At 64.9% G+C, this 47,457-nt stretch carries 42 protein-coding genes, 2 tRNA genes and 2 pseudogenes; 28 read left to right on the forward strand and 18 right to left on the reverse strand.

Going from position 1 to position 47,457, the window contains the following annotated elements:
* The first annotated feature begins 243 nt into the window (after nucleotides 1-243).
* Nucleotides 244-1,788: a cytochrome P450 gene (locus tag OZ10_RS21220; RefSeq protein ID WP_236726972.1), complete on the forward strand. Its 1,545-nt coding sequence runs from the start codon at nucleotides 244-246 to the stop codon at nucleotides 1,786-1,788.
* 237 nt (nucleotides 1,789-2,025) lie between these two features.
* Here OZ10_RS21220 and OZ10_RS10380 read toward each other — a convergent pair.
* Nucleotides 2,026-2,396 (reverse strand): annotated as a pseudogene (locus OZ10_RS10380) (transposase); the annotation flags it as partial.
* A 346-nt stretch (nucleotides 2,397-2,742) separates the two neighbouring features.
* Between OZ10_RS10380 and OZ10_RS10385 the strand changes: the two are divergent.
* From OZ10_RS10385 to OZ10_RS10420, 8 genes and pseudogenes are all read left to right on the forward strand, one after another.
* The gene (locus tag OZ10_RS10385) at nucleotides 2,743-4,578 is read left to right on the forward strand and encodes an ATP-dependent nuclease (RefSeq protein WP_202903000.1); all 1,836 of its coding nucleotides are present in this window, start codon (nucleotides 2,743-2,745) and stop codon (nucleotides 4,576-4,578) included.
* Nucleotides 4,575-6,338, forward strand: coding sequence for an ATP-dependent helicase (locus OZ10_RS10390; RefSeq protein ID WP_039413288.1), 1,764 nt, complete (start codon nucleotides 4,575-4,577; stop codon nucleotides 6,336-6,338). Before OZ10_RS10385 ends, OZ10_RS10390 begins: the two co-directional genes overlap by 4 nt.
* A gap of 294 nt (nucleotides 6,339-6,632) precedes the next feature.
* Nucleotides 6,633-7,721: pseudogene (locus tag OZ10_RS22860) on the forward strand (IS3 family transposase); the annotation flags it as partial.
* A 205-nt stretch (nucleotides 7,722-7,926) separates the two neighbouring features.
* Nucleotides 7,927-8,505 (forward strand): anthranilate synthase component II, encoded by a 579-nt coding sequence (locus tag OZ10_RS10400; RefSeq protein WP_039413282.1) that lies wholly within the window; start codon nucleotides 7,927-7,929, stop codon nucleotides 8,503-8,505.
* Nucleotides 8,506-8,695: 190 nt separating this feature from the next.
* Nucleotides 8,696-9,328, forward strand: a complete 633-nt coding sequence (locus OZ10_RS10405; protein ID WP_039413279.1) for a flavin reductase family protein — start codon at nucleotides 8,696-8,698, stop codon at nucleotides 9,326-9,328.
* A 122-nt stretch (nucleotides 9,329-9,450) separates the two neighbouring features.
* Nucleotides 9,451-10,488, forward strand: coding sequence for an anthranilate phosphoribosyltransferase (gene trpD, locus OZ10_RS10410; protein WP_039564756.1), 1,038 nt, complete (start codon nucleotides 9,451-9,453; stop codon nucleotides 10,486-10,488).
* Between the two features lie 141 nt (nucleotides 10,489-10,629).
* Nucleotides 10,630-11,427: an indole-3-glycerol phosphate synthase TrpC gene (gene trpC, locus OZ10_RS10415; protein ID WP_039413273.1), complete on the forward strand. Its 798-nt coding sequence runs from the start codon at nucleotides 10,630-10,632 to the stop codon at nucleotides 11,425-11,427.
* The gene (locus OZ10_RS10420) at nucleotides 11,420-12,136 is read left to right on the forward strand and encodes a haloacid dehalogenase-like hydrolase (RefSeq protein WP_039413270.1); all 717 of its coding nucleotides are present in this window, start codon (nucleotides 11,420-11,422) and stop codon (nucleotides 12,134-12,136) included. Before trpC ends, OZ10_RS10420 begins: the two co-directional genes overlap by 8 nt.
* 385 nt (nucleotides 12,137-12,521) lie before the next feature.
* On the opposite strand, the gene crp is transcribed toward OZ10_RS10420, so the two are convergent.
* Entirely contained in the window at nucleotides 12,522-13,214 is a 693-nt protein-coding gene (gene crp, locus OZ10_RS10425) for a cAMP-activated global transcriptional regulator CRP (RefSeq protein WP_029218612.1), read from the reverse strand.
* A gap of 137 nt (nucleotides 13,215-13,351) precedes the next feature.
* Between crp and speD the strand changes: the two genes are divergently transcribed.
* On the forward strand, nucleotides 13,352-14,146 hold the full coding sequence (gene speD / locus OZ10_RS10430) for an adenosylmethionine decarboxylase (protein ID WP_005990692.1): 795 nt from the start codon (nucleotides 13,352-13,354) through the stop codon (nucleotides 14,144-14,146).
* A gap of 162 nt (nucleotides 14,147-14,308) precedes the next feature.
* Entirely contained in the window at nucleotides 14,309-14,623 is a 315-nt protein-coding gene (locus OZ10_RS10435; protein WP_039413262.1) for a DMT family transporter, read from the forward strand.
* 50 nt (nucleotides 14,624-14,673) lie between these two features.
* Here OZ10_RS10435 and coq7 read toward each other — a convergent pair whose 3' ends face one another.
* Nucleotides 14,674-15,327: a 2-polyprenyl-3-methyl-6-methoxy-1,4-benzoquinone monooxygenase gene (coq7, locus tag OZ10_RS10440; protein ID WP_039413259.1), complete on the reverse strand. Its 654-nt coding sequence runs from the start codon at nucleotides 15,325-15,327 to the stop codon at nucleotides 14,674-14,676.
* Nucleotides 15,328-15,509: 182 nt separating this feature from the next.
* Between coq7 and rplM the strand changes: the two genes are divergently transcribed.
* Both rplM and rpsI read left to right on the forward strand, forming a co-directional pair.
* Nucleotides 15,510-15,938, forward strand: coding sequence for a 50S ribosomal protein L13 (gene rplM, locus OZ10_RS10445; RefSeq protein ID WP_003483082.1), 429 nt, complete (start codon nucleotides 15,510-15,512; stop codon nucleotides 15,936-15,938).
* 2 nt (nucleotides 15,939-15,940) lie between these two features.
* On the forward strand, nucleotides 15,941-16,333 hold the full coding sequence (gene rpsI, locus OZ10_RS10450) for a 30S ribosomal protein S9 (protein ID WP_005990700.1): 393 nt from the start codon (nucleotides 15,941-15,943) through the stop codon (nucleotides 16,331-16,333).
* Between the two features lie 457 nt (nucleotides 16,334-16,790).
* Here the strand turns inward: rpsI and OZ10_RS10455 are convergent.
* A tRNA-Gln gene (locus OZ10_RS10455) sits at nucleotides 16,791-16,865 on the reverse strand.
* Nucleotides 16,866-16,917: 52 nt separating this feature from the next.
* Nucleotides 16,918-16,994: transfer RNA gene (locus OZ10_RS10460), tRNA-Met, on the reverse strand.
* Nucleotides 16,995-17,112: 118 nt separating this feature from the next.
* Here OZ10_RS10460 and OZ10_RS10465 point away from each other — a divergent pair.
* From OZ10_RS10465 to bfr, 3 genes are all read left to right on the forward strand, one after another.
* Nucleotides 17,113-17,730: an RNA pyrophosphohydrolase gene (locus OZ10_RS10465; RefSeq protein WP_039564758.1), complete on the forward strand. Its 618-nt coding sequence runs from the start codon at nucleotides 17,113-17,115 to the stop codon at nucleotides 17,728-17,730.
* Between the two features lie 80 nt (nucleotides 17,731-17,810).
* A complete protein-coding gene (locus tag OZ10_RS10470; RefSeq protein ID WP_039408037.1) occupies nucleotides 17,811-18,020 on the forward strand; it encodes a (2Fe-2S)-binding protein in 210 nt (69 codons plus the stop codon).
* 376 nt (nucleotides 18,021-18,396) lie between these two features.
* Nucleotides 18,397-18,867, forward strand: coding sequence for a bacterioferritin (gene bfr / locus OZ10_RS10475; RefSeq protein WP_039408039.1), 471 nt, complete (start codon nucleotides 18,397-18,399; stop codon nucleotides 18,865-18,867).
* 482 nt (nucleotides 18,868-19,349) lie between these two features.
* Here the strand turns inward: bfr and OZ10_RS10480 are convergent, their stop codons facing one another.
* The 3 genes from OZ10_RS10480 to OZ10_RS10490 are packed head-to-tail and all read right to left on the reverse strand — an operon-like array spanning nucleotide 19,350 to nucleotide 24,280.
* Nucleotides 19,350-21,611, reverse strand: a complete 2,262-nt coding sequence (locus OZ10_RS10480) for an ATP-binding protein (RefSeq protein WP_052210014.1) — start codon at nucleotides 21,609-21,611, stop codon at nucleotides 19,350-19,352.
* 39 nt (nucleotides 21,612-21,650) lie between these two features.
* Nucleotides 21,651-23,615 carry an EAL domain-containing protein gene (locus OZ10_RS10485; RefSeq protein WP_039408045.1) on the reverse strand — a complete coding sequence of 655 codons (1,965 nt, stop codon included), beginning with the start codon at nucleotides 23,613-23,615 and terminating at the stop codon, nucleotides 21,651-21,653.
* Between the two features lie 38 nt (nucleotides 23,616-23,653).
* The gene (locus OZ10_RS10490) at nucleotides 23,654-24,280 is read right to left on the reverse strand and encodes a DUF4126 domain-containing protein (protein WP_039408048.1); all 627 of its coding nucleotides are present in this window, start codon (nucleotides 24,278-24,280) and stop codon (nucleotides 23,654-23,656) included.
* Between the two features lie 128 nt (nucleotides 24,281-24,408).
* Between OZ10_RS10490 and OZ10_RS10495 the strand changes: the two genes are divergently transcribed.
* From OZ10_RS10495 to OZ10_RS10515, 5 genes are all read left to right on the forward strand, one after another.
* Nucleotides 24,409-25,146 carry a DUF6776 family protein gene (locus OZ10_RS10495; protein ID WP_039408051.1) on the forward strand — a complete coding sequence of 246 codons (738 nt, stop codon included), beginning with the start codon at nucleotides 24,409-24,411 and terminating at the stop codon, nucleotides 25,144-25,146.
* A 3-nt stretch (nucleotides 25,147-25,149) separates the two neighbouring features.
* A complete protein-coding gene (locus OZ10_RS10500) occupies nucleotides 25,150-25,602 on the forward strand; it encodes a bactofilin family protein (RefSeq protein WP_039408055.1) in 453 nt (150 codons plus the stop codon).
* 80 nt (nucleotides 25,603-25,682) lie between these two features.
* Nucleotides 25,683-26,069: an iron-sulfur cluster insertion protein ErpA gene (gene erpA / locus OZ10_RS10505; RefSeq protein ID WP_039408059.1), complete on the forward strand. Its 387-nt coding sequence runs from the start codon at nucleotides 25,683-25,685 to the stop codon at nucleotides 26,067-26,069.
* 338 nt (nucleotides 26,070-26,407) lie between these two features.
* Entirely contained in the window at nucleotides 26,408-27,307 is a 900-nt protein-coding gene (gene nudC / locus OZ10_RS10510; RefSeq protein ID WP_039564760.1) for an NAD(+) diphosphatase, read from the forward strand.
* 139 nt (nucleotides 27,308-27,446) lie between these two features.
* Nucleotides 27,447-28,340, forward strand: a complete 894-nt coding sequence (locus OZ10_RS10515) for a cobalamin biosynthesis protein (RefSeq protein WP_039564761.1) — start codon at nucleotides 27,447-27,449, stop codon at nucleotides 28,338-28,340.
* Nucleotides 28,341-28,553: 213 nt separating this feature from the next.
* Here OZ10_RS10515 and OZ10_RS10520 read toward each other — a convergent pair whose 3' ends face one another.
* The 4 genes from OZ10_RS10520 to OZ10_RS10535 form a co-directional block, all read right to left on the reverse strand.
* Nucleotides 28,554-28,964: a DUF2752 domain-containing protein gene (locus OZ10_RS10520; protein ID WP_039564762.1), complete on the reverse strand. Its 411-nt coding sequence runs from the start codon at nucleotides 28,962-28,964 to the stop codon at nucleotides 28,554-28,556.
* Nucleotides 28,964-29,308: a CD225/dispanin family protein gene (locus OZ10_RS10525; RefSeq protein WP_039408067.1), complete on the reverse strand. Its 345-nt coding sequence runs from the start codon at nucleotides 29,306-29,308 to the stop codon at nucleotides 28,964-28,966. The genes OZ10_RS10520 and OZ10_RS10525 overlap by 1 nt, the downstream gene beginning before the upstream one ends.
* Nucleotides 29,309-29,595: 287 nt before the next feature.
* Nucleotides 29,596-31,518: an MFS transporter gene (locus OZ10_RS10530; RefSeq protein ID WP_039564763.1), complete on the reverse strand. Its 1,923-nt coding sequence runs from the start codon at nucleotides 31,516-31,518 to the stop codon at nucleotides 29,596-29,598.
* 67 nt (nucleotides 31,519-31,585) lie between these two features.
* Nucleotides 31,586-32,488: a LysR family transcriptional regulator gene (locus OZ10_RS10535; protein WP_039564764.1), complete on the reverse strand. Its 903-nt coding sequence runs from the start codon at nucleotides 32,486-32,488 to the stop codon at nucleotides 31,586-31,588.
* A gap of 97 nt (nucleotides 32,489-32,585) precedes the next feature.
* Between OZ10_RS10535 and OZ10_RS10540 the strand changes: the two genes are divergently transcribed.
* Nucleotides 32,586-33,776 (forward strand): MFS transporter, encoded by a 1,191-nt coding sequence (locus tag OZ10_RS10540; RefSeq protein ID WP_039564765.1) that lies wholly within the window; start codon nucleotides 32,586-32,588, stop codon nucleotides 33,774-33,776.
* Between the two features lie 131 nt (nucleotides 33,777-33,907).
* Here the strand turns inward: OZ10_RS10540 and yccS are convergent, their stop codons facing one another.
* From yccS to purH, 4 genes are all read right to left on the reverse strand, one after another.
* Nucleotides 33,908-36,121, reverse strand: coding sequence for a YccS family putative transporter (gene yccS, locus OZ10_RS10545; RefSeq protein ID WP_039564767.1), 2,214 nt, complete (start codon nucleotides 36,119-36,121; stop codon nucleotides 33,908-33,910).
* Nucleotides 36,122-36,346: 225 nt separating this feature from the next.
* Entirely contained in the window at nucleotides 36,347-37,642 is a 1,296-nt protein-coding gene (purD, locus tag OZ10_RS10550; protein WP_039564768.1) for a phosphoribosylamine--glycine ligase, read from the reverse strand.
* A 34-nt stretch (nucleotides 37,643-37,676) separates the two neighbouring features.
* On the reverse strand, nucleotides 37,677-38,522 hold the full coding sequence (locus OZ10_RS10555) for a hypothetical protein (protein ID WP_039408079.1): 846 nt from the start codon (nucleotides 38,520-38,522) through the stop codon (nucleotides 37,677-37,679).
* A gap of 24 nt (nucleotides 38,523-38,546) precedes the next feature.
* Nucleotides 38,547-40,130, reverse strand: coding sequence for a bifunctional phosphoribosylaminoimidazolecarboxamide formyltransferase/IMP cyclohydrolase (purH, locus tag OZ10_RS10560; RefSeq protein ID WP_039564770.1), 1,584 nt, complete (start codon nucleotides 40,128-40,130; stop codon nucleotides 38,547-38,549).
* Between the two features lie 73 nt (nucleotides 40,131-40,203).
* Between purH and OZ10_RS10565 the strand changes: the two genes are divergently transcribed.
* The 6 genes from OZ10_RS10565 (at nucleotide 40,204) to OZ10_RS10590 (ending at nucleotide 46,257) form a co-directional block, all read left to right on the forward strand.
* Entirely contained in the window at nucleotides 40,204-40,818 is a 615-nt protein-coding gene (locus OZ10_RS10565; protein ID WP_039564771.1) for a CDP-alcohol phosphatidyltransferase family protein, read from the forward strand.
* Between the two features lie 77 nt (nucleotides 40,819-40,895).
* Entirely contained in the window at nucleotides 40,896-42,650 is a 1,755-nt protein-coding gene (locus tag OZ10_RS10570; RefSeq protein ID WP_039408085.1) for a bifunctional alpha/beta hydrolase/class I SAM-dependent methyltransferase, read from the forward strand.
* Complete coding sequence (locus OZ10_RS10575; RefSeq protein WP_039564772.1) at nucleotides 42,647-43,981, forward strand: phosphatase PAP2/dual specificity phosphatase family protein; 1,335 nt, start codon at nucleotides 42,647-42,649, stop codon at nucleotides 43,979-43,981. Before OZ10_RS10570 ends, OZ10_RS10575 begins: the two co-directional genes overlap by 4 nt.
* On the forward strand, nucleotides 43,978-44,421 hold the full coding sequence (locus OZ10_RS10580; RefSeq protein ID WP_039564773.1) for a hypothetical protein: 444 nt from the start codon (nucleotides 43,978-43,980) through the stop codon (nucleotides 44,419-44,421). The genes OZ10_RS10575 and OZ10_RS10580 overlap by 4 nt, the downstream gene beginning before the upstream one ends.
* A 232-nt stretch (nucleotides 44,422-44,653) precedes the next feature.
* A complete protein-coding gene (locus tag OZ10_RS10585; RefSeq protein ID WP_039408091.1) occupies nucleotides 44,654-45,286 on the forward strand; it encodes a lysophospholipid acyltransferase family protein in 633 nt (210 codons plus the stop codon).
* Nucleotides 45,283-46,257 (forward strand): phosphatidate cytidylyltransferase, encoded by a 975-nt coding sequence (locus tag OZ10_RS10590; protein ID WP_039408093.1) that lies wholly within the window; start codon nucleotides 45,283-45,285, stop codon nucleotides 46,255-46,257. Before OZ10_RS10585 ends, OZ10_RS10590 begins: the two co-directional genes overlap by 4 nt.
* A 206-nt stretch (nucleotides 46,258-46,463) precedes the next feature.
* On the opposite strand, the gene fis is transcribed toward OZ10_RS10590, so the two are convergent.
* Together fis and OZ10_RS10600 are read right to left on the reverse strand one after the other, a co-directional pair.
* Nucleotides 46,464-46,736 carry a DNA-binding transcriptional regulator Fis gene (gene fis, locus OZ10_RS10595; RefSeq protein ID WP_039408095.1) on the reverse strand — a complete coding sequence of 91 codons (273 nt, stop codon included), beginning with the start codon at nucleotides 46,734-46,736 and terminating at the stop codon, nucleotides 46,464-46,466.
* A 116-nt stretch (nucleotides 46,737-46,852) separates the two neighbouring features.
* Nucleotides 46,853-47,457, reverse strand: a 605-nt coding sequence (locus tag OZ10_RS10600; protein ID WP_052210015.1) for a DUF3426 domain-containing protein, incomplete at its 5' end; no start/stop codon positions are given.

Consider the following 47,457-nt stretch of genomic DNA (forward strand, 5'->3'; position numbering starts at 1 on the left):
GAAGACATTGCTTACTTCAAGTGTTGTATTTGCATCTTCAGGCAGCCCTTGTACCTACTTCACCTTGTGCGTAGGTTTCTGCAATTTTGGGATCTGCTGACCACCTAGCTCGGTGACGCGGGGACAATTCAGAGCGGTCGGGACACCGAATGTTAAGGTAACTAAGTGCATCACTAATTTTTCTTACTTGGCACCGGATTTTTCCCAGATGAAAGATGGGGTCGAACGGAATATTTTCAGGCGGTGCCACGGGAAAAGTTCCCAAATTTTAGAAAAAAACTACCAAATTTAAACTCAATAGTTATCACTATTTTTTATCAAAAAATGATTACTAAATTGAAAGTTTTTGACACGAATATTACTTCGCGGCCGGCTGACATTAATAGTCAAGTAATAGATGAATCATTGCGGGGGATAGTTGTCGATCCAGGTCGACCAAGAGCCTATCCAGAGTTTTCAAAGAAGTTATCTCACCTTCCGGGGAGGAAGGGAATCTTCCCGGCCATTTCTACCGCCATATCAATACGACGTGAGGGCATTGATTATTTCAGAAAGCAACGCGAAGCCTACGGCGACATTTACCGCGATTGGCTTGGCCCCTATCAGACAGTCGTCGTCACAAATCCCGACATCATCGGCGAAATTTTTCGAAATGAAGACAAGTTATGGTCCTCGGGCATGGCCATCGGAAAAATAACTGAAGGCCTCAGCCTCGACGTTCCTCCATATAAGCGACGCTATCTGCTGGGACTAGACTTCGACCATCACCAAAACGCGCGAAAACTGGTGCAGCATGCCTTCAGCGGAACAGCGCTACAAGGCTACAGTTCAATTATTCACTCAAGCTTCGATGAGGATATCGGCGGCTGGCAGCAGCTTAGCACTGTCGGATTCAAGCAAGAAATAAAGCATATTCTCTCAAAATTGTCGGCGCGTCTGTTCCTTGGAATTTACGATGAGCGAGATGCGAACCTGATACTGGATACGACGGACGCTTTTTGGAAGGCACTTGTCTCGTTAATAAAAAGCCCCTCCCTCAATCCTAAACGCCGAAGAGCTCTCGAACTCAGAAAGGCATTGCGCGATCAGATATTCTCGCTAATTCCCGCTAGACGAGCGCAGCCAGGAGCCGATTTTCTCAGCTATCTCTGTTCTATTGACGAACGTCTTGAAGACTGGGATGACTGGGAGCTTGTGGATCTGATTCTTGGAGTCATATTTCCGTCTTTCGACACTACGGCACTGGCCTTATCCAGCATGTTTTATTTACTCGCAACCAATCAAGAATGGCAAGAACGTTTACGAGTAGAGGCCATGCTTTTGCCGGAGGATTTTAGCTTGGTTGATCTTGCGGAGATGGTTGCGACAGAGTGGGTATGGAAAGAAACGTTACGCCTGTATCCGGTTTCTCCATCTGTGCAAAGAACCTCTCTTCGGTCTACGCGACTGGGGGCATACGATATCCCAGCAGCAACTCTAGTAACGCTGTCCATAGGACAGTTAGGCTTCCTGCCCCAATACTGGGATAAACCGGCGCACTTCGATCCTGAGCGGTTCTCGCCAAACAGGGCTGAAGATAGGCGACACAAGCACATTTACATGCCTTTCGGATCTGGCCCCCATCGCTGCATAGGCGCGCAATTTTCGTCTATGGAAGTTAAAATCTTATGCGCGGCCATTCTCCGACGCTACCGGGTCGAACTTGACCGGCCCTACGATGGAAAACATCAAATCTCGCCATTAGGCGCTATATCCGGGGATGTCTCGTTAAAACTGAAGAAATTATAATCCGCTTGCGTTTGCTTCCTGGTGGGGATTGAACAGACAACCATCCTATCGGAGCTTCTGCCAACATCGCTGAGTGATGCAGCGTGTGCGCTTGCGTGGTGTCCGCCGCGTTGGTCGCGATCGGGTTGGGGCCAAAGAACTAGCGTAACCCGCGCGTTCGCACCGGTACTGCGGATACGGCGACAGAGCCGAATTGTCGACTCCCCGCAATTCAATGCCAGCTCAAATTGGAGGTCTGCGATAGCGCAGCGCACTGGCGCTCATACCGATCACTGCCAACGCACGTCGCTCGCTGGCACCACGCCCGATCCACTCGCGCACCAGCGTACGACGTGCCGATGCGCTCACCACTTTTTTCGCAGTGCATCCTTGATCAGGTCGTTCTCGAACAGCTGCTCGGCCAGCAACTTCTTCAGTCGCACATTCTCTGACTCAAGGTCCTTGAGCCGCTTGGCATCGGGCATGCTCATCCCGCCGAACTTGCTGCGCCACAGATAGTACGAGGCCTCGCTGAAGCCATGCCGCCGGCATACGTTCTTGATCGCTATGCCCGCTTCGGCTTCGCGCAGGAAGCCAATGATCTGCTCCTCGGTAAAGCGCTTCTTCACGTCCAATCTCCTCGGGGTAGGGAATTGGACTCCAAACTGCGGCGCTACTCAAAATCGGGGGGACGTCGGTGTTCCGCAGTCTTCCAGAGAAAGTTAAAGTCGATGGACTTTCGGTCCAACCTGACCTCCTGAACTTCTCCGAAGAAGAGATCATTCTTGGGACGTCGCCGGACGAGGGCTCTCGCTAATGCGTTGCCCCTCACATGGGGGTCGCTGTTTTCCGTTGTAGTTCGACGTCCCCACTAAGTAGCACGGTCAGATCAGCCTGGGATCGATGACGATTACAGTTTTCCGCGCTTTAATTCATGGATATGGCTAGGCGAAGAAGCTAGGAGTGCGTATGCGATTGAGTCGGATCGTCGTCAAAAATTTTAGAAATTTCAAATTTCTTGATGTGCGCCTGGGTGAGCACGCCGTAGTTCTGGGTGAAAACAAGGTCGGAAAGACGAATCTGCTGTTTGCACTACGACTGATCCTTGATCCGTCACTTCCTGACTCATCGCGCAGGCTGCGCCTTGAGGATTTCTGGGATGGACTGCCGCGGCCGCTGAAGACAGAGGACGTGATCGAAGTGTCGGTCGAGTTTCGAGGTTTCGAAGACGATGAAAATCTGCTGGCAGTGTTGGCGGATCACCTCGTACGTCCGGATCCAATGGTGGCGCGAATCACATACCGTTACCAGCCCGTGCCGGGGCTTGCAGGTGCGCCGCGCAGCGAGGCAGACTATGAATTCATCGTGTTTGGCGGAGGCCGGCCCGACAATGCGGTCGGCTACGATCTGAGGCGCTGGATGCCGCTGGACCTATTTCCGGCGCTGCGTGACGCTGAATCAGACCTTGCGCGATGGACGCGCTCTCCGCTACGCCCCCTTCTGGATCGTGCAGCAAAGACGGTCGATGCAAAAGCACTCAGCGCGATCGCTGGTGAGGTTCACAAGACGACTTCTAAGATTGCGGCGCTACCTGAGCTCGCAGGGGTTGTGGGCCAGGTCAACGATCAGCTCACCGCCATGGTGGGAAACAAGCATGCTGTCGAAACGGCACTGGGTTTCGCGCCTACGGAGCCGGACCGGTTAATACGCGCACTGCAAATGATGATCGACGGTGGCAAGCGCGGTGTGGCAGAGGCCAGTCTCGGGTCTGCCAATGTGCTTTATCTCGCGCTGAAGCATCTGGAACATCAATACTTGGTGGACGAGGGGGAGCGTCAACACACTTTTCTGGCGATAGAGGAGCCCGAGGCCCACCTACATCCTCATCTGCAGCGGCTTATCTATCGGAACTACTTGCAAGCGCGTGACGACGCGCAAGCCGGGCCCGGGCCGCGCAGTATTCTGCTCACTACGCATTCGCCGAATGTAGCCAGTGTAGCGCCGCTCGCCAATGTGGTCGTCCTGCGCCATATCGCCAGTGAAGGGCACACAGTCGGGCGCTCCCTCAAAGGGATTAAACTCGATGTCAGCGACCGCGAGGATCTGGAACGTTACATCGACGTCACGCGCGGCGAACTGTTTTTCTCCAAGGGCGTCATCCTGGTGGAAGGCGATGCGGAAAAGTTCTTGCTGCCGACGCTGGCCAAGCTGTATGACGAGAGCTTGGATTTTGATGCGTTGGGCATCACCGTCTGCTCCATCGCCGGAACCAACTTCGCTCCCTACGTCCAATTGCTAGGGCCAAAGGGGCTTGATATCCCGTTCGTGGTGCTAACGGACTTCGATCCTAAAAAGGAAGAGGCGAGTCAGGAGGATGCGGATCCCGATGATGCAGGTGTCACAGACAGCTATGGCAAGAATCGTGTTGTCAACCAGATCATGCAGCACTTGCTGGACAGCGACGTTTGGGACGAGGCGAACTATGCTGAGGTACTGAAACTTGCGCCGCAGTACGGCGTCTTCTTGAACGAGTTCACGTTTGAAATCGATGTTTTCAAGGCCGGGGCAGAAGACCATTTTCTGGCAGCCGTCAAGGAACTCACCACCAACAAGAAGATGCACGCACGCTTCGCGAGCCTCGCGACTGATCCTGATTCGCTCGCCCCCACGCAATTCCTCAAGGACATCGACTCCATCGGCAAGGGTCGCATGGCGCAGCGGCTGGCAGCGGTATTGATGAAAGAGGATGTCGACGTATGTCCTGAATACATCGAATCTGCGCTGAGCTATCTGAAGGCCAAACTGGCATGACCTCCACCGCGCCCCCGTATCTCAGAGCCGCGGAGGATTTGCGCGGGAACGAGGATCAATGGCGCGCGTACCAATCGACCGGGAACTGCGTCATTCTGGCTGGGCCTGGCAGCGGCAAGACTAAGACGATCACCGTCAAGCTCGCCCGCATGCTCACTGAAGACGTGCACAGCCCCCGCCGGCTCGCGTGCATTACCTATAGCAATGCCTGCGTCGGCGAGTTGCGATCAAGACTGAACAAGCTAGGTGCGGACGACGGCGATCGTCTTCTGCTCTCCACCGTGCACTCCTTTTGTCTGACGGAACTGGTGTCGCCCTACGCCGCGCTGGCAGGTATCGATGTACCGGACCCGCTGATCGTTGCGTCACCCGCGCAGGCGCGAAAGTACTTTGCCGATGCTTATCGCGAGCAGCTGGGGGGCAATGTGCCGAATTGGTTTCGCATGGCCTGCGACAAGCTGCGGCGCACAATCCCAGACAAGGGTAGTGACGAGTGGCGCGCATGGTCAGCTCGCGAAACAGCGGTGGTTGAGGCCTACGAAGCATTGCTTCTGCAGAATGGCCTGATCGACTTCGATGGTCTGGTCCTTGCCGGCCTGCAACTTGTGGAGAAGCACGAGTGGGTCCGACGTGCCATTCAGGCTAAGTATCCGGTGGTCGTGATTGACGAGTATCAGGATCTCGGCCTGCCCCTGCATCGAATTGTGTTGGCTTTGCTTAGGATGGGAACTCGGATCGTTGCCGTTGGGGACCCGGATCAGTCCATTTATGGGTTTACCGGTGCCAAGCCGAGTTTGCTGCGAGCATTGGCTCGCCTCCCGCGGATCGAATCGATCCGGCTAAAGATGAATTACCGATGCGCCGACCGCATCATTGCTGCTTCCATGGCGCTTTTGCCGGAACCTGCGGAGTTTCGTTCTCATGATGGGCGGGCCGGCGAAATCCTGATCCACCGTCTGGAGCGCAACATCCGCGAGCAGGCGGACTATGCACTTGGTACGCTGGTGCCGGCGTTGCTTGCTTCTAATCCATCATGGACCCCGGGGGATATCGCACTACTGTACCGCTCGCTTAACGAGGGGACACTGATTGCGCAGGCTGCGGATGCCCTGGACTTGCGGTATTTCCGGCTCGACAACGGCTCGCCGATCAAGCGCACTCGGTTGACCGAGTGGCTCACGGATGCATCGCGATGGTGCGCTGGCGGCTGGCAGACAGGGACGGTGCCTCTTTCTCTGCTGCTCAAAGCTTGGCGACGATTGCGCCGCTCCATCCCGCGCGATTCCGAATTACTGAGCGCACGCAAGCGTTTGATTGCGGCCCTGTTCTCACTGCGGGATGGTGCGCTTCCCTTGCATCGATGGCTCTCAGCCTTGCGTCGCGAAGTACTGGATGAACTGCTCCAGCAGGAGCCTAGTCTTGCCGATGAGAAGGATAACCTGGACGAACTGATGAGGGCTGCAGCGGAGGGCGGGCCCTTGCAGACATTCACGGTAGAAATATTCGGGAATCAGGGCAAGAGTCCGGACCAGGTCAATCTCATGACACTACACAGTTCGAAAGGGCTTGAGTTCCAGGCGGTCATCATGGTCGGGCTGGAGAACGGCGTGTTCCCCAGCAGCTACGACAAGACCGATGAGCAATTGGCAGAAGCGGCTCGGCTCTTCTACGTTGGGGTGACACGTGCCAAAACTCAGATTCATCTGACCTACGATGACGACGAATCACCGCTGATCACCTCCATCCGGGAGGCAGGTTAGATGAGCTGGTCGAGGTGGTGGGCCCGTTCGTTATCACACAACAGCGTTTATGGCGTGAGCTGCGCGTGCATGAGGCCAGTAACGTGATACCAGCAGAGGAGACTCTGATGAGCAGTTCGAACTGTCCGTTTGATGAAAAGAACTGCGTTGATCACGAGCTCTTAGGGTTCGGAACCGTTGTGGCGCACCTGTTGCTGTGGTTGGTCCAGACATCCAAAATGACCTCCTCCCTGTAGCTTAGACCAGCCAGAACTAGAAATTCGGCGACATTCAGGCCCAAGCAGGCCCGTCGCCATAAAGAAGTCGAAGTTTACCGAAGAGCAGATCGCGTTCGCCCTGAAGCAGGCCGAGACCGGCACGACGGTCGAGAAGATCTGCCGCAAGATAGGCATCCGCCAAGCCACGTTCTATACGTGGCGCAAGAAGTTTGGCGGGCTCGGCGTGGCCGAACTGCGCCGGCTACGCCAGCTTGAGGAAGAGAGCCGCAAGCTCAAGCAGCTAGTCGCGGATCTGAGCCTGGACAAGGTGATGTTGCAGGACGTGTTGTCAAAAAAGCTCTGAGGCCCACGCAGCGCAAGACGCTCGTGGGCCATCTGGTCGACCGGTATCGCGTTGGGGTTCGTCGAGCTTGCGCGGTCGTTAAGCAGAGTCGATCGGCTTGGGATTACCAGCCTCGAGATAATGATGATGCGCCACTCCTTCGACGAATCGAAGAGATTGCGACCGTCCGGGTCCGCCATGGTTTCTGGCGGATTTACGTGCTGTTGCGGCGTGAAGGCTGGACGGCCGACCACAAGCGTACGTATCGGCTGTAATGCCAAGCTGGCCTTAACCTGCGGCGCAAACGTCAGCGCAGATGCAAGGCTGCGGCACATCGCCTGGAACGCACTGTGCTGCCGGATCCCAATCAGGTTTGGAGCATGGACCTTGTTGCTGGCGCCTTGTTCAACGGACGCCGCTTCCGGACCCCGACCGTCGTGGACAACTTCACCAAGCAGAGCTTGGTCATCGAAGTGAATCAGCAACTCAAGGGCGAAGACAGTGGTGGCAGTGATGGAACGCTTGCGTCACCAACGCGATCTGCTGCAGCCCATTCAGACTGAGAACGGCAGCGAGTCTATCTCGATGGTATGGACCGCTGGGCTTACGACAACGGCGTGAAAATGGATTGTTCCCGACACGGCAAACCAACCGACAACCCGTTCATCGAATCGTTAATGGCAGCTTCCGAGACGAGTGCCTCACTGCGCACCGGTTCCTGTCGTTCAACGACGCCCGTGAAAAGATCGAAAACTGGAGGGTCGATTACAATTCCGTGCGCACTTTTCGGTTGGCGATGTCCCGCCGGGCGAGTTCGCCGCCCAATTTGCTTCCCACTCAAAGCCGAATTTTCCAGTTCTGCGAGAGCCTAACGCGGGGAGGGTCACTCGCGAAGTTCCGAAAGCTCAAGCGAACCCGTGCGAAGATATGATCCGGTTTTGCTCGCTCCCAGCAGCTCGGGTATCAAACAAGTTTGCGGGTGTCAGAGCGGGTATCAGTGAGCGGTTTCGGGCTTTGTCCCTTTTAAAAACAAATAGATAGGCCTGATATGTTGCTCATGCTCGATAACTACGACAGCTTCACCTACAACCTTGTGCAGTACCTGCAGGCGCTGGGCGCCGAGGTGACGGTGGTGCGCAACGATGCGATGAGCGTCGACCAGATCGCCGCGCTCAGGCCCGAGCGCATCGTGATCTCGCCCGGTCCGTGCACGCCGAACGAGGCCGGCATTTCGCTGCAGCTGATCGAACAGCTGGGGCAGACCACGCCGATCCTGGGCGTGTGCCTGGGCCACCAGAGCATCGGTCAGGTGTATGGAGGCGATGTGATCCGTGCGGGCAACATCATGCACGGCAAGACCTCGCCGATTCGCCACGAAGGCAAGGGCGTGTTCGCCGGCCTGCCGGACAGCTACGAGGCCACGCGCTATCACTCGCTGGTGGTGGACAAGACCACTCTGCCGGACGCGCTGGAAGTCACCGCCTGGACCGAAAATCCGGACGGCTCGGTGGAAGAGATCATGGGCCTGCGCCATCGCCAGTTTCCGGTGGAAGGCGTGCAGTTCCATCCCGAGTCGATCCTGACCCAGCACGGTCATGCACTGCTGAAAAATTTTCTGCAGCGTTGATCGCGATGGTCCTCGCGCACATGGTCGTCATCGGCGCAGCTTGCATCGGCATCCACGCACCAATGGGGAGCGCGGCTGTCTACGAGACGCTGCGCCGCCGCTCGCGGACGGGGTCGCCGACGCATGCAACCAGCGCTTTTCCCACCCAGTAATGCCTGCGCGCGTCGCAGTCACCAGAGATCGCTTCACGATGAACCAGCCCGACGACAACGTCCATTTCTATGAGCCGACCCAGGGCCACGGTCTGCCACATGACCCGTTCAATGCCATCGTCGGCCCGCGACCGATCGGCTGGATCGGCTCGCGCAGCGCCGAGGGCATTGCCAATCTGGCGCCGTACAGCTTCTTCAATGCCTTCAACTACACGCCGCCGATCGTCGGCTTTGCCAGCATCCGTCGCAAGGACAGCCTGCGCAATATCGAGGCCACTGGCGAATTCACCTGGAACCTGGCGACCCGCCCGCTGGCCGAAGCAATGAACGCCAGCGCGGCGATGGTGCCCTCCGATGTCGACGAATTCGATCTTGCCGGCCTGCAGATGGCGCCATCACGCCTGATCGCTGCGCCACGGGTTGCCGCCAGCCCGGTGAGCTTTGAATGCCGGCTCAGCCAGCTGCTGCCGCTGCAGACCGCTACCGGCCACGCCATCGAGACCTGGTTGGTGCTGGGCGAGGTCGTCGGCGTGCATCTGGCGGCGTCGGCACTGCACGAGGGCATCTACGACCCGGCCGCGGTGCAGACGATTCTGCGCGCAGGCGGGCCGGCCGATTACTACGAAGTGCAGCCGCAGGCGCGCTTTCGCATGAAGCGTCCAGGCCAATGATCGCCACAGGTGCAGCCGCTTCGCCCTGGTACATCTGCTAGCTTCCGCGCGTTCCCACACTGATCGAGCGCGGCGCACGTCGCCTGCGTAGCCACCCATCACGTTCTGCCACGGTTGTTCCCATGCCCATCACACCGCAAGAAGGCCTGCAGCGCACCATCGAACACCGCGAAATCTTCCACGACGAAATGGTCGAGCTGATGCGGCAGATCATGCGTGGCGAGGTGTCGGACATGATGGTCGCCGCCATCCTCACCGGGCTGCGGGTCAAGAAGGAAACCATCGGCGAGATCGCCGGCGCCGCTACCGTGATGCGCGAGTTCTCGCGCCGCGTAGAAGTGAGCGATCGCGAGCACATGGTCGATATCGTCGGTACCGGCGGTGATGGCTCGCACACCTTCAATATTTCCACCTGCGCGATGTTCGTGGCTGCGGCCGGTGGCGCAAAGGTGGCCAAGCATGGCAACCGCAGCGTGTCGTCCAAGTCCGGCAGTGCCGATGCACTGGAAGCGCTGGGCGCAGTGATCGAGCTTCAACCCGAGCAGGTGGCGGCCTCGCTGGCGCACACCGGTATCGGCTTCATGTATGCGCCGGTGCATCACCCGGCCATGAAGGTGGTGGCGCCGGTGCGTCGCGAAATGGGCGTGCGCACCATCTTCAACATCCTCGGCCCGCTGACCAACCCCGCTGGTTCGCCCAACATCCTGATGGGCGTGTTCCACCCGGATCTGGTCGGCATCCAGGCGCGTGTGCTGCAGGAACTGGGCGCCGAGCGCGCACTGGTGGTGTGGGGCCGCGATGGCATGGACGAGCTTTCGCTCGGCGCCGGCACCTTGGTGGGCGAACTGCGCGATGGCCAGGTACGCGAGTACGAAGTGCACCCGGAAGACTTCGGCATCGCCATGTCGGCCAGCCGCAACCTCAAGGTGGCCGATGCCGCGCAATCGCGCACGATGCTGCTGCAGGTGCTGGACAACGTACCCGGCCCGGCCCTGGACATCGTCGCGCTCAACGCCGGCGCTGCGCTATACGTGGCCGGTGTGGCCGAGAGCATCGCAGACGGCGTCGTGCGCGCCCGCGCGGTGCTGGCCGATGGCTCGGCGCGCGCGCGGCTGGACGGCTATGTCGCCTTCACCCGCCAGATCGCCGCATCGGCCTGACCATGTACCTGCCAGCACTGCGCCGGCCATCACACCGCGGCATCCTCACCAGTGCGCAGGCCTGCTGTGCAGGTGGGCGCGCAGCGACGGTGCGGTGTCGCCGTCTTGACCGATAATGCCCGCCCGCCAGGACCCGATACGATGAGCGACATCCTCAACACCATCCTTGCCCGCAAGGCCGACGAAGTAGCCGAGCGCAGCGCGCGCGTGCCATTGGCAGAGCTGGTCGCGCGCAGCGCGGATCTGCCGTCCACGCGCGGTTTTGCCGCCGCCATGCAGGCCAGCATCGCCGCCGGCGACCCGGCGGTGATCGCCGAGGTGAAAAAGGCCAGCCCGTCCAAGGGCGTGATCCGCCCGGACTTCCACCCGGCCGACATCGCGGTCAGCTACGAATTCGGTGGCGCCAGCTGCCTGTCGGTGCTGACCGACGTGGATTTCTTCCAGGGCGCCGATGCCTACCTGCGCCAGGCGCGGGAGGCCTGCACGCTGCCGGTGTTGCGCAAGGATTTCACCGTCGACCCGTACCAGGTCTACGAGGCGCGCGCGCTGGGGGCCGACTGCATCCTGCTGATCGTCTCGGCACTGGAGGATGCGCAGCTTGCCGACCTGTCCGGTCTGGCCATGCAGCTGGGGCTGGACGTGCTGGTGGAAGTGCACGACATCGACGAGCTCGAGCGCGCGGTGCAGGTGCCGGTGCCGCTGATCGGCATCAACAACCGCAACCTGCGCACCTTCGAGGTGTCGCTGCAGACCACCCTGGACATGCGCGCCGCGGTACCACGCGACCGCGTCCTGGTCACCGAGAGCGGCATCGTCACCCATGCCGACGTGCAGCTGATGCGCAGCCACGGCGTGAACGCGTTTCTGGTCGGCGAGACCTTCATGCGCGCGCCCGAACCCGGCGAGTCGCTGCGTCAGCTATTCTTCGCGCATGACTGAGTCGTTTCCCGCACCGCGCGACGATGCACCGCTGGTGGTCTTCGACTTCGACCACACGTTGTACGACGGCGATTCCGGCAGCCATCTGTTCGCCTGGCTGATCAAGCGCAACCCGTTGCGCCTGCTGGTAGCGCTGCTGGCATCGCCCATTCTGGGGCCGATGGTGGCGATGTTGCCCACCCGCCGGCGCGGCGTGTCCGGCTACGTCTGGATCGCCACGTTCGGCCTGCACCGCGCGCGCGAGTTCAACCGGTTCATCGACGCCTACGTGCTCAAGCATCAAGCGCAGATCCGGCAGCGCCTACTGCCCCACGCCTTGAAGGTGTTCACCGACCACCGCGCCGCCGGCGACCGTGTGGTGGTCGCCACGGGGGCGCCGCCCGAGCTTGCACGCGCCATTCTCGGCTTTGTCGCCCACCAGGATGTACCGGTGATCGGCAGCCTGGTCGGCCCGCGCCTGGGTGCGGTCACCGCGCGGCGGCACTGCCACAACGAAGAGAAGATGCGCATGTTGCGCGAGCGCGGCTACGCCGACATTGCCATCGCCTATTCCGACAGCACCGCAGACCTGCCGCTATTGAAGGCGGCCCGCGCCCCGGTGGTGGTCAATCCCAAGGCCAATCGCGAAGCGTTGTTCCGCCAGGTGCTGCCTGCAGGCACGCCGATCCTCAACTGGGGTTGCCGCGACCGCGGCGGCAAGGCGCTCTAAGGCCCGCTTGTTTCTATAACAGCGGGACGCGATGCACATCTGAGGGACGGCAAGTCATGCAGCACGGCCTCAGGCACAGGCGCAAGCACTGAGCAGACGCAAGCACTAGCGCCAGCGTGTCGTGGCGACAGTCAGAGCCACCGCGGTGCTGGCCAAAGCGCAGCCACCAGCACAAGCACACGGCGATGCACAGACTGCATTGGACCTGCACCACTCACGACGCGCAACGTACGCACTGCGCACCAACTCGACACGAGCTCCGCGCAGCGGCGTGAAGGGCCGCAAGCATCAGCCCGCTACAGCTGGATTGCATCAGCCCGGTTTGCCATTCTGGAAACAACGGTCGGTGCGACCTCCGCACCGACCGTGGATCGCTGGCGGTGTCTTAGCGCGTGCCGTACAGCACGACGGTCTTGCCGCGTGCATGCAACAGGCCGTCGGCCTGCAGCTTCTTGAGCACACGGCCGGCCATTTCGCGCGAGCACCCGACCAGGCGTGCCAGCTCCTGTCGCGACACCCGCAGCTGCGTGCCCTGCGGGTGGCTCATCGCCTCGGGCTCCTTGGACAGATCGTGCAGGGTGCGCACGATGCGGTCGGTCACGTCCAGGAAGGCCAGGCGGCTGGCTTTCCTTGTGGTGTCGAGCAGCCGTTTTGAAAGCTGAACACCCAGTGCGTACAGGATGCGCGGTGCATCCGGCGACAGGCTGGTCTGGAACAGCTGCTGCAGGCGCTCGTAGCTGATCTCCGCCAACTCGCACTGGGTGCGGGTACGCAGGATCACTTCGCGGGTATCGGATTCGATGAACAACCCCATCTCGCCGACGAACTCGCCGCTCCCGAAGTAGCCCAGCACCAACTCACGATCGTCATCTTCCTCGGCAATGATGCTCACCGAGCCGCTGATGACGTAGTAGAGGGTGCCGGCCGGGTCTCCTGGCCGGAACACATCGGTCCGGGTCGGATAGCGCCTGCGGTGGCTGTGCGCCAGAAAACGCTCGATGGTGCCCGCGTCCAGCGCCAGGGAAGGGGTAGCGTTACGTACCGTCGTAGTCACAACCGTCGTGTTTCCTGGGCTCATGGTAGTTCCGCGTGTAATTCCTGAAGCTTAACGGCATGAGTCATGCAAGGTAAACCATTCTCAACATCGGCATTTCGTTGCTGGGATCTTTGGCTCATAATTGACTCCTTTCCCGCTTTCCATAAGGACAGACCGACGTGGTCAAGCCGTTGCCTCGCCTGAGGCTACAGGGGTTCAACAACCTCACCAAGGCGCTGAGCTTCAACATCTACGACGTCTGTTATGCGCGTACCGAAGAAGAGCGTCAGCGCTACATCGAGTATATCGATGAGCAGTACGACGCCGATCGCCTGACGCAGATCCTGACCGATGTGGCCGAGATCATCGGTGCCAACATCCTCAATATCGCACGCCAGGACTACGATCCGCAGGGCGCATCGGTGACGATCCTGATCTCCGAAGAGCCGGTGATCGACAAGAAGCAGGCCGGCAAGGAGCTGATCTCCGATGCCGTGGTTGCTCATATGGACAAGAGCCATATCACGGTCCATACATATCCGGAAACGCATCCGCAGGAAGGCATCGCCACCTTCCGCGCCGACATCGACGTCGCCACGTGCGGGGTCATCTCGCCGTTGAAGGCGCTGAACTACCTGATCGAGAGTCTGGAATCAGACATCGTGATCATGGACTACCGCGTACGCGGCTTCACGCGCGACGTGAAGGGCAAAAAGCATTACATCGATCACAAGATCAACTCGATCCAGCACTTCCTGGCCAAGAACGTGAAGTCGCGTTACGAGATGTTCGACGTGAACGTCTATCAGGAAAACATCTTCCACACCAAGATGCACCTGAAAGACTTCGATCTGGATCAGTACCTGTTCGAAGAGCGTGCCAAGAACCTTTCGTTCAAGGAGCGCATGAAGATCGAAACGCTGCTCAAGCGCGAGATCGAAGAGCTGTTCCACGGGCGTAACCTGAGCGAGTAAGCGCAGCGAACGACCGATGCGCGCCTGTTTGCAGGTGTGCAACCGAATCAAGGCGGGACGGCCCGCCACGCGATGACCTCGCGTTCCACAGCCGACGGCGGCCCAGTGTGCACACACTGGGTCGCTTTTTTTTTGTCCGTTTTTTCTGTGAGGAGTACTGCAATGCCTTGGATCTATCTCGTTCTGGCCGGCGTGTTCGAAATCGGCTTCGCCATGGGGCTCAAGTACAGCGATGGCTTCACCCGACTGTGGCCAACCGTGCTGACCATTGGCTTGGCCGGCATCAGCCTGTGGTTGCTGACCCAGGCCCTGAAGACCATTCCGGTAGGCACCGGCTACGCGATCTGGACCGGCATCGGCGCGCTGGGCGTGACCATCGCCGGCATCGCACTGTTCGGCGACAGCGCTTCATGGTCACGGCTGGCCTGCATCGGGCTGATCGTCGCCGGCGTGATCGGGTTGAAGTTGGTCAGTTAGTCAGCCCGCTGCACGGGCCGGCGCCCCACGTTCGCCAATCCCGACCCCGGCTAGAGCCGGTAGGCCACCGTCTTCATCAGCTTGGACGCCAAGGCCATGGCGGTGGGGATGGGGGGCGGCAGCAGGCGTGCGCCGGCCTGCTCGGCCTGATCGGCATGGCGGGCTTCGTCGATCTTCATCACGCGCAGGATCGCGCGGCTGCGCTGGTCGGTTGCGGGCAGGGTTTCCAGGTGTTCGTCCAGGTGGGCTTCCACCTGGCGTTCGGTCTCGACCACGAAGCCCAGGCTCCAGTCGTCCCCGCGCAGCCCGGCCAGCGCGCCGAGAGCATAGCTGCCGGCATACCAGAGCGGGTTGAACAGGCTGGGGCGGCTGTCCAGCTCGTGCAGGCGATCGGCACACCAGGACAGGTGGTCGGTTTCTTCCTGCGCGGCTTCCAGCAGATGGTGCTGGGTGTGTGCGTCGCGGGCGACCGCGGCCTGCCCGAAATACAGGCCTTGGGCGCAGACTTCGCCGACGTGGTTGATGCGCATCAGGCCGGCGGCATGGCGGCGCTGGTCGGGTGACAAGGCGGTAGCCGGGGTGTCGGCGGCGGGATTGGGGCGCTCGGCAGGCGGGTTGCCGAAGACGGTCTCCAGCGCGCGCTGGGCTTCGACCAGCAGCCGGTCGAGCGGACTTTGCAGTCGGGTAGGGGTGGTCTGGGTCATGCAGGGATTCTGGCCCCCGGCCGACCCGCTGCCAACCGCCCGCCACTCGCGGTGGGGGCGGCTTGCGCCGCGGTGGGCTGGCGCGTACAATCCCGCCTCTTCTGTTTCGCCTTCACAACGCGTGGCAAAGTTCCAGTGGTCTTCGGCCGCTGCAATCCGCCCGACCACTCAAGAGTTTTCTCATGACTACGTTCACCGCCAAGTCCGAGACCGTCCAGCGCGACTGGTATCTCGTTGACGCCGCCGGCAAGACGCTCGGCCGTCTGTCCACCGAACTGGCCCGCCGCCTGCGCGGCAAGCACAAGCCGGTTTATACCCCCCACGTCGATACCGGCGATTACCTCGTGGTGATCAACGCCGAGAAGATCGTCGTCACGGGCAACAAGCTGAAAGACAAGAAGTATCACCGCTTCACCGGCTACATCGGTAACCTGAAGACCGAGAGCCTGGAGCAGGCGCTGCAGCGCCACCCGGAGCGCGTGATCGAAATCGCCGTCAAGGGCATGCTGCCGAAGGGCCCCCTGGGTCGCACCATGTACCGCAAGCTCAAGGTCTATTCGGGTGCCGAGCATCCGCACGCCGCCCAGCAGCCGCAAGTTCTGGATATCTAATCATGGCTATCACGCAAAACTACGGCACTGGCCGCCGCAAGTCCTCCACCGCTCGCGTGTTCCTGCGCAAGGGCACCGGCAAGATCACCGTCAACGACCGTCCGCTGGACGAGTTCTTCGGCCGTGAGACGGCGCGCATGATCGTGCGTCAGCCGCTCGAGCTCACCAAGAACACCGAGAGCTTCGACATCCTGGTCACCGCCTCCGGCGGCGGCACCACCGGCCAGGCCGGTGCGATCCGTCTGGGCATCGCCCGTGCGCTGGTCGAGTACGACGAAACCCTGAAGTCCGAGCTGCGCAAGGCCGGCTTCATGACCCGCGACGCCCGTGAAGTCGAGCGTAAGAAGGTCGGTCTGCACAAGGCACGTCGCGCGACCCAGTTCTCCAAGCGCTGATCCATCGCGTTTGCTGCGCCCCGGTTCGCCGGGGCCGCTGCTTCAAAAGCCCGGCATTGCCGGGCTTTTGTCGTTTTGGGTGATCCCGATGCGCGCGCCCGCGTAGGGCAATGGCAGGGCAGGGGCTTGCCCCAATCGCTTGGCGTGACACGACAGTAGTCGCGGGCAGGAGGGAGGCGAAGCGGCATGGCGCGCATGCGTCGGTTGGTGCGGCCGTGCGTCCAGAGGGCCAGACGGCAGCGCGGCGCTGCATCGTGTGTCATGCGCCGATGGCGGTTTCGGTTGCCTGACGGTCGTCCCGTACGAGCGCGATCAGCCCGGGCGACGTCGTAGTGCCTGTCCCGGTATCGGTTGGGTGGAGGTGGCTGCGCTGTTGGGCGCGTTGCTCTGCGAACGGCCGAGCCGGGGCATGGCGGCAACAAAAAAGGCCCGATCTTTCGATCGGACCTTTTGTGTCTGGCTGCCCCGGATGGATTCGAACCACCGAATGCCTGAGTCAGAGTCAGGTGCCTTACCGCTTGGCGACGGGGCAATAAAAACGTGTTGTCCCAGAGTATCGCACGCCTGGGCAGGCCTGGATACCTTGGTGGCTATGGGTGGACTCGAACCACCGACCCCAGCATTATGAGTGCTGTGCTCTAACCGGCTGAGCTACATAGCCTAGGGAGCCGGCAATTCTTACGAAGCATCCGTGCGTTGTCAAGCATTTCGTTTTCAGCTTGTGAGCCGGGCGTCGCCGTGGCAGAGTCGGTGACAGTAGATTTTCAGGAGTCCGCATCGTGATCGATCCGGACGGCTTCCGGCCAAACGTCGGTATTGTGCTGATGCGCAAGGACGGTCAGGTGTTCTGGGCACGACGTGTGCGCAGGGACGGCTGGCAGTTCCCGCAAGGCGGCATGAATACCGACGAGACGCCCGTCGAAGCCATGTACCGCGAGTTACGCGAAGAAACCGGGTTGTTGCCTGAGCATGTGGAACTGCTCGGCGCCACGCCCGGCTGGCTACGCTATCGCCTGCCGAGCCGGGCGGTGCGCCGCAACGAGCGGCAGGTCTGCATCGGGCAGAAGCAGGTGTGGTTCCTGCTGCAGTTCACCGGCGACGAATCCCATCTCAGGCTCGACCATACCGACACGCCGGAGTTCGACCACTGGCGCTGGGTGGATTTCTGGTACCCGGTCGAGCACGTGGTGATGTTCAAGCGCGGGGTCTATGCGCGTGCGCTGCGCCACCTGGCGCCGCTCGCGCAGAATCTGGCGGGGCCGGCAGCGGTCGGGGTCATGCCGGAGCGTGCGCTGGAGGCATGGTTGCCGGGCAGCAGTGCGGCCGGTCACGACAGCCCGCGCAAACGCCCACGCAAGCGGGGCGGGCCTCGCCAAGTGCGGATTAATAATGATTAACGTTTGGAATTGACACCTATTCTCGTTTGCGGTGCAATCGGTGCCGGTCCTCTCCGGATCGCAAGCACCCGACCGATACCGTGTACGTCTGCATCTGTAATGGGGTCACCGACCACCAGATCCGCGAAGCGGCCGACAACGGCTGCGCCAGCCTGGCCGAGCTAACCATGCGAACCGGCTGCGGCTCCAACTGCGGGTCTTGCCTGGACATGGCAGCCGACCTGCTGCACCAGGCGCATGCAACACGTGCGCTGCCGCTACCGCTGGTGGGGCTGGCAAGCGCTGCCTGAGCTGTAACCTGCTGCGTGGCGGTCAGTCGTGGCGGCGTCTCCTGGCCCGCTGTGGATCGCTCCACTGCATAGCCGCGCTATCGAGTCGCTGCCTCCGGACTTTTGCCCAAGCCAGAGACGAGGTCTCTGGGCTACGTCGTGGTGCCGTGTCTTTGACTCCAGAGTGGTGCGGTCGCACTTGCGTTGATCGCAGCTCGCGCATTAGCGAGTGATTCGCTGCGGTCGTTGCGATGACTGCCGGGGAGCAGCCCGCTCGCCCCTAGAGATGGCCTCGTTGGTCTCGGCGGGCATCACGCAACTGATCACGATTCGCGTTCCTTCATGCCTTGCGCCAACGCGTTAAAGTGCGGCCGGCTTACTGTCTCGGAGACATCGCATGAAGGGCGATACCAAGGTCATCGAGTACCTCAACAAGGTGCTCTACAACGAACTCACTGCGATCAACCAGTACTTCCTGCACGCCAAGATGCTGAAGAACTGGGGCCTGAAGGAACTGGCCGAGCATGAGTACAAGGAATCCATCGACGAAATGAAGCATGCGGACAAGCTGTCCGACCGCATCCTGTTTCTCGAGGGACTGCCGAATTTCCAGGCGTTGGGCAAGCTGCGCATCGGCGAAAACCCGACCGAGATGTTTCGCTGCGACCTGACGCTGGAGCGCGAGGCGGTGGTCGTGCTGCGCGAAGCCGTGGCGTATGCGGAGACCGTCGGTGACTACGTGAGCCGCCAGCTGCTGGTGGATATCCTGGAGTCCGAAGAAGAGCACATCGATTGGCTGGAAACCCAGCTTGATCTGGTGGCGCGCATCGGCGAGCCGAACTACCTGCTGACCAAGCTGGATGACTGAGCGCGCTGAGCGCCCGGTGCGCGCAGGACGCTGAGTTGGTGATGGTCAGTTGGGCCGGGTAAGAGCGGTGGGCTGCTGGTCGTTGTTTCGCTTCGGGCGTCTGGCTTCGCGCCTGAATTGCATGCTTCGCGCGTGGCTGCACCTCATGCATCTTCCGGTGGGAGTGGACTTGGTGCATCCCTATCGTGTGATGCGTTCTTTGTTGTTCGGTGCGTCGTCGCGATGGTTCCGCAGGCGGGAATGCGCGTGGGGGCGAATGAGTGTTTATCACTTGATGCGCTGTTGGCAGTGGTTCGCGTTGCGTGTTGGTGCGGAGCTCGGTGCGTCCATAGTGATGGGTGTGAATTACGGGTGGCTTTGCCCCGTACCCTCACCCCAACCCCTCTCCCGGCGGGAGAGGGGCTTAGTCATGCGCCAGCTTCTAGCAACATCTGACTGACGTCAGACATCCCGAATCCCGAATCCCGTAACGATGGCGATCGTCAGCCGGCTGCGCGGGTTGCGGCCTGCAGGCGGGCGACCTGGCCCAGCAGGGCGAGGCGGGCGCGGGCGTATTCGGCGATGACCAGGGCGACCATGACCGAGGGCCGTTCGATGGTGCCTGTACGCGCGGCCAGTTCGATGCGGCGTGCGGCATTGGACACGGTCAGGGCGCCGACGTTGGCACTGGACGACTTGAGGGTGTGGGCCAGGTCGCGCAGCTGCATGCTGTCGCGGTTGGCGGCCGCGGCTTCCAGCTGTTCGATGATGCCCGGGGCGTCGTCCAGGAACAGCTGCAGGATGGTGATGGTGTCGGCGCCTGCCACTTCGTACAGCTCGTCGATGACGCTGCTGTCCAGGATCGGCAGCGCGCGGGCCTGGGCGCCGGCGCTGGCGCTTTCGGGATCGGCCGGGGCTGCACCGCTGGTGGGGCCCGGGAGCAACGGCTGACGGGGCAGCCAGCGCTGCAGGCAGGCATCGAGCTGCTCGCGGGCGACCGGCTTGGAGAGGTAGTCGTCCATGCCGGCAGCCAGGCAGCGTTCGCGGTCGCCGGCCATGGCATTGGCGGTCATCGCCACGATCGGGATCGGGCGGCCGCCGCTTTCGGTTTCCATTGCACGCCAGCGGCGGGTGGCGGCATAGCCGTCCAGTACCGGCATCTGGCAGTCCATGAACACCATGTCGTAACGGGTCGATTCCATGCGGCTCAGTGCCGCTTCGCCGTCGGTGGCGGTGTCGGCCTCGAAGCCAAGAACCGCCAGCAGCTTCTGCGCCACCAGCAGGTTTACCGGGTTGTCCTCGACCAGCAGGATGCGCACCTCGCGCGCATTGGCCATGGGCGGCGCCAGCGGCTCGGGAATCATCGCCGACGTCAGTGCAAGTGCGTGGACGGGCTTGGGCTCCGGTGGCAGCACCAGCGTGCGCAGCAGCTCGTCCGGGCTCTGCCGCGGGACCAGGGTGGCGTTGTCCTGCAGTTCGGCGGGCACCGGCTCGTCGCCGTAGAGCCAGATCAGCTGCGAGCCGCTGCCGTCCTCCGCGCGGGCCAGCGCGCGATGCACGGCGCGCGCGCTGTAGCGCAGGGTGTCGTGGTCGGCAATGACGCAGCGGAAGCCTTCGCCGTCGCTGTGGCGGCGCACGCGTTCGAGCGCGTCCTGGGTGGTTTCCATCAGCACATGCGACACACCCCAGCTGTCGAGCAGGCGCTTGAGCCGCTGCGTCAGGCGCGCATCGGAGCTGATCACCATGACCCGCGCGGCATCGCCGGTGGCCTGCTGCAGGTCGCCGATGACCTTGAGCAAGGGAATCTCGAACCAGAACGTGGCGCCGCGCCCGGGCTCGGATTCCACGCCGATGCGGCCGCCCATCAGGTCGATGATGCGCTTGCAGATGGCCAGCCCCAGCCCGGTGCCGCCGTACAGGCGGGTGGTGGAGGCGTCGGCCTGGGCGAAGGAGCGGAACAGGCGCGCCTGCTGGTCCGGGGCGATGCCGATGCCGGTGTCGCGCACCTGGAAGCGCAACAGATGCTGGCCGCGGGTTTCGCCCAGGCGGCGCAGCTGGATATCGATGCTGCCACGCTCGGTGAACTTGATCGCATTGCCGATCAGGTTGCCCAGCACCTGGCGCAGGCGGATCGGGTCGCCGCGTACCAGCAGGCGCACCGATGGCTCGATGTCCAGCCCCAGGCGCAGTTGGCGGCTTTCGGCGGTGCGCTGCAGCAGCTGCACGACGCCGTCGAGCAGCTCGCGCAGGTTGAAGGTGGTGATTTCCAGCTCGAGTTTGTTGGCTTCGAGCTTGGAGTAATCGAGGATGTCGTCGACGATGCGCAGCAACTGCAGCGAGCTGCCGGTGGCGGTCTGCAGCATGTCGCGTTGGTCCAGGCTGAGCTGGCCACTGGAGATGAGCTCCAGCATCGGAATGATGCCGTTGAGCGGGGTGCGGATTTCGTGGCTCATGGTGGCCAGGAACTCGCCCTTGGCCAGCGCAGCGGCTTCGGCTGCCTGCTTGGCGCGGAGCAGTTCCTGCTCGAGTTCGCCGTGGCGTTGCAGTTCCTGCTGCAGCCGCTCGCGCGCAAGGTCGGCTTCTTCCAGGCGCTGCGCCAGCAGTTGCTGCAGGCGGGCGCTGCGATAGGCCGCCACGGCCGCGCAACCGGCAAATACCACCGCCAGCGCGGCAGCGGCGGCGGTCAGCGCGCGCCACGGGCCCGGGACGGCACTCCATTGCAGGCCAGCGCCCAGTGCTGCGGCGAGTGCGGCGACTGCAACCAGGATGCTCCAGCCGCGAAGGCGTCCTGCCTGTACCGTCACTCAGAGCACCGCGTTCGTGAAGTCGAAGTCCAGTTCCTTGCCGACGGTCTGCACCAGGTTGCCCTGGATGAAATCCACGCCGCTCATCCACATGGCGGCCGCTGCCTGCGGGTCTTCGATGCGTTGGCCGATGATCAGCAGGCCGCGCTGGTGGGCGATGTCGATGACGCCGCGCAACTGGTCGCGCACCGTGGCATTGCCATGCGCATCGGCAAAGCGATTGGCCATGCGCACGAAGCTCAGCGGCAACTGGCTCAGCAGCGCATTGGCTTCGTCGCCGGGCTCGAACTGGCTCAGGCAGAACTGCACGCCGGCGGGCATCAACCTGGCGCAGAACTGCTGCACGGTGACGGCGTGGATCAAGGCATCGTCCAGGCGCAGGTCCACGATCAGCGATTGGCCGGCCACGCCACGTTCGACCAGTGCCTTGAGCAACCAGTCGGCAAACGCGTCGCGCGCCAGCGTGCGCGGGGATTGCGACACGAACAGGCGTAGCGGCGGGCTGGCGTGCTGGTACAGGTGCAGCAGGCCCAGCGCGTGGTCCATGACCTGCTGGTCCAGATCGGCGATGCGCCCGGCCGCTTCGGCGGCAGGAATCACCTGGCCGGCCGACAGCAGCGTGCCGTCGGCCTGGCGCAGCCGCAGCAGCACCTGGTACTGCGCGGTGTCGCCGCCGGCCACGGCCACGATCGGCTGATAGGCCAGCTCGAGCTGGCCTTCGACCAGGCGCAGTTGCTCCTGCTGTTCGGCCTGGCTGGGGGCCAGATAGGTCTGCACGCCGTTGCTGCGCAGGCGCGCCTGCAGGGCGGTGCGTTCCACTGCTTCCAGCGCGCTGCCGGTATCGTCGAAGCCCAGGCTCAACGCTGCCGCGCCGATGGCGCAGCGCACGTGGACGGATTCTTCTTCGCGCACCGGGAAGCCGTTGGCAGAAAGCCGCTCGCGGATCTCCAGCGCGCGCTGCTCCAGGCCGGCTTCGTCCATGTCCACGGCCAGCAACAGGAAGCTGTTGTCGTTCAGACGCGCCAGCGGGTACGGCTGGGCGGCGGTGGCCAGACGATGGCCGGCCTGGGTCATCAGGCGCTCGTAGGCGGCATAGCCATAACGCTCGCGCAGGCCGAGCGCACTGGCGATCTCGATGAAGAACAGCCCGCCGGACTGCTTGCGCTCCAGCGCATCGGCAAGCAGCTGCATCACGTGGCCACGCGTGGGCAACCCGGTTTCCGGGTTGCTGCGCACGCTGACCTGCTCGCCGGCCTGCTGCAGCGCCTGTTGGCGTGCGCGACGGATGCGGTTGGACACCGCGGCGATCAGGTGGCGCGGGCGGATCGGCTTGGTCAGGAAGTCGTCGGCACCGCTGTCGAGCACTTCGAACTGACGCTCCGGGTCCGGGTCGCCGGTGAGAAAGACGATCGGCAGCAGGTGCTGGCCGGGTTGCTGGCGGATCAGGGTGGTCAGGCGGATGCCGTCCAGCTCGGGCATGTGCAGATCCATCAGGATCAGATCCGGGTGATAGTCCTGGATCGCCTGCGGCACGCTGGCAGCGGTCATTTCCACCTGCGCATGCATGCCGGCGCCATGCAGCACGCTCTGTGCGAACAAGGCCTGCGAACGGTCGTCTTCGACGATCAGCACCCGATACGGCGCGTCGGCAGCGATGGTGTCGCTGCCGTCGAGGCTGGCGCCAGCCAACGCCGCGGTGGGTGACGACGCTGCTGCAACGGGCGAGTGGCCGGCCTGGCTCACCGCCCGCACTGGCGCGACCATTGGCGTGGGGCCCGGGGCGGCAGCGAGGATGGGGGCGGGAATGATGGCGGCGCTCACCGGCGCGGCAGCGTCGGATGCGCCGGCGGCCTCATCGGCCCAGCGGCGCCAGTAGTCGGCCGGCGGTGTCTCGGCGCGCAGCGGGCGATTACGCGTGGCGGTGTCGTCACGGGTGGTGAAAGGAACCGGATCTCGGGCGGCCATCGATACTCCCTGCAGTCGCGATGATTATGCGATGAACTTCACGATAGCGGGGAGCGGCGTGGAGCCGGCGTGCTGGCAGCGCGCATCGGCGCCACCAGCCGGCGCATGCCACGCCACAACAGTCGCCACACCCACCACACCACCAGCGCGGCCACCACGCTGGAGCCCACCGCAACACCCAGTGCCAGCCACGGGTGCGCCAGGGCCAGCGCCAGGGCGGTGGTGGCGATGGTGTCTTCGGCCAGCGAGGCGACCCAGTTGCTGGCCGGCTCGGGCGAGGTATTGAGCAGGGCGCGGGTGCCGGCCTTGAGCGTGTGGCTGGTCAGCGCCACGCCGGCACCGGCCGCCAGGGCGCCGGTGCCCAGATCGCCATCCGGCGACAGCGTGGCGGCGGCCAGAAATGCACCGGCCGGCACGCGCGCCAGGGTCTGCAGCAGATCCCAGCCCGAGTCCACGCCGGGAATCTTGTCGGCGAAGAATTCGGCCACCGCCAAGGCGCCGGAGGTGCCCAGCACCCACCACGACTGCGCCGGATGCAGGGCGGGCGGCAGCTCGATCCAGCCGAGCAGCCCGGCCAGGCCGACGCCGAACACGGTGAGGTAGACGCGGATGCCGGCCAGCCAGGCCAGCAGGATGCCGATCACGAACAGATGCGCTTCGCTCATGGCGTTGCTTCCTGCGGACAATGCGGAACTATCGGATAACGGCCGTTCCAGCGCCAGCGCGACGGTCGACAAGGCTCTGGCACACTACGCCGCCGACCACAGCGCCGGCCCGTCCGGACCCGATGCCCATGAGACCAGCCGCTCGCCCTCAGATCGTCCACCGGGAGTCGGGCGGTGGCCGTGCGACCGGCCGCTGGCTGTGGATCCTGCTGGCCCTGGTCTGGCTGGCGTCGTTGGCCGGGGTGTGGTGGATGGCCACGCGCACCGCCGCACCGCGCCTGGTCCAGGCCGAGGCGGCACTGCAGCAGGCCCAGCGCAGCCAGGCCCAGCAACGGCGGACCATCGAGCAATTGCAGCAGCGCCAGGTCAACCTGGCGATGTCGGACAAGATCAGCCGGGCCGCCAATACCGAAGTGCAGGCCTCGCTGGCCGAGCGCGACGAGCAGATCGCCGCGCTGCGCGCCGATGTGGCGTTCTACGAGCGGCTGGTGGGCTCCACGGCGCAGCGCAAGGGGCTCAACGCGCATTCGGTGCAGTTCACCGCCGAGGCCGGCGGCACCTGGAATTACAGCGTGGTGCTGACCCAGAACCTCAACCGCGGCGCGATCAGCCAGGGCCAGCTGCGCTTTGCGGTGGAAGGCGTGCGCGCCGGCAAGCTGGTGACGGTGAGCTGGAACGCGTTGCACCAGACGCCTGATGCCGCCGGCCAGCCGTACTCGTTCCGCTATTTTCAACAGCTCGATGGCAGCGTCATCCTGCCGAAGGATTTCACCCCGCAACGTGTCAAAATCTCCCTGAGCGGCGATGGGGCGCCGGTCACTCAGACATTCGACTGGAAAGTCGCCGGCAATGGCGCGGGGGAGTAGCTCATGTTCGGAAACAAATCCAACCGTGGTGCGCAGACCGTGGTCGACACCTTGATCGGCCCGCAAGTGGTGATCCGCGGCGATGTGCTGTTCAGCGGTGGCCTGTACGTGGAGGGCCGCATCCTGGGCAAGGTGATCGCCGAGGACGGCGCCAGCGCCACCTTGACGGTGGCCGATCAGGGCAGCATCGAGGGCGAGGTGCGTGCACCGGTGGTGATCATCAACGGCCAGCTGACCGGCGATGTGCATGCGGCCGAGCGGGTCGAACTGGCTGCCAATGCGCGCGTGCAGGGCAATGTGCATTACCAGGTGGTGGAAATGAGCGCCGGTGCGCAGCTCACCGGGCGCCTGATCCATGCGGCCGCCGCCGCGGGCGTGACCGCCGCGTTGCCGGCCCCGGACCCGAGCCGCGCCGAGCCGGCCAAGGCCTTGCAGGCCGAAACCGCCGAGGCCTGAGCCGGTGGGCGGCTGAAGCGCGGCGCGCTGGCCGTCGGGAGCGGCTTGAAGTAAGGCCGTCCGACCCCCATGCTGGGGCCATGAGTACGCTCGTTTCGCTTCCCACCGCCGCCCCGGCGCCGGACTACCAGTCCATCGACCGGCCGCTGAACTTTTCCGGAGCCGCCGCCGCCAAGGTGCGCGAGCTGATCCAGGAAGAAGGCAATGCCGACCTGGCCTTGCGCGTGTACATCGAAGGCGGCGGGTGTTCCGGCTTCCAGTACGGGTTCGAGTTCGACGAGAACCGTGCCGAAGACGATCTGGCCGTGGCGACCGATGGCGTGACGCTGCTGGTCGATCCGCTGAGCCTGCAGTACCTGATGGGCGCCGAGGTGGACTACACCGAAAGCCTGACCGGGGCGCAGTTCGTGATCCGCAACCCGAATGCCAAGACCACCTGCGGGTGCGGTAGCAGCTTCAGCGTCTGACGCCAGCTGGCCGGAAGCGTCCGGTCAAGGGCGGCGCGCGATGGGTCCGGCACCGCCATGAACCTGCGACGCCGGGTCAGCCGGGTTGGCCAGATGCGCCATGCGGGTTCGTCTGTATCGAGTCACATGCTGGCATAAACCATCCGTAACCATCCGTCGATCTCCCGGTGGCTCACGCCATGGCTGTAGCGCACACGTCATGACGATGACGCTGCGCACCTGCTGCGCGGACCTGCGGCCTGGGGCGGTGATCACCATCTGAACGCGCGCCGCGAGATGTCCGGCCACCGTGCGCTGCATGGTTGCGGGTGTCGCCGATTATCGGCAGGCTTGCGCCGATGTCAGAGTCCACTTTTCCGTTGTCCGGTTTCGCCTTCAGCCACGCGCCGCTCGACCGCGGCGATGCGCTGCGTGACGATCCTGCCGCGCTGGCGCAGCTGTGGCCGCAGGGCCGCGTGCTGTTGATCGATGCAAAGGGCACCGCCCTGGCCGATGCACAGGGGCAGCCGCTGGTGCTGCAGGGCGCGGCGCTTGCCGATGGCCCGGAGGCAGCGATCTTCCTGGGACTACGCGGGGAGGAGGGCTGGTTCTGCCTGTCGGCCGATCCGCTCGACCTGAAGGCGCCGCAGCGGGTGGATCTGCGCCAGGCGGCGGCCGAGTGGCCGGCGGAGCTCGCCACCGCAGTGGCGTATGCGCGGGCGATGCTGCATTGGCAGTCGCGCACGCGTTTTTGCGGTGTGTGCGGCGGGGCGATCGTGTTCCGCCGCGCCGGCTTCATCGCACACTGCACCCAGTGCCAGACCGAGCACTATCCACGCGTGGACCCGGCGATCATCGTGGCGGTCAGCGACGGTGCGCGCCTGCTGCTGGGCCGCCAGGCCAGCTGGGCGCCGCGCCGCTATTCGGTGATCGCCGGCTTCGTCGAGCCGGGCGAATCGCTGGAGCAGACCGTGGCGCGCGAGGTGCATGAAGAAACCCGCGTGCGGATCCGGCACTGCAGTTATCAGGGTGCGCAGCCCTGGCCGTTTCCCGGCGCGCTGATGCTGGGCTTCAGCGCCCATGCCGACGCCCGCGAAGTGCCGCAGGTGACCGGCGAACTGGAAGATGCACGCTGGGTCGGCCATGCCGAGATCGGTGCCGCGCTGGCCGGGCAGGGCGGCGAGGAGGGCATCGGCCTGCCGCCGGCCATCTCGATCGCCCGTGCGCTGATCGAGCGCTGGTATCGCACCCATGGCTAAGCGCATCGGCGGCGCGCGCACGCGTCGGGTGGGCGGCGCAGCCCATGGGTGCCTGGCACAGGTGGGTGGTACGTGGCCGACCTGCCCGTTGCGCGGCGGTTGCGCCCGCTCGGCTAGACTCGGCTGAGGAGGGACACCCATGTTCACGACCCTGGTTGCCGTTGTCGTTGCACTCACGCTGGGCCATCTGGTGCCGGCGCAGGTCGCCAGGTTGCGACGGTTCGACTGGTTCGGCCATTGGCTACGCCGGCTGGACAGCCATGCCGCCGGCCGCGGCGCCTGGCAGGGCCGCTATGGCGTACTGCTGGCGCTGCTGCCTGCGTTGTGTGTAGTCCTGCTGCTGCAATGGCTGCTGGACGATGTGTGGCACGGCTTTCTGTCGCTGGTGTTCGGTGTGGCGGTGCTGGCCTGGACCTGGGGCCCGCGCGATCTGGATCGCGATGTGGAAGCGGTGATCGATGCCGACGAGCCCGGTGCGCGGCGCGAGGCCATTTCGCACCTGCAGGCGGCCGGCGGCAGCGTGCACGAAGAGGTGCCCTCGCTGGTGGAAGCGGTGGTGATCAACGGACTGCGTCGCTGGTTTGCGGTGCTGCTGTGGTTTCTGCTGCTGGGGCCATTTGGCGCGGCGCTGTACCGGCTGACCGCACTGGCGGTGGAAAGCCCGCTGTCGGTGTTGCTGCCGCCACGCAATCTGGCTGGCGCGCGCTGGCTGCTGGCGGCGCTGGAATGGCCGGTGGCGCAGTTGATCGCCGTGTCGATGGCATTGGTGGGCAACTTCGACACCGTGTTTCGCGCATGGCGCGAGGCGCATGGCAATCGCTGGACGTTGGAGCCGCATTTTCTTGGTGCGGTGGCGCGTGCCAGCGTGAGCGCCGAGCTGCGCGAGGAAGCGCACGACTACACCGATTCGGGCCTGGTACCGGTATGGCGCCGCCTGCCGGAAGTGCGCGATGCGATGAGCCTGGTGTGGCGTGTGCTGCTGCTGTGGATGGTGGTGCTGGCGTTGCTGGTGATTGCGGGGTGGGTGCGGTAACGCCGTGCCCGACGAGAGGCAGTCAATCAGCTGCGTCATCGGCATGGAAAGCGCAGGGGCATTGCCATCGCCATCGACGTCCGCCAAGAGCCGGCTTCCATCGTCGAACCCGATGACGACTTGCCAGGCGGTGACGTCTGGCAGTCTTCCCGGCTGATCGTTCGATAGCGTGCCTGGATTCTTGCACGGGACCGCGGAGTTGATTCTGATGACCTAACCCGGCGCCAGCAGCGTGAACGGGTACCACGGCAAATTGCGGGCGATCCAGTAGGTGGGCAAGGCCCATAGCCAGAACTTCGGTTCGGACATCGTCTGCACGACCGGGGCGAACCAGCGCGCGCGCCAGCCGACTTTCCAGGCGATCAGGCCGGGCAGGGTGAACAGGCCGAGCACGGCGGCCGGATTCATTGCGAAGGCGCCGGGGAGATCGAAATGCACCAGCGCATAAAGTGCGCGCGTCATGCCGCAACCGGGGCAGTAGCAGCCGGTGACGGCACGGAACACGCAGGGCGGGAACGGGCTGTTGCTCGCGTTCGGGTCGAAGCGATACAGCAACGACACGCCAAAGGCGGCCACGCTGGTGGCCGCCCCGAGTCCAAGCCAATGGCGTGGACGCAGCTGCATTACTGCATGTGCTGCAACTGCTGCATGTAGTCCATGTAGCCCTGCATGCCGCCGGTGGCGACCATGCCGATGTTGATCAGCAGGCCGATCGCAGCCAGCACGCTGGTCACGATGCACCAGGTCTTGGCGGTGTTGGAAGCGCGACGCGCGCCGTCGATGTCGCCCTGGTTGAGCAGGCCGTTGACCTTGCTGGAGAACACGATCGCCACGATGCCGGAGATCAGGGCCGGGCAGCACAGGCAGAAGCCGAGCACGGTGGAGACGATCGCCCAGATCAGGTGATTGGGCACCGGGCCAGGTGCGGCGCTGGAAGAGGGATGGATCGGCGGTGGGATGGCACTCATGGTGAAGCTCCTTGGGTGGTAAACAACAGCGAACTGATGGGTGAGTGGGGTGTGTTATCCGGGGACGAGTGCATCGGCATGCCTATCGCCGCCGGCACGACAGCCAGCCGCTGAAGTGAGCAACGCCCGCCGATCACGGCAGACGCCTCAGGCGCGATGATGTTGAGCACAACGACTTCCCCCGGTGCGGCCTGTCGCGCTCGCTTGGCGAACGCGGCGGCAAAGCGTGCAGTGGCGCACAGGCTACTCGCGGTGCGCGACAGACGCAAAGCCCCCGCCCGCCAGACTCAGGCGCGGTCCTCACGCAATGCGCGCACCTGCTGTTCGAGCGATGCGGCGCTGGCTTGATCGCCGGCCACGGCGGGGCCGGCTACCACGTCGATCCGGGCGCGCATCCGGCGCGGCACGCGCATGCGGCCCAGGCGGGTGTCGCGGCGGCTCCACATGCTCGACCACATGCCGCGCAGCGCCAGCGCAATCACCGGCACGTTGCGGCGCTCCAGGATTTTTTCGACGCCGGATTTGAACGCGGCAATCTCACCGTCCTTGGTCAACGCACCTTCCGGGAAGATGCACACCAGTTCGCCATCGGCCAAGGCGGCATCGATGCGGTCGAAGGCCTGCTGCATCAATGCAGGGTCTTCGCGCGCGCCGGCGATCGGGATGGCCTTGGCGGTGCGGAAGATCCAGCGCATCACCGGGATACGGAAGATCTTGTAGTACATGACAAAGCGCACCGGGCGCGGAATCACCGCCGACAGGATCAGCGCGTCCATGTAGCTGACGTGGTTGCACACCAGCAACGCGGCGCCGTCGTCGGGAACGTGCCCGTCGATGTCGCGCGCACGCAGGCGGTACAACACGCTCACCAGCACCCAGCTGAGGAAGCGCATCAGGAACTCAGGCACCAGGGTGAAGATCCACAGCGCCACCAGCGTATTGGCGATGGCCAGCGCCAGGAACACCTGCGGAATGCTCAGGCCGGGCAACGGAAGACGCACGCCGAACAGCACGACCTGCGGCAGCTGCAGTGCGATACCGATGACGGCCGCGGCCACGATGAACAACGAGTTCTGGATGTTGAGCCCGGCGATCACGCGCGACAGCTCGGCCTTGGGCGTGCGGCTCTGGATCAGCGCAAACAACGGCACCACGAACAAGCCGGTGAACAGGCCGATGCCGACCAGATCGACGATCAGCCGCACGCTGCCAGGCTGTTGCACGAACTGGCTGATCGACAGCCCGGTGACCGGCGCTGCACCGGGACGGGCGAAATACAGATCCAGCAGGAACGCGCTGATGCCGAACGCGCCCAGCGGCACCAGACCGATCTCCACGGTGCGCCCGGACAGCCGCTCGCACAGCAGCGAACCGACGCCGGTGCCGATCGAAAACAACGCCAGCGCAAACACGTACAGGTCCTGCTGGCCGCCCAGATTGAGCTGCGCGTAGGTGGGCAACTGCGCGGTGAGCACGGTGCCGACGAACCAGAACCACGACACGCCCAGCACCGAGTTGCGCACTGCCGGCGTGCGCCGGGTCAGGCGCATGATGGCGCGCGATTCGGGGATGGGGTTCCAGTTGATGGTCAGCTCGGGCGCGCCGGCATCGACCCTGGGCACCAGCCGCGCCACCAGATTGCCGGTGACGGCGATTGCGATCACCGCGGTGGCCGCCGCTTCCGGGCCATGGCTGCCGGCAATCTGGAAGATCAGCCCGCCGAAGATCATGCCGCACAGGATCGAGATGGAGGTGCCCATCTCGACCAGGCCATTGCCACCGGTGAGTTCCTCCGGCTTGAGCACCGAAGGCAGGATCGAATATTTCACCGGCCCGAACAGGGTGGACTGCAGGCCGGTGCAGAACAGCGCAATCAGCAGGATCACCATGTTCTCGGTGATGAAGCCCACCGCGGCCAGCGACATGATGGCGATCTCCATCGTGGTGGTGATCACGATGAGCTTCTGTTTTTCCAGTTTTTCGGCGATCTGGCCGGCCAGCGCGGAGAACAGGAAGTACGGCAGGATGAACAGTGCCGGCGCCAGATTGGTGTAGAGCGTGCGCTGCGCGGCATCGATGCCGAGATAGAACAACAGCCCGATGATGGCCTGCCGATAGACGTTGTCGTTGAACGCGCCCAGCGCCTGGACAGCGAAGAACGGCAAGAAGCGGCGCTGCCTGAGCAGGGCGAACTGACTGTGACCGGACATGCAGTTTCCTTTGCGAACGCGCGCAGCCTAGCAGGCTTCCACGGCGCGCTGGTGGATGCCGCCTCGCTCAGCGCGCTGCACGTGCTGCTGGCGTGCGGGGCGCGCGTTGGGCGCGCAGCAAGGCGACGAAGGCGCGCGCGGCCGGGGTTGGGTCGGGCCGCCACACGGCGTAGGTGAGAAAGCGGAAACGCTCCTTGAGCGCGACCGTGACCACGCCACGCATGGCGCCGGCCATGGTGTGCGGCACGATGCCCACGCCCAGATCGGCCGCCACCAGCTCGCGCACCAGATCGGCATGGGTGACCTCGTACTGCTGGCGCTGCCGCAGGCCGGCCTGCGCGAAGGCGGCATCGATGATGCCGCGCACGCCGGCACCGGGTATCAGCCCGGCCATCGGTTCGTCGTCGAGCTCGGCCAGCGCCACCCGTTTGCGCGCGGCAAAGCGGTGGCCGGGGGCCACGATCAAGGCCAGCGCCTCCTCATGCAGCAGCAGGCGCTGCGCTGGCACCGCGACCTGCGGGCCAACGCCGACCAGGGCCACATCCAGCCGGCCTTCGCCCAGATCGAGCAGCAAGGCCTCGCTCATGGCGGTGCGCAGGTGCACGTCCACCCGCGCGTGCGCACTGCGGAACTGATGCAGCAACGCCGGCAGCTGCACGGTGGTGAGCGAGGAAATCTGCCCCAGCGTGAGCCGCCCGCGCACCGTGCCCAGCGCCTGGGCCATTTCCTCGTGCAGGCGCTCGGCCGCGCGCAGGGTTTCGCGGGCGTTGTGCAGAAAGACCTCGCCGGCGGCGGTGGGCCGCACATGGCGGGTGCCGCGTTCGAACAGGCGTGCGCCGAAGGTCTCTTCGATCTTGGCGACCTGGTGGCTGAGCGCCGATTGCACGGTGTTGCAGCGGCGCGCGGCCGCGGTGAAGCCGCCTTCTTCGGCCACGGCGACGGCAAATTCCAGTTGGCGCAAGGTCAGCATGCAATCTCGAAACGCGATGGATACGGTGAAAACAATACATTGGAAAGATGCATCGCCGCTGCCCACACTGCGCCCATCCTTTCGCTAAGCACACGCCATGACCCCCGAGCCGACGTCCCATCCGCCCTTGGCGCGCCGTCTGGTGCTACTGATGGCCGCCGCCACCGGTCTGGCGGTGGCGAGCAACTACTACGCCCAGCCCTTGCTGGAAACACTGGCGCAGGCGTTCGGAATCCAGGTGCGCAGCGCCGGCGCGGTGGTGACCGCCGCGCAGCTGGCCTACGCGGCCGGCTTGCTGTTGCTGGTGCCGCTGGGCGACCGGCTGGAGCGGCGCAGCCTGATCGTGGGCCTGTTCGTGCTGAGCGCGCTGGGCCTGCTGGTGAGCGCCAGTTCGCACAGTTTTGCGATGTTGCTGGTGGGCACGATCGTGAGCGGCGCCAGCTCGGTGGCGGCGCAGATCCTGGTGCCGTTCGCTGCCACGTTGGCGGCGCCCAACGAGCGCGGCCGGGTGATCGGCACGGTGATGAGCGGGCTGCTGCTGGGCATCCTGCTGGCGCGTACCGCGGCCGGCGTGCTGGCCGGTGTGGGCGGCTGGCATACGGTGTACTGGATCGCGTCCGGGTTGCTGCTGGTCACCGCATGGCTGCTGTGGCGTGGGCTGCCGCGGCATCCGGGCAATGCGCAATTGTCCTATCCGAAGCTGGTGGGCTCGGTGCTGACCCTGCTGCGCGACGATGCGGTGCTGCGCTCGCGTTCGGTGCTGGGCGGGTTGATCTTTGCCGGCTTCAGCATGTTCTGGACCACGCTGGCGTTTCTGTTGTCCGGGCCGAGCTATGGCTATGGCACCGTGGTGATCGGGCTGTTCGGCCTGATCGGTGCGGCCGGTGCGCTGGCCGCCAATCGCTCCGGGCATTGGTCCGATCACGGCCATGGCGACCGCGTGAGCTGGGGCGGGCTGGTGATGTTGCTGGTGTCATGGGGCTTGCTGGCGTTTGCGCCGCAGTCGATCGCGCTGCTGATCGTGGGCGTGCTATTGCTGGATATCGCGGTGCAGGGCGTGCATATCGCCAACCAGAGCGTGATTTATCAGCGCAACCCCAATGCACGTAATCGCATCACCTCGGCCTACATCACCTGCTATTTCATCGGTGGTGCGGTGGGGTCGACGTTGGGCACTGCGGCGTATGCACAGGCCGGCTGGATGGGGGTGGTGATCGGTGGCGCGGTGCTTGCTGCAGCGGCGCTGGGTTGGGTGGGGCTGAGCGTGGCGCGCGGGCAATGGAAGTAGGCGTGGCTGATGAGGCGACGACGCGGGGACTGCACGAATGTGGCAGTTGCGCGGCATTGCATGGCTCGGTGTCGCCTTGCACAGGGACGCTGCGTTGGCTGCACGGCCACGCACCTGTGGGCAACACGCCGCTAAGCCTTGTTGACCGCCAGACGGGCCGTGTTCTCTGCCGGCGCGGTGGTCACCGCCAGCGCCGCAGCGCGCAGTTTGGGCAATAAGCGCAGCGTCAACGCCAGCTGGTCGCGCACCAGGCGCTGCTTGGGTGGCAATTGCACGGCGTGGTGTTCCAATGCGTCGGCGGTGGCGAGCTCTTCGCTTTCGTCGTGTACCGGCAGCGGATGGCGTTCGCGCAAGGCGGTGGCGATCTCGCCCAGCGCGCGCTGCAGGTAGTCGCCTGCCTGCGCGATGGCGGGATCGTGTCCGCCTTCCAGCGCGGTGCGGTGCGCGCCCAGTGCGGAGAGATACCCGAGCAAGGTGTTGGACAGCGCCAGAAAGCGGAAACCCGCGTCCAGATTGCGCCGGTAACGGCCCGGTTCACGCAGCATGTTGGACAGCGCAACCGACAACGCGGCATCGGCGTTGTGCATGTCGCGGCGTGCGATGCGGTAGGGCAGATCGTCGCGCATGCCGCTGGCGTATTGCTCCAGTACCTGGGTCAGGTAGCGCGCGCAACTGGCCAGCACCGTGGCCATCACCTGATTGAGGCGGCGGCCCTGCCAGTCCGGCAGGATCAGGAACGAGGCCGCCGCGGCGATCGCGCAGCCGATCAAGGTGTCGATCAGGCGCGGCCAGATCAGCACGAAACCGTCGCCGAGCAGGTTGAAGCAGAACAGCGCCATCACGGTGATGCCGGCGGTGGCGAGCATATAGCGATCGGTGCGGGTGACGAAGAAGATCAGCGCAGCGGCCAGGGCCAGCAGCAATTGCACTTCGGTGCCCGGGAACAGCTGCATCAGCGCCCAGGTGGCGACCAGGCCGATCAGGGTGCCGGCGATGCGTTGCACCAGCCGCAGGCGGGTGGCGCCGTAGTTGGGGCGGCACACGAACGCGGTGGTGAGCAGGATCCAGTAGCCGTTGTCGGCATGGATGGACTGCATCACCGCATAGCCCACCACCAGCGCGATGGCCATGCGCAGGCCATGGCGGAACAGCACCGAGCCGGGCGTGAGCTGCTGGCCGAGCCGGGCGGCCATCTCGCGCAAGGTATGCGGCGAGGAATCGCGCAGGCGGGTGTCGAGGTTGTCACTGGTGGAATCGAATTGCGCCGCTTCGGACAACTTGCGCTCGATGCTCTGCAGGTTGGTGACCAGCAGTTCCAGCGCGCCGAGCAGGCGCGCCAGCGCCGGGTCGGCGCGCGCATGCAGGTAATCCAGCGACTGGCGCAGGTCTTCGGTGGCCAGGCGGCTGTTGTCACCGTAGTCGAACGGCTGGCGCAGCCGGATCGCCTCGCCCAGCGCGGCGCAGGCCTTGCCCTGCAGCGCGAGCAGGCGCTGGCAGCGGTACAGCACATCGCTGTGGAAGAACGCGTCGGTCAGCGCTTCATACGGGTAATGCGAGGAGCTGGCGCGCTCGTGGAATTCCTGCGCCATGTAATACAGCCGGAAATACAGGCCCGATTGCACGCCCGGCCGCCCCGAGCGGCCGAAGCGGCTCATGATCGCGGTCTTGGCGGCGTTGAGCGCGCCGACCACCCTGGCATTCTGTTCGGCCAGCGCCAGCCGGCGCGCGTGCAGGTCGCTTTGGCGCACCGGTTCGAACAGATCGGCCTTGAGCCTGAGGTAGCGGCCCAGTTCGAAGAACAGCCGCGACAGCCGCTCGCGCACCGGGCGATTGGCAAACAGGATGGTCCACAGGATCGACAGCACGCCATACCAGGTGGCGCCGATCATCAGCAGCGCTGCGCCATGCCAGGCAATACGCGGGTCGTGGCTGCCATGCTGGTCCATGCCGATCATGGCGTAGATCGACAAGGCCACCGTGGCCTGCGCGATGGACGCGTAGCGCTCGCCCAGCGCGCCCAGCAGGGTGAGCGAAAAGGTCGCCAGGGCCATGCCGATCACGAACGCCAGCGGATACGGGAACAGCAGCGTCACCGCAGCGGCGGCGGCGTCAAAACACAGCAACGACAGCAGCACCGATTTGATGCGGCCCAGCCAGTTGTCGTCGGTCTCGGCGATGGCGCTGGCGATGGCGCCCAGGAACAGCGCCGGCACCGCGGTGAGTTGATGCCAGTGCCAGCACACGCCCATCGCCACCGCCAGTGCGATGAATACGCGCAGGCCATAGCTGGCCTTTTCATGGGCCCACAGGCGGCTGAGGCGGGTTTCGAAGGTAGTGGCGGCCACGGTCTCTGAAGGGCAAGCGTGCCCGGGCATTATTGCCGCAGCCACGCGCCGCCGGTGTGCAGGGCGGCTAGTCCTTTGTCAGTAGCTGCATGCTGGGGGTGGTCGCAGCCGGCGGGCACTGGCGTCGGCGAAAGGCGTGCTGGTGCCGCGCAGTGTGCTGCACCAGCGGCGACTCGCCACGCCGCGACAGCGTGCGCGTGGCGCCGCTGCGGCAAGCGTACGGCGTTATGCCTGTGTGTCCTGCTCGCGGGCGATCGCGCGCCAGCCGATGTCGCTGCGCTGGAAGGCGTTGGGCCAGTGGATCGGCCGCAGGCCGGCGTAGGCGTTGCGCTGCGCTTCCAGCACGCTGTCGCCGAGCGCGGCAACGCACAGCACGCGGCCGCCGGCGCTGATCACCTGCCCTTCGGCGTTCAACGTGGTGCCGGCATGGAAGACCTTGGCGGTGGCCGGCACTGCGTCCAGACCGGTGATGACCTCGCCGGTGACCGGGGTTTCGGGATACGGCCTGGCGGCGATGACCACGCCCAGCGACGGGCGCGGGTCCCACTGCGCCTGTGCGCCGTCGAGCGTGCCGTCGATGGCCGCGTCGAGCAGCTCGACCAGATCCGACTGCAGGCGCAGCATCACCGGCTGGGTTTCCGGGTCGCCGAAGCGCACGTTGAATTCGATTACCTTGGGCGCGCCATGCGCATCGATCATCAGCCCGGCATAGAGAAACCCGGTGAACGGCACGCCGTCGGCGATCATGCCCTGCACGGTCGGCTCGACCACCTCGCGCATCACCCGCGCATGCACCTCGGGTGTGACCACCGGGGCTGGCGAGTAGGCGCCCATGCCGCCGGTGTTGGGGCCGGTGTCGCCATCGCCCACACGCTTGTGGTCCTGGCTGGTGGCCATCGGCAAGGCGTGCGTGCCGTCGACCATGGAGATGAAGCTGGCTTCTTCGCCATCGAGAAATTCCTCGATCACCACGCGTGCGCCAGCGTCGCCGAACGCATTGCCCGAGAGCATGTCGCGCACCGCGTCTTCGGCTTCGGCCAAGGTCATCGCCACGATCACGCCCTTGCCGGCCGCCAGGCCATCGGCCTTGACCACGATCGGTGCGCCTTTCTCGCGCACGTAGGCCAGTGCAGCGTCCACGTCGGTGTGCACGGCGTAATACGCGGTGGGAATGCCATGACGCGCAAGAAAATCCTTGGCGAAGGCCTTGCTGCCTTCCAGCTGCGCGGCCTTGGCGGTGGGCCCGAAGATGCGCAACCCGGCGGCGTGGAAGCGGTCGACCACGCCCAGCACCAGCGGCACTTCCGGGCCGACCACGGTGAGCGCGAGATCCTCGCGCTGCGCCAGGGCGAGCAAGCCGTCGAGGTCGTCGACCTTGATCGCGACATTGCGGCATTTGGCTTCCGTAGCAGTGCCGGCATTGCCGGGTGCCACCAGCACCTCGCTCACGCGCGCGGACTGCGCGATCTTCCAGGCCAGGGCATGTTCACGGCCGCCGGAGCCGATGACGAGGATTTTCAAGGGAGCTGCTCGCTAGTACGGGGGAAAGGGGGCGCTACCTGCAGCCTTCGCGCTGCAGTGCGTTGGGGAATGGGTAGGTCCAGGTTTTGGTGTCGAGCGCGAACACGTGCGTCTTATCCAGTGCAACGCCGCAATCGCTGCCGTGTTCGTGAATGCGCAGCGGCCAGGTGCGCGCCTGCGGCTTGCTGTTGTCCACCTCCAGCGCGAAATCCACATCGAAGGCCTCGGCAAGGCATTGCGCCTGCGTCTGTTCCGGCTCGCGCGCGTCGTCGTCGCAAGCCAGTGCGCCGCTATTGTCGATATGTGCACGCAGCGAGCCGGCATTGACCAAGCCCTTGGGGCCGGGCACGACCAGATCCTGCGATTCCAGCATCAGGCCCTGGCCCATCCAGAAACTGTGCACGGCAAAGCCGTAGAAATCGCTGCCCAGCCGCAGGATGTCCACACTGCCGGGTTGGCCATCGCTGCCGTAGCCATCGGCGAGCCGTTCGACCACGACCTTGAAGCCGTCGCCATCGCCACGCAGCACGAAGAAATCGACCAGGCCGGGGTTGCCGTGGCCGCCATCGAGGAGGCTATGGCAGACCGCCAGCAGTTGCTGCACCTGGTCGCCCACCACCACCGGCTGTTCGGCGCAGACCTGGCTGTCGGCCTTGAATCCGTCCGCCTCGCCACTCCATTGCGCGGCCAAGCCGGCCTTGGCGCCATAGCGCGTACGCAGAAACCCATCCAGCCGCTCGGTGCGGCTCAGGTGAGCGCTGTTGGCTGGCGCTGCAGGGGCCGCTGCAACCGGCGCCGCAGCCGGCGCAGGCGCCTGCTTGCAGGCGCTCAACAGCACGGCGGTGGAAATAAACGCAGCAAGACAACGCAAACGGTGCATCGACCTATCCCTGTGCCGGTGACATCAATGCCGGAAGTGACGCACGCCGGTGAACACCATCGCGATGCCGTGTTCGTCGGCGGCGGCGATCACTTCGCCATCGCGCATCGAGCCGCCGGGCTGGATCACTGCCTTGATGCCGGCCGCGGCCGCAGCGTCGATACCGTCGCGGAACGGGAAGAACGCGTCCGAGGCCATCACCGAGCCGGCAACGGTGAGCTTGGCCTCTTCGGCCTTGAGCGCGGCGATCTTGGCGCTGACCACGCGGCTCATCTGCCCGGCGCCCACGCCAATGGTACGGCTGTCCTTGGCATACACGATCGCGTTGGACTTGACGTACTTGGCCACGCGCCAGGCGAACAGCAGATCGCCCAGTTCGGCCTCGCTGGGCGCGCGCTGGGTGACCACGCTCAGCTCGCCCAGCGACATGCCGCGGTTGTCGGACGACTGCATCAGCAGGCCCGAGCCGATCCGCTTGGTGTCATAGTTGTTGAGGCCGTTGCCGTGCGGGATCTTGAGCACGCGCACGTTGGCTTTCTTGGTGGCGTAGTCGAGCGCGCCGGGCTCGTAGTCCGGCGCGATCAGCACCTCGACGAACTGGCGATCCAGGATGGCCTTCGCCGTCGCGGCATCCAGGGTCTTGTTGAAGGCCAGGATGCCGCCGAACGCGCTGGTGGGGTCGGTGGCGTAGGCCAGTTCGTAGGCATCGCCGCAGGCCGCGCCCACCGCCACGCCGCAGGGGTTGGCGTGCTTGACGATCACGCAGGCCGGCGCATCGAACTGACGCACGCATTCCCACGCCGCATCGGCATCGGCCAGGTTGTTGTAGCTCAGTTCCTTGCCCTGCAATTGCTGGAAGGTGGCCAGCGTGCCCGGCACCGGGTAGAGGTCGCGGTAGAACGCGCCGGCCTGATGCGGGTTCTCGCCGTAGCGCAGATCCATCACCTTGACGAAGTTGGAATTGATCTGCGCCGGGAACGGGCTGCGGGTGGGCACGCTCTCTGCACTGTCGGCCACCGCCGACAGATAGTTGCTGATCGCCGCGTCGTACTGCGCGACGCGGTTGAACGCGGCCACCGACAGCGCAAAGCGCCTGGCCGCCGACAGCTGGCCGTCGTTGGCATCGAGTTCGGCCAGCAGCTCGGCGTACTGCGCCGGGTCGGTGGCCACCGCCACGCGGGCGAAGTTCTTCGCCGCGCTGCGCAGCATCGCCGGGCCGCCGATATCGATGTTTTCCACCGCATCGGCCAGCGTGCAGTCGGCCTTGGCGGTCACCGACTCGAACGGATACAGGTTCAGTACCAGCAGGTCGATCGGCACGATGCCGTGTTCGGCCATCACCGCTTCATCAATGCCGGCGCGGCCAAGCAGGCCGCCGTGCACCAGCGGGTGCAGGGTCTTGACGCGGCCGTCCATCATCTCCGGGAAACCGGTCAGCTCGGCGACGTCGGTGACCGGCAGGCCCGCCTCGCGGATCGCCTTGGCGGTGCCGCCGGTGGACAGCAGCGCGACGTTGCGCGCTGCCAGCGCGCGGGCCAAATCGATCAGGCCGGTCTTGTCGGAAACGGAGAGCAGGGCCCGGCGCACGGGCAGCAAATCAGTGGCCATCGGTGGGGGATGTCGTTGCGGAGCAGCCGATATTGTAGGCTGCGCCAGCGCTCGAATGGACTCAACACCCCGTATGGCCTCGATCTATGCTTTGAAAGGACGCTTCCAGGCGCTGCTGCGGCCGATGGTGGGCGCGCTGTACCGCGGCGGGATCACCGCCAACCAGGTGACGCTGAGCGCGGCGGCGGTGTCGTTGCTGGTGGCAGCGGTGGTCTACCGCGCCGGCGCCGGCTGGCCGCTGCTGTATCTGTTGCTGCCGGTGTGGATGTTGCTGCGCATGGGGCTCAACGCCATCGACGGCATGCTGGCGCGCGAGTTTGGTCAGCAGTCGCGGCTGGGCGCCTACCTCAACGAACTGTGCGATGTGGTGGCCGACGCGGCGTTGTACTTGAGCCTGCTTGGCGTGCCCGGGGTGGGTGCGCAATGGCTATGGCTGTTCACACTGCTGGCCGCGCTGACCGAATACGCCGGCGTGCTCGGCCTGATGGTCGGCGCCAGCCGCCGTTACGACGGGCCGATGGGCAAGAGCGACCGCGCCTTCGTCATTGGCGTTGTCGGCGTGGGGCTGGCCTGCGGGTTGCTGGGTGCGCGCGGCGTCACCTGGGTGGCCATTGCGCTGAGTCTGGCCTGCATCGCCACGGCGTGGCGGCGGGTGCGCGCCGGGCTGGCGGAGGCGCCGGCCGGCTAAGCGCGCTGCCTGCGCGCCGCAGTGCGCATGCGATGTCCGCTGCACTCTGTTTACTTTCTTCTTTTCAGGATGATCCGATGCGTGATGTCGTCGAGCGCGAGTTCGCCAGTTTCGATGGTGTGCAGTTGTTCTATCGGCACTGGCCGGCCCCGGTGGCAGGTGGCGCGCCCAAGGCGGTGGTGCTGCTGCATCGCGGGCATGAGCACTCCGGCCGTGTGATGCATCTGGCCGAGGAGCTGGACCTGCCCGATGCGCAGTTTTTCGCCTGGGATGCGCGCGGCAATGGCCGCTCGCCCGGCGTGCGGGGCGATGCGCCGGGCTTCGAGGCGCTGGTGCGCGATCTGGACAGCTTCATCGCGCACATTGGCACCACCCACGGCATCGCGGTGCAGGACATTGCGGTGGTGGCCCAAAGCGTGGGCGCGGTGGTGGCCGCTACCTGGGTGCACGACTATGCCCCGCCACTGCGCGCGCTGGTGCTGGCCTCGCCGGCGTTCAAGGTGAAGTTGTACGTGCCGTTCGCACGCGCCGGGCTGGCGCTGATGCATGCGCTGCGCGGCAACTTCTTCGTCAACAGCTACGTCAAGCCGCAGTGGCTCACCCACGATGCGCAGCGGGTGGAGAGCTATCGCACCGACCCGCTGATCACCCGTCCGATTTCGGTGCGCGTGTTGCTGGGCCTGTATGCGGCGGCCGCACGCGTGGTGGACGATGCGCAGGCGATCACCGTGCCAACCCAGTTGCTGGTCTCCGGCTCGGATTTCGTGGTGCATCGCGGCCCGCAGGACCGCTTCTACGAGAACCTGCGCTCGCCGATCAAGCAGCGGCATTGGTTGCCGGGTTTCTTCCACGACACCCTGGGCGAGCGCGATCGTGCGCTTGCGATCGCGCCGATGCGCGCGTTCATCCAGGCGCGTTTCGCAGCGCCGCCGGTGCGCGCGCAGTTGCGCGACGCGCACCGCAGCGGCCCCAGTTTCGAAGAGGCCGAGCGGCTGGCCTGGCCACCACCGCGCAACAGCCTGCAGGACCTGCGCTGGCGCGGCGTGCGTGCCGGCCTGCGGCTGGGCGGCACGCTTTCCGAGGGCATCGCCCTCGGCCTGCAGACCGGTTTCGACTCCGGCAGCACGCTGGACTACATCTACCGCAACCAGGCGCGTGGTCGTGGGCCGCTGGGCCGCATGATCGACCGCAATTATCTCAACGCGATCGGTTGGCGCGGCATCCGCATCCGCGGCGCGCATCTGGGTGAATTGCTGCGTGATGCCGCGACACGGTTGCGTGGTGCCGGCATGCCGGTGCGCGTGCTGGACGTTGCCGCAGGGCATGGGCGTTACGTGCTCGACGCCTTGGGCAGCGGCGCGCAACGTGCCGATGCGATCGTGCTGCGCGATTTCAGCCCGCTCAACGTCACCCAGGGCACCGCACTGATCCAGGCGCTGGGCGCGGGCGAGATCGCCCGGTTCGAGCAAGGCGATGCGTTCGACCCGGCGGCGTTGGCGGCGGTGCAACCGGCGCCGACGCTGGCAGTGGTGTCGGGCCTGTACGAGCTGTTTGCCGATAATGACCAGGTGGCGCACTCGCTGGAAGGTCTTGCCGCCGCAGTGCAGCCGGGCGGCTATCTGCTCTACACCGGCCAGCCCTGGCATCCGCAGCTGGAATTCATTGCGCGCGCGCTCACCAGCCACCGCGATGGCGTGGCCTGGGTGATGCGTCGGCGGAGCCAGCAGGAAATGGATGGCCTGGTGGAAGCGGCGGGCTTTCGCAAGGTGACGCAGCGCATCGATGCGTTCGGCATCTTCACCGTGTCGATGGCGCAGCGGATCCAGGCATGACGCACGGCGCACGCCCGACCGCTCGCGCTGCGCTGTGGCTGGCGTTGCTGGGGCCGTTCTTTTTCCTCAGCTATGGCCTGGCCAATACGTTGGCCGGGCGGGCCACGCAGGTGCCATCGGTGGTGTTCGGCTGGGAACATGGCATGCCGTTCTGGCCATGGACCATCGTGCCGTATTGGTCGATCGACCTGTTCTACGCGGCGTCGTTCTTTGTCTGCCGCACGCGGCGCGAGCTGGACACGCACGCGTTGCGCCTGCTCAGCGCGCAGCTGCTGTGCGTGGCGTGTTTTTTGCTATGGCCGTTGCGCTACAGCTTCGTCCGGCCCGATACCGATGGCGTGTTCGGCTGGTTGTTTGCGGTGCTGCTGGGTTTCGACAAGCCCTTCAATCAAGCGCCATCGCTGCACATCGTGCTGCTGGTGGTGTTGTGGGTGCGCTATGCGCAGCATCTTTCCGGTGTGTGGCGCTGGCTGTTGCATGGCTGGTTTGCGCTGATCGGCGTGTCGGTGCTGACCACCTATCAACATCACTTCCTGGATATCCCCACCGGTCTGGCGGCGGGTTGGCTGTGCGTGTGGCTGTGGCCGGAGCGCATCGCTGCACCGTTTGCCCAGGCACGGCTGACACGTGACGCGCGCCGTTGGCGATTGGCCGCTGCGTATCTGGCCGGCGCGCTGGTCAGTGGCGCGCTTGCGCTGTGGAGTGGTGGCAGCGGGCTGTGGCTGCTGTGGATCACCCTGGCCTTGTCGCTGGTGGCCATGAATTACGCGCTGCTCGGCCCGCTCGGATTCCAGAAGCGCAGCGATGGGCGCTTGAGTCTTGCCGCGCGCTGGTTGTATGCGCCGTATCTGCTGGCGGCATGGTGCAATTCGCGGCTATGGACACGGCGCGATCCATTGCCGCGCCTGGTGGCCGATGAGGTGTGGCTGGGGCGGATTCCGTTGCCCGGGCAACGCGGCACCATTGCCGCAGTCGTGGACGTGTCTGCAGAGCTGTCGTTGTACGCCGCAGTTGCCCAGGACCAGGCGGTGCCGATGCTGGATCTGGTGGCACCGTCGCCGGCGCAGTTGCGCGCGGCGGCGCAGGCGATCGAACAGGCCCGTGCGCACGGCCCGGTGCTGGTGTGTTGCGCCCTGGGGTATTCGCGCAGTGCGGCCAGCGTCGCAACCTGGCTGATCCGCAGCGGGCGGGCTGCCGGCGTGGACGCTGCCATTGCGCAACTGCGTGCGGTGCGGCCGGCGATCGTGCTGCGTGCGCATCACCGTGCGGCCATTGCGGCCGCCGGCGCAGTGGACAGCCACGATGCAGCCACCGGGCAGGTGGCCGCATGAGCGCGACCATGACACTTGCCGGCATGCGTGCGGTGTTGCGCCAGGGCGCTGCACTGGACCGGTGTTCGCTGCTGCTGTTGGCCGCCGTGATCGTGCTGCTTGGCATCACCGATGCACCCGCGCCGATCCAGCTGTGCTACGCGCTCAGTGTGGCTGCAGGCGTCGTGCAGCGCGTGTGGGCGTTCCGGGTCGGCCTGGATGCGGACCTGCTGGAGGCCGTGCTGCAGCAGATTGCCATCGACAACAGCGACGAGCATCGCGCCGCGCAACAGCTCGATCAGGCACTGCAGACGATCGGCTTGCTGCGCATGGCGCCGGCGCCACGCGACTGGCTGGCGCGCTGGGCCGGCATGCGCCGTCTGCTGTTGAGGCAAGTGGGTAGCGTGGTGGTGCAGGTGCTGGCACTGGGGGCCGCCCTGATCGGCAAGGCGCTGTGGTGACCGCTGCACACGCGGCAAAGGCTCTCACCGCGCCGCTGGCACATTTTCAGCGGATGCAGTGCTTGCCAACGGTCACCGCGCCAGCCAAGGCATTGCAGTGCTCGCGCCATGCCATGTCCGCGGCGTGTCGTGTGTCGGGTGCCTTGGCTGCGGAAGTGGCGACGCCGCCCACCGCTGCAGCACCGATCGTGAAATTAGCGCTGCGCACACCCGTGCGCGCATTGGAGTGGACATGATTGCCCGTTTGATCGCGCGTGCCTGCAGCGGCGCCATTCGTACCCTGACCGGCGCGCGTGCGCTGTGGCGTGGGTGTGCACCCTCCAACGAACGCCGCGTGTATTACGGCAATCACGCAAGCCACGGCGATTTCGTGCTGATCTGGTCGTCGCTGCCGGCTAGCCTACGGCATACCGTGCGTCCGGTCGCCGCTGCCGATTACTGGCAGCGCACTGCACTGCGCCGCTACCTGATCCACGCGGTGTTCAACGGTGTGTTGATCGAGCGCGATGCCGCGCAGCGCACCCGCGACCCGATCCAATGCCTGTGCGATGCAGTGGACGCCGGCGATTCGTTGATCCTGTTTCCCGAAGGCACCCGCAACCCGGACGAAGGCGTGCTGCCGTTCAAGAGCGGGCTGTATCACCTGGCGCGGCAACGCCCGGAACTGGAGTTCGTGCCGGTGTGGATCGACAACCTCAAGCGCGTGATGCCCAAGGGCAAGTGGCTGCCGTTGCCGCTGTTGTGCACCACCACCTTCGGGGCGCCGTTGCGGTTGGGCGCCGATGAGGACAAGGATGCGTTTCTGGCACGCGCACGCGTGGCGCTGCTGGCGTTGTCGCCGGAGCAACTGGAGGGGCGCGCATGAATCCTTATGTGTTCAGCGGGCAGCTGCAGCAGTCCCCAATGCATCAGCAGACGCTGTGGTTGTTCAGCGGCATTGCGCTGGTACTGGTGATTGCCACACTGATTTCCGAGACGCTGCGCTGGCGTGCGCGCGAACGCCCGAGTGCGGTGCTGGACAACCTGGTCGCACGCATCCGCGCGTGGTGGGTGATGGCGGCGGTGGTCGGCATTGCGTTCGTGTTCGGCCGCGCCGGCGTCATCGGGCTGTTCGCGCTGGTGTCGTTGTTTGCGCTGCGCGAGTTCATCACCCTGACCCCCACGCGGCGCGGCGATTACTACGCGCTGCTGGCCGCGTTCTACATCGTGCTGCCGTGGCAATACGGGCTGGTGTGGACCGGCTGGTACGGCATGTACACGTTGTTGATTCCGGTGTACGCGTTCCTGGTGCTGCCGATCCTGGCCACCATCGGCGGCGATACCACCGGCTATCTGGAACGCACCGCCAAAGTGCAGTGGGGGCTGATGATCTGCGTGTTCTGCATCTCGCACGTGCCGGCGTTGTTGAACCTGGACATTCCCGGTTACGCCGGCCGCAATCTGCTGCTGATCGCGTTCCTGGTCATCGTGGTGCAATCGTCGGACGTGCTGCAGTACGTCTGGGGCAAGCTGGCCGGCCGCCATCTGATCGCGCCGAAGCTGTCGCCGTCCAAGACGGTGGAAGGCTTCATCGGCGGCGTGCTGTCGGCCAGCCTGCTCGGCATGGCGCTGTGGTGGATCACGCCGTTTGCGCCATGGCACGCGTTTGGGCTGGCGCTGGTGGCCAACCTGATGGGCTTTTTCGGTGGGCTGGTGATGTCGGCGATCAAGCGCGATCGCGGCATCAAGGACTGGGGCCACATGATCGAAGGTCACGGCGGCGTGCTCGATCGCCTGGACTCGGTGTGCTTCGCCGCGCCGGTGTTTTTCCACCTGATTCGTTATGGCTGGGCGTGATCGCCTGCAACATTGCTCGTCAGAAGATCGCAACATGTGCATCGCGTGCCGTTGGCGACCTGCAGCATCGGATCGGCGCAGCGCGTCGGTCGGCCGCCGCGTCTGGCCAACCGGAAGGCTGACCCGCACGAAACCACGCTGTGACCGGGAACCCGTGCCCGCACCGTCTGGCAGAAGCACGCTTTTACGAATCCCGAATCCCAGGCCTACGTCAGCCCGTACTCTTTCAGCTTCTTGCGCAATGTCGCCCGGTGAATGCCCAGCAGCGCCGCGGCGCGGCTCTGGTTGCCTTCGCAATGGTTGAGCACTTCGACGAACAACGGGATTTCCATTTCGCGCAACACGATCTCGTACACATCGTCCGCGTCGCTGCCATCCAGGTCGCGCAGATAACGGCGCACCGACTGCGCCACGTGTTCGCGCAGGGGCGACTTGGGGGCGCCACGACTGGTGTCAGGACGGGAGGAGGCTGCGTTCAAAGGAAGTTCCCAGTGTCACGAAGCCGGGACGCGTGGCCGGCGAGGGGGAGTGAGTCTAGCGCGTGACCTCACCGCTCGCCACGCCCATGTGCGCGGCGAGTGCGGGTCGCGTCCGCTTAGCGGAAGTCGAAACTGAAGGCGGCCGTGCTCGCGGCCGGTTCGCGCACCGCGAACGCCACCTGCACCGCCTGGCCCGGCGCAAGCGTGTCCTGCGCGGCCGGCGCCTTGCCCAGATACTCCTGCGGTGTCAGCACGCGGGTGCCGATCACCCGCCCGTCGGCATCGGACAACGACAGCTGCAGCCACGGCCAGGCCTGCGCCCAGCGTGCATCGTTGCGGAAACTGGCCTGGACCTGCAGCACTCCGGCCGCGCCGGGCAGCGGGCGCACATCGCGGGTGAGCAGGGTCAGCGCGGCCGGCTCGCGCCAGGCCGGCAACGTGCAGCGCGCCAGCGTGCAGGCCACGCTGACCAGCGGCCGCCAGCGCGCGTTGCCGGCCAGCTGGGCGCGGTCGGCAACGATGATCTGCAGCCCCAGCAACGCCACCAGGCCGATCAACACCGCCCACTGCCGGCCGCTGGCGCGCAGGCGCGGGCGGGCGAACCCCCGGCGTGCAAACGTGGGAGCGGCGACAGCGGGCAGTGGGTGGAACGGCGGTGCAGGAGAGGCCGGATCGCCTGCGTCGCTGGTGGGCATGGCGGCCTGTGCGGTGGGGTCGGCCT

The organism is Xanthomonas cannabis pv. cannabis (genome assembly GCF_000802365.1).
Lineage (GTDB): Bacteria > Pseudomonadota > Gammaproteobacteria > Xanthomonadales > Xanthomonadaceae > Xanthomonas > Xanthomonas cannabis.

What these genes read in the sequence shown, in the direction of transcription:
- OZ10_RS10390 (WP_039413288.1), top strand. Translation starts at nt 4,575, where the DNA reads ATGACCTCCACCGCGCCCCCGTATCTCAGAGCCGCGGAGGATTTGCGC.
- OZ10_RS10400 (WP_039413282.1), top strand. Translation starts at nt 7,927, where the DNA reads ATGTTGCTCATGCTCGATAACTACGACAGCTTCACCTACAACCTTGTG.
- OZ10_RS10405 (WP_039413279.1), top strand. Translation starts at nt 8,696, where the DNA reads ATGAACCAGCCCGACGACAACGTCCATTTCTATGAGCCGACCCAGGGC.
- trpD (WP_039564756.1), top strand. Translation starts at nt 9,451, where the DNA reads ATGCCCATCACACCGCAAGAAGGCCTGCAGCGCACCATCGAACACCGC.
- trpC (WP_039413273.1), top strand. Translation starts at nt 10,630, where the DNA reads ATGAGCGACATCCTCAACACCATCCTTGCCCGCAAGGCCGACGAAGTA.
- OZ10_RS10420 (WP_039413270.1), top strand. Translation starts at nt 11,420, where the DNA reads ATGACTGAGTCGTTTCCCGCACCGCGCGACGATGCACCGCTGGTGGTC.
- crp (WP_029218612.1), bottom strand. Translation starts at nt 13,214, where the DNA reads ATGAGCCCAGGAAACACGACGGTTGTGACTACGACGGTACGTAACGCT.
- OZ10_RS10435 (WP_039413262.1), top strand. Translation starts at nt 14,309, where the DNA reads ATGCCTTGGATCTATCTCGTTCTGGCCGGCGTGTTCGAAATCGGCTTC.
- coq7 (WP_039413259.1), bottom strand. Translation starts at nt 15,327, where the DNA reads ATGACCCAGACCACCCCTACCCGACTGCAAAGTCCGCTCGACCGGCTG.
- rplM (WP_003483082.1), top strand. Translation starts at nt 15,510, where the DNA reads ATGACTACGTTCACCGCCAAGTCCGAGACCGTCCAGCGCGACTGGTAT.
- rpsI (WP_005990700.1), top strand. Translation starts at nt 15,941, where the DNA reads ATGGCTATCACGCAAAACTACGGCACTGGCCGCCGCAAGTCCTCCACC.
- bfr (WP_039408039.1), top strand. Translation starts at nt 18,397, where the DNA reads ATGAAGGGCGATACCAAGGTCATCGAGTACCTCAACAAGGTGCTCTAC.
- OZ10_RS10485 (WP_039408045.1), bottom strand. Translation starts at nt 23,615, where the DNA reads ATGGCCGCCCGAGATCCGGTTCCTTTCACCACCCGTGACGACACCGCC.
- OZ10_RS10490 (WP_039408048.1), bottom strand. Translation starts at nt 24,280, where the DNA reads ATGAGCGAAGCGCATCTGTTCGTGATCGGCATCCTGCTGGCCTGGCTG.
- OZ10_RS10495 (WP_039408051.1), top strand. Translation starts at nt 24,409, where the DNA reads ATGAGACCAGCCGCTCGCCCTCAGATCGTCCACCGGGAGTCGGGCGGT.
- OZ10_RS10500 (WP_039408055.1), top strand. Translation starts at nt 25,150, where the DNA reads ATGTTCGGAAACAAATCCAACCGTGGTGCGCAGACCGTGGTCGACACC.
- erpA (WP_039408059.1), top strand. Translation starts at nt 25,683, where the DNA reads ATGAGTACGCTCGTTTCGCTTCCCACCGCCGCCCCGGCGCCGGACTAC.
- nudC (WP_039564760.1), top strand. Translation starts at nt 26,408, where the DNA reads ATGTCAGAGTCCACTTTTCCGTTGTCCGGTTTCGCCTTCAGCCACGCG.
- OZ10_RS10515 (WP_039564761.1), top strand. Translation starts at nt 27,447, where the DNA reads ATGTTCACGACCCTGGTTGCCGTTGTCGTTGCACTCACGCTGGGCCAT.
- OZ10_RS10520 (WP_039564762.1), bottom strand. Translation starts at nt 28,964, where the DNA reads ATGCAGCTGCGTCCACGCCATTGGCTTGGACTCGGGGCGGCCACCAGC.
- OZ10_RS10525 (WP_039408067.1), bottom strand. Translation starts at nt 29,308, where the DNA reads ATGAGTGCCATCCCACCGCCGATCCATCCCTCTTCCAGCGCCGCACCT.
- OZ10_RS10530 (WP_039564763.1), bottom strand. Translation starts at nt 31,518, where the DNA reads ATGTCCGGTCACAGTCAGTTCGCCCTGCTCAGGCAGCGCCGCTTCTTG.
- OZ10_RS10535 (WP_039564764.1), bottom strand. Translation starts at nt 32,488, where the DNA reads ATGCTGACCTTGCGCCAACTGGAATTTGCCGTCGCCGTGGCCGAAGAA.
- OZ10_RS10540 (WP_039564765.1), top strand. Translation starts at nt 32,586, where the DNA reads ATGACCCCCGAGCCGACGTCCCATCCGCCCTTGGCGCGCCGTCTGGTG.
- OZ10_RS10555 (WP_039408079.1), bottom strand. Translation starts at nt 38,522, where the DNA reads ATGCACCGTTTGCGTTGTCTTGCTGCGTTTATTTCCACCGCCGTGCTG.
- purH (WP_039564770.1), bottom strand. Translation starts at nt 40,130, where the DNA reads ATGGCCACTGATTTGCTGCCCGTGCGCCGGGCCCTGCTCTCCGTTTCC.
- OZ10_RS10565 (WP_039564771.1), top strand. Translation starts at nt 40,204, where the DNA reads ATGGCCTCGATCTATGCTTTGAAAGGACGCTTCCAGGCGCTGCTGCGG.
- OZ10_RS10570 (WP_039408085.1), top strand. Translation starts at nt 40,896, where the DNA reads ATGCGTGATGTCGTCGAGCGCGAGTTCGCCAGTTTCGATGGTGTGCAG.
- OZ10_RS10575 (WP_039564772.1), top strand. Translation starts at nt 42,647, where the DNA reads ATGACGCACGGCGCACGCCCGACCGCTCGCGCTGCGCTGTGGCTGGCG.
- OZ10_RS10580 (WP_039564773.1), top strand. Translation starts at nt 43,978, where the DNA reads ATGAGCGCGACCATGACACTTGCCGGCATGCGTGCGGTGTTGCGCCAG.
- OZ10_RS10585 (WP_039408091.1), top strand. Translation starts at nt 44,654, where the DNA reads ATGATTGCCCGTTTGATCGCGCGTGCCTGCAGCGGCGCCATTCGTACC.
- OZ10_RS10590 (WP_039408093.1), top strand. Translation starts at nt 45,283, where the DNA reads ATGAATCCTTATGTGTTCAGCGGGCAGCTGCAGCAGTCCCCAATGCAT.